This window comes from Pantoea graminicola (assembly GCF_048452665.1).
Lineage (GTDB): Bacteria > Pseudomonadota > Gammaproteobacteria > Enterobacterales > Enterobacteriaceae > Pantoea.
The window spans coordinates 172,191-229,066 of record NZ_JBLWSJ010000007.1 but is presented as its reverse complement, the minus strand read 5'-3'; the positions used below and the strand labels follow the sequence as shown (position 1 = coordinate 229,066).

Here is a 56,876-nt window from a genome sequence, read left to right as displayed (position 1 = left end):
TTTTCCCCGGTGAGACCTTTGGGGCCAGCTTGTGTTTGCCGAACATCTTGCCAAACATGTAGGCACCTGAATCCGCACCCCATACCAGCAGCAGCACAAACAGCAGCCACCAGGCGCCGGCAAAGTGATCGGTTTCATAGTGATACTGACGCAGCGCCACCATGCCCCAGAAAAAGGGCACCAGCGTTAGGACGCCAAAGAGTAAACGGAGCGGACGCGAATGACGCCAGAAGGCCGCAGAAGCGGGATAGGAGAGCACCAGCAGCAGGGCAACGACCCACCACACCAGCGACGCCCAGAGCGATGTCGCGATCTGCGGCAGTTGCACCATGTGCTGATAGGGTGGCAGCGTAAACTGCATCAGCGCCAGCAGCAGACCACAAAGTACAGCCAGCCAGACGCGCTGCTGGCGTGATGCCATCCCTGCAAACTGACCCCATTCCCAGGCGGCCAGCATGCAGATAACAATCGTTGTCAGTGCGAAACCTACGGGCGGTAACCAGAACAGTGCAGCTATTACCAGCGGAATTAATATCAACGCGGTAATCAGACGAGACTTCAGCAAAGGTTACCCCCAGATTGCTCAGGCGCCGCCTGGTGCAGCGCCGCCAAAACGACGCTCCCGCAGAGAGAATGCATTCAGTGCACCTTCAAAAACGTGTTCATCGAAATCCGGCCAGAGCACATCGGTAAAATAGAATTCAGCATAGGCAATCTGCCACAGCAGGAAGTTGCTAATCCGATGCTCTCCCCCGGTCCTTATCACTAAATCCACTGGCGCCAGCTCCTGCATGCAGAGCTGCGACGTCAGGCTCTCTTCGGTAATCTGGTCAGGTCGCAGTAATCCTTCCTGAACCTGTTCAGCCAGTTTTTTCACGCCTTCGATAATATCCCAACGGCCGCCATAGTTGGCAGCAATGTTGAGCGTCAGGCCACTATTATTTGCAGTCAGCGTCTCAGAACGGCGAATACGTTCCTGAATACGCGGGCTGAAACGGCTGGTATCGCCAATGACGCGCAGACGAACGTTGTGTTTGTGCAGGCTTTTAACTTCGCTATCCAGCGCCCAGACAAACAGTTCCATCAACGCAGTGACTTCCTGCGCCGGCCGACTCCAGTTTTCACTGCTGAAGGCGTAAAGCGTCAGGGCTTCAAGATTGTTGCTGACCGCAAAGCTGACGGCACGACGTACCGATTTAACGCCCGCTTTGTGGCCGGAAATCCGCAATTTTCCCTGATTTTTAGCCCAGCGACCATTGCCATCCATGATGATAGCGACGTGACGCGGACCGTTTCCCTGCTGGTCATCAGTGTTGTTGTGATTGTTAGACGACATAACGCTTAACCAATTCCTTTCATCAGAAATGCTGTGGTTTCTGAATACATTGCGCCCGATTCAAATCCCGACACCCTCTGAGTGCCGGGTCACACCGAATCCGGTGACAGACCGTGAAACGCGAGCCAGCGACTATACCATTTTCACCTGAAGCGAACAAATGGCCTCATAACGATCGCCCTCACGACGTGAAGCGCGGCAACATTTCTGTCGCCAGCGCGCGTGCGATGCGATCGATTTCAAGGACAGCGTCCACCGAATCCGGTTCCGGACACACCTGTGCCGCCATCACCGCGCTGTTCAGGGCGGCAATGTCGGTGAAGCGGATTTGGTGATTCAGGAAAGCCGCGACGGCAACCTCGTTGGCGGCATTAAGCGTGGTGGTCGCCGCCTGCCCTGCGTCACAGGCATCAATCGCCAGTTTCAGACAGGGGTAGCGGCTGAAGTCAGGTTCTGCAAAGGTCAGCGCCGACATGCGGGTAAAATCCAGCGGTGTCACGCCTGCATGAATACGCGAAGGCCAGGCCATGCTGTGAGCAATCGGCGTACGCATATCGGGAGAACCTAACTGAGCCAGCACGCTGCCATCGCAGTATCGCACCATGGAGTGGATCACCGACTGAGGGTGAAGGATCACTTCCATCTGCGCTGCGCTGGCATTAAACAACCAACGGGCTTCAATGTACTCAAGACCTTTATTCATCATGGTGGCCGAATCGACAGAGATTTTTCTTCCCATCGACCAGTTCGGATGTGCACAGGCCTGATCCGGCGACATGGCGCTGAGATCCGCTAACGCTGTGTCACGAAAAGGACCACCCGATCCCGTAAGGATAATCGACTCAATGCCATTATCCTGCAGGTCAGCGTAACCTAACTGATGCTGGATGGTAGCGGGTAAACTCTGAAAAATGGCGTTATGCTCGCTGTCGACCGGTAGTAACTGTGCGTGATGATGACGCACCGCCTCCATAAACAAACGGCCGCAGGTGACAAGCGATTCTTTGTTGGCCAGCAGGACCGTTTTGCCCGCGCGAATGGCGGCGAGTGTCGGCAGCAGACCCGAGGCGCCCACAATCGCCGCCATCACCTGATCCACCTCGTCCAGCGCGGCCAGTTCGCAGGCTGCCTGAACGCCGGAGAGCACTTCAGTTTCGACGCTGATTGCTCTCAGTCGCTCACGCAATGCCGCCGCAGAGGCGTCGTCTGCCATACAGGCGTAGCGGGGTCTGAAGGTCGCACACTGTTCGGCCATCAGCGAGACGTTGTGACCGGCGACCAGCGCCGTGATCTGATAAAGCGCCGGATTGGCGCGAACCACCGCCAGCGTACTGGTGCCGATCGAGCCGGTAGATCCCAGCAGAGTTAATCGCTTCATGAGGCTATCCGTGTGAAGTCAGCGTGCCCGCAGGCACAATGTAAAACGCCGCCAGATGTCGCATTCATACGAATACCTCTCTGTACGGCGTTTTGTCGGGCAGTGATGGGATCAGAAATCCATCAGCTCCGTCTCTTTTTCTGACAGTGCGGCATCGACTTTCTTGATGTACGCATCAGTCATTTTTTGTACTTCATCCTGCGCACGACGTTCGTCGTCTTCGCTGATCTCTTTGTCTTTCAGCAGCGCTTTGATCTTATCGTTGGCATCGCGACGGACGTTACGTACCGACACACGGCCCTGCTCGGCTTCGCCGCGCACGATTTTGATCAGATCTTTACGACGCTCTTCTGTCAGCGCAGGCAGCGGAACACGAATGTCGGTGCCGGCTGAACTTGGGTTCAGGCCGAGATCAGACTTCATGATCGCTTTTTCGACTGCCGCACTCAGTGAACGATCGAACACGTTGATTTTCAGCGTGCGTGAATCTTCCACGGTAACGGAAGCCAGCTGACGCAGTGGCGTCGGCGTGCCGTAATATTCGACGACGATGCCGTCGAGCAGCGAAGGTGAAGCACGACCGGTGCGCACTTTGCCGATGGTGGTTTTGAATGCTTCCACGCATTTTTCCATGCGCGTATCAGCATCTTTTTTGATGTCGTTAATCACGTTGAAACCCTTGGATTCGGTTTGACCTGGCCAGTTCCGGCGTAACCGGAAGCGGGATCGATAATCATCGATAATCCTGACTGGTGCGCGATGCATTATCATCGCGCTGACAGAATATACCTTATTTTATCTCGCCTCGGGTATTAATGCGTAATCAGGGTGCCTTCTTTTTCACCCATCACTACGCGACGCAGCGCGCCAGGCTTATTCATGTTGAAAACACGGATAGGTAATTTGTGGTCACGCGCCAGGGTAAAGGCCGCGAGATCCATCACTTTCAGCTCCTGATCCAGCACTTCGGCATAGGTCAGCTGCTCATAGAGTGTAGCGTCCGGGTTTTTCACCGGGTCAGCAGAGTAGACGCCATCGACCTTGGTCGCCTTCAGCACCACGTCCGCCTCAATCTCAATGCCGCGCAGACACGCCGCAGAGTCTGTGGTGAAGAACGGGTTGCCGGTACCGGCGGAGAAGATCACCACGCGGTTATTGCGCAGCAGGCTGATCGCCTCTGCCCAGCTGTAGTTGTCACAGACGCCATTCAGTGGAATCGCTGACATCAGACGTGCGTTCACATAGGCGCGGTGCAGCGCATCACGCATCGCCAGACCGTTCATGACGGTTGCCAGCATACCCATGTGGTCGCCCACCACACGGTTCATCCCCGCCTGTGCCAGGCCTGCGCCACGGAACAGGTTACCACCGCCAATCACCACGCCAACCTGGATGCCCAGTTCAACCAGCTCTTTTACCTCTTGTGCCATACGGTCAAGCACACTCGCGTCGATACCAAAACCTTCAGCGCCTTGCAGGGCTTCACCGCTGAGTTTAAGCAGGATACGTTGATAAACAGGTTTTGCGTTGGTCGCCATGGTCAGTTCTTCCTGGAAGATTGGGTGTAAAAGAGAAGTAAATTCTGATCGATCATCCGCTTACCGCGATGAAATTGCTATTGGGATGAAACTGAAAACGTGCCTGTTGCGGTGCACAGACAAAAAAGAACCGCCAGATGGCGGTTCTTTCAGAGCATTAAGACTGTTTGGACATGGCTGCAACTTCTGCAGCAAAGTCAGACTCAACTTTCTCGATGCCTTCACCCACTTCGAAGCGGATGAAGTTGATGACGTCAGCGCCCTGCTCTTTCAGAGCCTGGCCAACGGTTTTGCTTGGGTCGATAACGAAAGCCTGACCGGTCAGAGAGACTTCGCCGGTGAATTTCTTCATGCGGCCTTCAACCATCTTCTCTGCGATCTCTTTTGGCTTGCCAGACTGCATCGCGATGTCCAGCTGAACCTGGTACTCTTTCTCAACCACGTCAGCAGAAACGTCTTCTGGCTTAACGAACTCAGGCTTGCTTGCAGCAACGTGCATCGCGATCTGTTTGATCAGATCTTCGTTCGCGCCGGTAGCGGAAACCAGAACGCCGATACGTGCGCCGTGCAGGTAGCTGCCCAGCTCTGCGCCTTCCAGAATTGCAACGCGACGGATGTTGATGTTCTCACCGATTTTAGCAACCAGTGCAACGCGCTCTTCTTCGAACTGCGCTTTCAGAACTTCAACGTCGGTAACGCGACCGGCAGCAGCTGCTTCCAGAACTTTGTCTGCGAATGCCTGGAAACCGCCATCTTTTGCCACGAAGTCAGTCTGGCAGTTAACTTCCAGAATCACGCCGTAGTCGCCAACGATCTTGGTTTTGATTACGCCATCAGCAGCAACGTTGCCTGCTTTTTTCGCTGCTTTGATTGCGCCAGACTTACGCATGTTCTCAATCGCCAGCTCAATGTCGCCGTTCGCTTCAGTCAGCGCTTTTTTGCAGTCCATCATGCCAGCGCCAGTACGCTCACGCAGTTCTTTTACCAATGCAGCGGTAATGTCAGCCATTCCAGAATCCTCGGTTCGTGCCTGTGTACGTTTGCACCAGCAGACACTTATTTGCGGAAAATTTTTCTGTCCCGCCGTCCGGTTGGGAGCGTGACAGACTTAGATAAAATAAAGGGGCCAGTACAGGCCCCTTACAGATCACATCTGAATGCTAAGGGCTCTTATGCAGAGCAAACCTTATTAAGCGTTTTCTAAAGACGCTTCTTCAGCTTGCTCAGCCAGGTCCTGAGAGCGGCCTTCGCGAACGGTAGTCGCAACGGCAGTCAGGTACAGGCTTACAGCACGGATCGCATCGTCGTTACCTGGGATAACGAAATCAACGCCATCTGGATCAGAGTTGGTATCAACGATAGCAAATACCGGGATACCCAGGTTGTTTGCTTCTTTGATTGCGATATGTTCGTGATCGGCATCAACAACGAACAGCGCGTCTGGCAGGCCGCCCATGTCTTTGATACCGCCCAGGCTGTTTTCCAGCTTGGCCAGTTCACGCGCACGCATCAGTGCTTCTTTCTTGGTCAGTTTGTCGAAAGTACCATCCTGAGACTGAGTCTCCAGATCTTTCAGACGCTTGATTGACTGACGAACAGTTTTCCAGTTAGTCAGCATGCCACCTAACCAGCGGTGGTTGACGAAGAACTGGTCGCAGCTCAGTGCAGACTCTTTTACCGCTTCAGCAGCAGCGCGTTTGGTACCTACGATCAGGATCTTACCTTTACGGGAAGCGATCTTGTTCAGTTCAGCCAGCGCTTCGTTGAACATAGGGACAGTTTTCTCAAGGTTGATGATGTGAACCTTGTTGCGCGCACCAAAGATGAATGGCTTCATTTTTGGGTTCCAGTAACGGGTCTGGTGACCGAAGTGAACACCCGCCTGGAGCATGTCGCGCATGGAAACAGTTGCCATGATTACCTCTGAATTTTGATTGGGGTTGGGCCTCCATGTATCCCATACGACCGACCTCTTTCAAGGCACCCCGGCGTATGTGTCGATACATGTGTGTTTTATTACACATAATGAGAGTTATGCGTTTCCTGCTGACCGAAACGGCCATACAGAGAATCGTCGGCGCGCTTTATACCACAACCAGCCAGGGGACGCCAATAAATGATCACGGCCCGGGGCCAGTGCGTTCTCTATTTGGCAGCCCATTTACGGGCTGCTAACATGACAGCACAGAGTTCATTATTGTCGAAATTTTCGACAAATGCGGATTAATTTAATGGCAATTTCAATCAAAACCCCTGAAGAAATCGAAAAAATGCGCGTTGCGGGCCGCCTGGCCGCTGAAGTGCTGGAGATGATCGAACCCTATGTTCAGCCGGGTGTGACGACCGGTGAGCTGGATCGCATCTGCCACGAGCACATCACGCAAAAGCAGCAGGCGGTTTCTGCCTGTCTGGGCTATCACGGCTTTCCAAAGTCGGTCTGCATTTCGGTGAATGAAGTGGTCTGCCACGGCATCCCCAGCGACGATCGCCCGTTAAAAGATGGCGATATCGTCAATATCGATGTCACCGTCATCAAAGATGAGTATCACGGCGATACCTCTAAGATGTTTATCGTCGGCAAACCGACGATCCAGGGCGAGCGCCTGTGCCGCATCACCCAGGAGAGCCTCTATCTTTCCCTGCGTCTGATTAAGCCCGGCATCCGTCTGCGCGAGCTGGGCCGCGCGATTCAGAAATATGTGGAAGCGAACGACTTCTCCGTGGTGCGGGAATATTGCGGGCATGGCATTGGCAAAGGATTCCACGAAGAGCCTCAGGTACTGCACTACGATGCCGATGACGGCGGCGTGGTGCTGCAGGTGGGCATGACCTTTACGGTTGAGCCGATGGTCAACGCCGGCGATTACCGCATCCGCACCATGAAAGATGGCTGGACGGTAAAAACCAAAGATCGCAGCTTGTCCGCGCAGTATGAGCATACTATTGTGGTGACGGAAAACGGCTGTGAGATTTTAACCCTGCGTAAAGATGACACGCTGCCTGCTGTGCTCGTCGCCGAAGGGTAATTCCCCGATTACAGATCAAGCCGGCGCTGAGCCGGCTTTTTTTTGGCTAAAAAAGAGAAGAGCTGCATGAGCGTGAGTCTGTCGGAAGATGTGAAGAGCGGTCTGGCCGATTCCCCGGCCGGATGGAGTGACGACCAGCTGACCCGCGACAGCCTGAAGCTGCGGCTGGAACAGTTTCAGCAGCATCTGGCTGCCGCGTTTGATGCGGGCGAAGCGGTGGAGTCGCTGATTGATGCGCGCACGCTGTTTATCGATCGGCTCCTGTGTCGCCTGTGGCGCTTTTTTGGTTTTGCGGAGATGCCGGCGATTGCGCTGGTTGCCGTGGGCGGCTATGGTCGGGCCGAACTGCATCCGCTCTCAGATATTGATGTCCTGATCCTTAGCCGTCAGCCGCTGGACGAACAGGCCGCGCAGCGCACCAGCGAACTGCTGACGCTGATGTGGGATCTCCGGCTGGAAGTGGGCCACAGCGTCCGTACGCTGGAGGAGTGCCTGCTGGAGGGGCTCTCGGATCTCACCGTGGCCACCAACCTGATTGAATCCAGGATGCTCACCGGCGACGTGGCGCTGTTTCTGGCGTTACAGAAGAATATCTTCAGCGACGGCTTCTGGCCCTCCTCCACCTTTTTTGCGGCCAAGATTGAGGAGCAGCAGGAGCGCCATAAGCGTTATCACGGCACCAGCTACAACCTGGAGCCGGACATCAAGAGCAGCCCCGGCGGCCTGCGGGATATCCATACGCTGCAGTGGGTCGCCCGACGCCACTTCGGGGCCACCACGCTGGATGAGATGGTCGGCTTTGGCTTTCTCACTGACGCGGAGCGCAGCGAACTCAACGAATGTCAGGAATTTCTCTGGCGCATCCGCTTTGCTCTGCATCTCTCGCTGCCGCGCTACGACAACCGCCTGCTGTTTGATCGCCAGCTCAGCGTGGCACAGCGCCTGAACTATCAGGGCGAAGGCAATGCGCCGGTTGAGCAGATGATGAAGGATTTTTATCGGGTCACCCGGCGCATCAGCGAACTGAATCAGATGCTGTTGCAGCTGTTTGATGAGGCGATTCTGGCACTCTCCACCAGCGAAAAACCCCGCCCTGTCGATGACGATTTCCAGCTGCGTGGCGACCTGATCGACCTGCGCGACGAAACGCTGTTCAGACGCGAGCCGCAGGCCATTCTGCGCATGTTCTACGTCATGGTGCGCAACGACAATATCAAAGGCATCTACTCCACGACCCTGCGCCAGCTGCGCCATGCGCGTCGGCATCTCAGTCAGCCGCTGTGCCAGATCCCCGAGGCGCGGCGAACCTTTATGTCGATCCTGCGCCATCCCGGCGCGGTCAGCCGGGCGCTGGTGCCGATGCATCGCCACAGCGTGTTGTGGGCGTACACACCGCTGTGGGGCCAAATCGTCGGACAGATGCAGTTTGACCTGTTTCACGCCTACACCGTCGATGAGCATACCATCCGGGTTCTGCAGAAGCTGGAGAGCTTTGCCAGCGAAGCGACGCGGCCACAGCATCCGCTCTGCGTGGAGTTATGGCCGCGTCTGCCGCAGCAGGAGCTGCTGCTGATGGCCGCCCTGCTGCACGACATAGCCAAAGGTCGCAACGGCGATCACTCGGTTCTCGGCGCGCAGGATGCGCTCGACTTCGCGGAGATGCATGGTCTGAACTCACGGGAGACGCAGCTGGTGGCCTGGCTGGTCCGCCATCATCTGCTGATGTCGGTGACGGCGCAGCGGCGCGATATTCAGGACCCGACGGTGATCCAGCAGTTTGCCGAGGTGATGCAGAATGAGAACCGGCTGCGCTATCTGGTCTGTCTGACCGTGGCCGACATCTGCGCCACCAACGAAAGCCTCTGGAACAGCTGGAAGCAGAGCCTGCTGCGCGAGCTCTTTTTCGCCACCGAGAAGCAGCTGCGACGCGGCATGGAGAACAGCCCGGATCTGCGCGAGCGGGTACGCCATCATCGCCTGCAGGCGCTGGCGCTGCTGCGGATGGATAACATCGATGAAGAGCGGCTGCACCAGATCTGGAATCGCTGCCGCGCCGACTATTTTCTGCGCCATACGCCAAATCAGATCGCCTGGCACGCCCGCCACCTGCTGGCTCACGACCTGAAAAAACCGCTGGTGCTGGTCAGCCCGCACGCCACGCGCGGCGGCACCGAAATTTTCATCTGGAGTCCCGATCGGCCACATCTGTTTGCTGCCGTGGCCGGTGAGCTGGATCGCCGCAATCTCAGCGTGCACGACGCACAAATCTTCACCAGCCGCGATGGCATGGCGATGGATACCTTTATCGTGCTGGAGCCGGATGGCAGCCCGCTTTCGCCGGATCGTCACCCGATGATCATTCAGGCGCTGGAGCAGGCGATCACTCAGTCCGAGTGGGTGCCGCCGCGCACCCGTCGCCCGTCGGCCCGGCTTAAACATTTCAGCGTGGATACCGAGGTCAACTTCCTGCCGACGCACACCGACCGTCGCAGCTATCTGGAGCTGGTGGCGCTGGATCAGCCCGGTCTGCTGGCGCGGGTCGGGGAAGTCTTCGCCGATCTGGGGGTTTCACTGCACGGCGCCCGCATCAGCACCATTGGCGAGCGGGTCGAGGATCTGTTTATTCTGGCCAACAGTGAACGGCAGGCGCTGAACGAAGAAATGCGCACAGCGTTGCAACAACGGTTGACAGAGGCCCTTAATCCAAACGATAAAGTGTGACCCGACCCGACTGGTAAACATTCATTTCTTTACTTGTGCCGGGATAGTGCCCGGCACCGCACATGACAGATCAGGAAAAAAATATGCAACAGTTACAGAGCGTTATTGAATCCGCCTTCGAACGTCGCGCTGACATTACCCCGACCAGCGTCGACAGCGAAACCCGTGATGCCATCAACCGGGTGATCGCGCTGCTGGACAGCGGCGCACTGCGTGTTTCAGAGAAGATCGACGGCGAGTGGGTAACGCATCAGTGGCTGAAGAAAGCCGTGCTGCTCTCTTTCCGCATCAATGACAACCAGGTGATGGAAGGCGCTGAAACCCGTTTTTACGACAAAGTGCCGATGAAATTTGCGGGCTGGGATGAGGCGCGCTTCAAAGAGGCCGGTTTCCGCGTGGTGCCGCCTGCGGCGGTGCGTCAGGGTGCATTCATCGCCCGCAACACGGTGCTGATGCCTTCTTACGTCAACATCGGCGCTTTCGTGGATGAAGGCACTATGGTAGACACCTGGGCGACAGTGGGCTCCTGTGCACAGATCGGTAAAAACGTTCACCTCTCTGGCGGCGTTGGTATTGGCGGCGTGCTGGAGCCGCTGCAGGCTAACCCGACTATCATCGAAGACAACTGCTTCATCGGCGCACGCTCTGAAATCGTTGAAGGCGTGATTGTTGAAGAAGGCTCAGTGATCTCAATGGGTGTCTATATCGGTCAGAGCACTAAAATCTATGACCGTGAAACCGGCGAAGTGCATTATGGTCGCGTTCCTGCCGGTTCGGTGGTGGTTTCCGGTAATCTGCCGTCCAAAGATGGCAGCTACAGCCTCTACTGTGCCGTGATCGTGAAAAAGGTGGATGCAAAAACCCTCAGCAAAACCGGCATCAACGAACTGCTGCGCACCATCGACTGATTTCAGTGACGGGCTGGAAACCAGCCCGTCATCTTTTCTTTACAGCCATTCTCAATCAGCCTGCTTCGCGCCGCGAAGGATCGGGTGCGTTTAGTTTTCATCCAGGTCATAATCCGCGCCAGTTAAATCCTGTCGCGCAATGTTCATCCCGCTGCTTTATGTCTACAGTTGTCTGACGTCATGAACAAACCTGCGCGCTTCTCACTTTTGATGGAAACAACGCTATGTATGACAATCTGAAAAGCTTAGGAATCAGTAATCCGGACGACATCGACCGCTACAGCCTGCGTCAGGAAGCCAACAACGACATTCTGAAAATTTACTTCCGCAAAGATAAAGGCGAGTTTTTCGCGAAGAGCGTGAAATTCAAATATCCGCGCCAGCGCAAAACGGTCGTGGCCGATCACGCAACTCAGGGCTACAAAGAAGTGCAGGAAATCAGCCCGAATCTGCGTTATGTGATCGATGAGCTGGACCAGATTTGCCAGCGCGACCAGGTTGAAGTGGATCTGAAACGTAAGATCCTGGATGATCTGCGTCATCTGGAGAGCGTGGTCTCGCACAAGATTACTGAAATCGAATCGGATCTGGAAAAATTAACCCGTAACGGTCGTTAATTTTCCCGCCGACAGATGGGGCCAGCGTTGCTGGCCTTTTTTATCTCCCCTCTCCTCGCCTCATCCCTGCTCATCCAGCTGCAACGCCACATAGAGCAGCAGCCGATCGTCAAACTGGCCCAGATTGAGCCCGGTCAGCTCTGAAATCCGGTTCAGCCGGTATTCCAGCGTATTGCGATGAATAAACAGCGCGCGCGCCGTGGCACCCGGCTGAACGTTGTGGGTGAACCAGGCGATCAGCGTCCGGCGCAGCAGACCGTTGTTATCCATGCTCCTGAGTTTCGCCAGAGGCCGGGCGAGTTCATTGGCCTGCCAGCCACCACGCAGGCTGTCGAGCAGAACCGGCAGCACCAGATCCTGATAAAAATAGCTGCGCACGTCGGGCATCCGCTGCTTACCGACCATCATCGTCGTGCGCGCCGTCCGGTAAGAGCGGGCTATGCTGCCCGGCCCGCTGAAAAAGTTGCCCAGCGCGATGCGCATCCGCAGGTGGCCACTCTCTTTCATCCGCTGCAACAGCTGCTCGACGCGACGGCGGTGATCCTCCTGGTCGTAGCGTCCGTGCGCATTCAGGGCGGGCTTCAGCACCACCATCTCCGTCAGCGACACGATGGCGATCAGGTTATCGCGTTCAGGGGTCGTCAGCAGGGTCTGCAACTGCTGTAACTCCGACATCGCACTGTCAACGCCGAGCTGACCGCTGTCGATCTCCAGTACCGCCACCACGCGCGGCTGATTGAGATCGATCCCAAGCCGCTGCGCCCATTCGGTCAGCTGCGGCGACAGGGTATCGCTGCGGATCAGGTTCAGTACCAGCTCCTCACGCAGACGGCTATCCTGCGCCAGCATATGCAGCAGTCGCGCCTGTTCCAGCATCATCTCCGCCGTCATACAGACCAGCTCGCCATAGTGACGTAAGGCGACCGGTTCCCCCGTCAGGCCAATCACGCCGACGATGTCGCCATCAATCCGCAGCGGCAGGTTAATGCCGGGCCGCACGCCATGAAGATGTTTAGCCACCGCCTCATCGATATCGACCACCCGCGCCTGAGAGAGCACCAGCAGCGCACCTTCGTGCAACTCTCCAATGCGCTCCCGGTCACCGCTGCCGATGATGCGGCCGCGCGCATCCATCACATTGACGTTGCTGTCAATAATCTTCATGGTGCGTGCCACAATATCCTGCGCCAGCCGGGCATCAAGGTGATAGGTTGCCATCCGTTACTCCTGATAAAGAGAGGGAGAAACAGAATACGCATGCGCTCTGCGCAGAGCATTGTGCAATTGCACAGAGCCGGGGAGGCATTTACCGAATCTGCGGACAGCATCACACTCTGACGGGGTGAACGGCGGACATAAAAAAGGCGGACCGCAGTCCGCCTCTGTGTGAGGGATAAACCCTTACTGCATCAGCAGATAGATGCTGCTGTCACCGCGTTTCACATTCAGCGCCAGCACGGAAGGTTTGGTATCCAGCACTTTGCGCAGTTCACCCAGGTTGGTCACCACCTGCTGGTTAACGCCCTGGATCACATCGCCCTTTTTCAGGCCGATGCGTGCTGCGGCGCTGCCCGGTTTCACGTTATCCACGCGGACGCCCTTGTCACCGGTGTCGACATTGCTGAGATCCGCCCCTTCAATGCCGTTATAGATGGTGGCGGACTGCACTTTCGCCTGGCTGCTCTGCTGCAGCTGCACGGAGACGTCAACAGGCTTGCCGTCGCGCAGCAGCCCCAGTTTCAGCGTGGTGCCCACCGGCAGTGAACCCACTTCGGCGCGCAGCGACGCGAAGCTGCTCAGCGGTTTGCCGTTCATCGAGACGATGACGTCACCCGCTTTGATGCCCGCTTTGGCCGCCGCCGAACCTGGCAGCACCTGGCTGACAAAGGCGCCGCGCTGTGCATCGACCTTCATCGCTTTTGCCAGCTCGGAGTTCAGCTCCGTACCCTGCACGCCCAGTTCGCCGCGTTTCACCTGACCAAACTCAACCATCTGAGCCGTCAGGTTTTTCACCATGTTACTCGGGATCGCAAAGCCGATACCGATATTGCCGCCGTCCGGTGCCAGAATGGCGGTGTTAATCCCGATCAGCTCACCGTTGAGGTTAACCAGTGCACCACCGGAGTTACCCCGGTTGATCGCCGCATCCGTCTGGATGAAGTTTTCGTAGTTTTCCACGTTCAGGCCGCTGCGGCCCAGCGCCGAAACGATACCGGACGTCACGGTTTCGCCCAGGCCGTAAGGGTTGCCGATCGCCACGGTGTAGTCGCCCACGCGCAGATTGTCGGAGTCCGCGATTTTCACCGCCGTAAGATTTTTAGCATCCTTCAGCTGAACCAGCGCGATGTCTGAGCTGGGATCTTTCCCGATCACTTTGGCGTCGTAGCGACGACCGTCGCTGAGCTGTACCTGAATTTTGGTCGCATTGTTGACCACATGGTTATTGGTGACCACATAGCCTTTTTCGGCATTAATGATGACGCCCGAACCCAGCGCCCGGAATTTTTCCTGCTGTGTATCGGGCGCAGGCGCGCCGCCGCCCTCACCGCTCTGGCACATCGGTGAGCTCTGGAACGGAGAACCGTCCTGGCAGAAAGGCGAGTTATCGCCAAAGAATTGCTGGAACTGTTGCGGCATACGCGGGGTTTTCACCGTGGTGGTCCCCTCGACACTGATACTGACCACAGAGGGCATCACCTTCTCCAGCATGGGCGCCAGACTTGGCTGTTGCAGACTGTCGGATGAGGCCGTTTGTGCAGCAGAAACAGTAACAGGGGCGAGGGCCATGCTCAGGCTCAATGCCAGCGCACTTAACATCAAGGTCTTTGTTTTCATTTTTCGTTTCTCAATAAGATTACTGTTCAGACCATTGCTGTGGTCGAAAGGTGAGATAAGTGTTTTAGCGCGAAGTTCCTTTAAAAGTTTAAGCTAAAGGTAAAAATTTATTCGCGCTCTTTACAATCGGCGGCTTATTCTACGGCCATCAGTCGCCGGTACTCATCCCATGCATAGAGATCGGTCATCCCGCTGATATAATCCTGAATAAGCCGGAAACGATAATAACGTTCCCACAACAGCCGTTGATATTTATGCTCCACCACCAGATTACGCATCTTATGCAGATAGGCTTTACGATGTTTGCCGGAAAGCTTGTGGAAAAGCCGGGTTTCGATGGGGTGCTGACGCAGAAAATCTTCATTTATCAGCGTGGTAAAGGCTTCATAATTCAGGCGCATCAGCGGCGCATAGATCTCCAGTAAGCCTTTGATCACCCGGTAGCCCTGCAGCTCCAGCTGCTCCACTTCGGAATGGTTAAACACCTGCTGGCGCGCAACGGTCTTAAACAGTTGCAACAGACGCCCCTCTTCTCCCTCATCCTCCAGCAGCGCATGATTAAAACTTCCCTCGAATATCGCCGGCAGATTATCAACAAAACGTTTCACGGCGTAGCTGACCAGTACGCTCTGAACATTTACGCGTAATGACATAAAAAATTGATCGCTGCGGCTGCGGCGTTTTTTACTGCAGGCTTCACGCCAGGCTTCGCCAATCGTCCGGCTGAACGCATCATTATTTTTAACCGGCCCCCAGGCTTTATTCAGAAACTCATACAAACTTTCAACATTAAAGATATCTTTTTCTACAGCGTCATCCAAATCTGCAATACAGTAGGAGATATCATCGGCCGCTTCCATTATATAGGTGAGCGGAAAACGGTGATGTTCTTCCATATTGGTGGCGGCGCGCAGGTCAGCAATATAATCCCGTTCGGAGAGATAAAAGCCCGGCTTTTTCATTAATACGCTAAATTCGGCGGGCTTTTCTCCCTGCCACCAGGCGGGGGCGGTATATTTCAGAATGCAGGCGACCTGCGAATAGCTGAGATTGAGCTGCAGCAGCGTGTGCACCATGCGGATAGCCTGCGCGTTGCCCTCAAAGTGACAGAGATCCTGGCGAATCATCGCGTTGAGTTGATCGAACGCCCTGCGCTGCGCCTCCCCTTCCACGCCCGCCACCAGCGGATCCACCAGCTCGGCGGCGAGATGCTCTTCAAACCAGTCGTTAATGGCCGCCTCGCCAAAATGGCCAAATGGCGGATTACCCACGTCGTGCAGCAGACAGGCCATCTCAATCAGGCTCTCAAATGCCCCTTCCAGCTCGTCCAGGCCATACTGCGCCAGCCCGCCCTGCATCTTCAGGGTTTGCAGGATCTCTTTGGTGATATAGCGCCCGGTCTGCTGCACCTCCAGCGAGTGCGTCAGGCGGGAGCGGACGGCGGCGTTACGCTCCAGTGGAAAAACCTGGGTTTTCTGCTGCAGGCGGCGGATGGCGGCGGAGTTGATAATCCGTCCGCGGTCGCTCTCAAAATGACGCGTAATGTAATATTCGCCTTCCGGATCTTTTCGACTGGTATAAGGGCGCGAGAAGCTGATCTTCTTCCTGAAATTAATCGCCGACATGAATTACCCCTGACTTTTTCGTGAATTAATCCCCGGATTGCCATGTTAGACTATGCCCTAAATTTTGATTCTTTACATTAGCGGAACGCATTATGAAAGCAGGCATCATTGGCGCGATGGAGCAGGAAGTTACCCTGCTGCGCGACAAAATTGAAAACCGTCAGACGCTGTCGCTGGCGGGTTGTGAAATTTATACCGGCACCCTGCAGGGCGTTGAGGTGGCACTGCTGAAATCGGGCATTGGTAAAACCTCTGCCGCGCTGGGTACCACACTGCTGCTGCAGCTCTGTAAGCCTGACCTGGTGATCAACACCGGTTCGGCGGGCGGCTTAGCCTCCACACTTAGCGTCGGCGATATCGTGGTCTCCGAAGAGGTGCGCTATCACGATGCGGACGTCACCGCATTTGGGTATGAGCCAGGTCAGATGGCGGGTTGTCCGGCCGCATTTGTGGCCGACAGCACGCTCGTCGCGGCGGCGGAAGCCTGCATTAAACAGCTGAACCTGAATGCCGTGCGCGGTCTGGTGGTCAGTGGTGATGCCTTTATCAATGGTGCGGCGCCGCTGGCGCGTATCCGTCATCAGTTCCCGCAGGCGATTGCCGTTGAGATGGAAGCGACCGCGATCGGCCACGTCTGCCATCAGTTCCAGGTGCCTTTCGTGGTGGTGCGCGCGATCTCCGACGTCGCCGATCAGGAATCTCACCTCAGCTTTGATGAGTTCTTAAGCGTTGCGGCGAAGCAATCTTCGCTGATGGTGGAGAACCTGCTGGCGCATCTGGCGCGTGGCTAAAACGCGGCTCTTCTGCTGGCTGCTGCTGTTCAGCGGCAGCCTGTTCGCTTCCCCGCCCCGTGTGATCACCCTCGCTCCCCATCTGACCGAACTCGCCTTTGCCGCCGGGATCACGCCGGTTGCGGTCAGCGCCTGGTCCGACTATCCGCCACAGGCGAAACAGATTGAACAGGTCGCTAACTGGCAGGGCATCCGGGCCGAACGTATTCTGCAGCTGAAGCCAGATCTGGTGCTGGCCTGGCGTGGCGGCAATCCGCAGCGTCAGATTGCGCAGCTGCAGCAGCTCGGAGTGACCGTGAAATGGATCGATCCGCAGACGCTGGATGAGATGTTCACGGCGCTGGCCGATCTGGGCCGCTGGAGCCCCACCCCGGCACAGGCCACGCAGGCCGCACAGCAGCTGCGCGCACAGGCCGCCGCGCTGCGTGAGCACTACAGCCACCTCCCTGCCGTTCCGCTTTTTCTGCAGTTTGGTCAGCAGCCGCTGTTTACCGCCTCCGGCGCCACGCTGCAGGATGCGGTGATCCGGTTATGTGGCGGCAGCAACATCTTTGCAGAGAGCCGCGTCAGCTGGCCGCAAGTCAGCCGTGAGCAGGTGCTGATGCGCCATCCGCAGGCCATTGTGATCGCGGGCAGCGCCCGACAGGCGGAGAACATCCGCGCATTCTGGCGGCCACAGCTCAGCGTGCCGGTGATCGCCATCAACGAAGACTGGCTCAGCCGGCCAGGCCCGCGACTGCTGCTGGCGGCCCGACAGCTCTGTACAGCCCTGCACCCTGATCAGTAAATCAGCGAATTGACTAAAGTCCCTACAGTTTTTGCCGTTAAACACTAGCAGAGACGGACGCGCCACGTAAGCTCGCCGTCCTTTCAGCGCTTATGCGCCTTTACAACACCAGGAACTGATTATGACCAGAGCACTGCTGCTGGCCATAGGGCTATCGTTCGCCGGAACGGCGATTGCGGGATCGATTAATGGCTCTATCGCTGCCAGACTTGTTATCTATTCACGCTGTGAAATCAGCACGGCTCAGCGTCAGCCCACGCCGCAGATAGCCTGTGGCGGACAGCCGGAGGCGCAGCCGCGCGTGACAGAGAGTCAGATTCAGAGGCAGGGAAGCGTGAAGCAGCGTCATCGGCTGATTACGGTCGAGTGGTAAGCGAGGCCGTCAGGATGACGGCCTGCATCATCAGATACTGAAGGAGGAACCACACCCGCAGGTGGTTTTGGCATTCGGGTTGGTCACGATAAAGCGCGAACCTTCCAGGCCTTCCGTATAATCCACCGAACCGCCTACCAGATACTGCAGGCTCATCGGGTCAACGACCAGGGAGACGCCCTGCTTTTCAATCGTCATATCGCCATCGTTCAGCTGGTCATCAAAGGTAAAACCATACTGGAAACCACTGCAACCGCCACCGGTGATATAGACGCGCAGTTTCAGCGCCGGGTTCTCTTCGTCGGCAATCAGGTTCTTCACCTTGGTGGCTGCGGCGTCGGTAAACTGCAACGGCAGTGCTGCTACTTCATCACTCATGTTTTACTCCGGTAAACGCCCAGGTCAGAAAACGACCTCAATTACGCTATTATCAGTCAGCACCTCAGCGCAATCAAGCTCTGCCCTTCGCACTCTGTGCCGCTTTCCGCGCGCTTAAGGGCGCTGCGGGTGAATCCGCCTTTCGTCTGCTGCCCCTCTTCCGTAGAATGGGACGATATTTTTCTGAACCGCTGGAGCCGAAAATGAGTAAGTCCGAACAACTGTTTGCCGAGGCACAACGCCTGATCCCGGGTGGGGTAAACTCGCCAGTACGCGCATTTACCGGTGTGGGCGGCGTTCCGCTGTTTATTGAACATGCCGATGGCGCTTACCTCTATGACGCCGATGGCAAAGCCTATATCGACTATGTCGGATCCTGGGGTCCCATGGTGCTGGGCCATAACAACAGCGTAATCCGCGATGCGGTGATTGAAGCCGCTCAGCGCGGGCTGAGCTTTGGCGCACCGACCGAAATGGAAGTGACGATGGCGCAGCTGGTGTGCGAGCTGATGCCGGGCATGGAGATGGTGCGGATGGTGAACTCCGGCACCGAAGCGACCATGAGCGCCATCCGCCTGGCGCGTGGCTTTACCGGCCGCGATAAAATCATCAAGTTTGAGGGCTGCTACCACGGCCACGCCGATCATCTGCTGGTGAAGGCGGGCTCCGGTGCGCTGACGCTGGGTCAGCCAAACTCGCCGGGCGTTCCGGCCGATTTCGCTAAGCATACCCTGACCTGCACCTTTAACGACCTCGATTCGGTACGCAGCGCCTTTGCGCAATATCCTGAAGATATCGCGGCCATTATCGTGGAGCCGGTCGCCGGCAACATGAACTGCATTCCGCCACAGCCGGACTTCCTGCCGGGCCTGCGCGCGATCTGCGACGAGTTCGGTGCGCTGCTGATTATCGACGAAGTGATGACCGGTTTCCGCGTTGCGCTGGGCGGTGCCCAGGCGCATTACAACGTGCGTCCCGATCTGACCTGCCTTGGAAAAATCATCGGTGGCGGGATGCCGGTCGGTGCCTTCGGTGGCCGTCGCGACGTGATGGCCGCCCTGGCCCCGACCGGGCCGGTTTATCAGGCAGGCACGCTTTCCGGCAACCCGATCGCGATGGCCGCAGGCTACGCCTGCCTGTCGCAGATCGCGCAGCCGGGCACCCATGAGAAACTGGATGCCCTGACCCGCCAGCTGGCGGAAGGTCTGCGCGAGGCCGCCCGGCAGCAGAACATCCCGCTGGTGATTAACCACGTTGGCGGCATGTTCGGCCTGTTCTTCACCGACGCTGACAGCGTGACCTCTTACGCCGATGTGACACGCTGCGACGTAGAGCGTTTTAAAACCTTCTTCCATCTGATGCTGGAAGAAGGCGTTTACTTTGCACCCTCAGCCTATGAAGCGGGCTTTATGTCGCTGGCCCACAGCGAAGCGGATATTCAGCACACCATCGATGCCGCGCGTCGTTGTTTCGCGAAACTGTAATTCCGACAGCGTTAAAGACAAAGACCGGCAGCAGCCGGTCTTTTGTTGTTGATAAGGCTTGCCCCGCTCAGGTGTGTCAGGATTCATGAGCAGCAACCCGGGGCCGTTCGGAAAGGCGCGAAAGCCGTCATCCCTGAGATGCGATCCTGAACGGGCCCGCGCGTTGCGTTGTTCAGAACGTACCTGGCCTTTTTATTCCAGTCACGGGCCACCGTCCGAAACCAGCCTGCATTTTCCTTTTAAACTGACCGCCTGAGCAGCCAGATAAAGTAAGGCGCACCTAAAAAGGTCGCCATCAGTCCGGCCGGGATCTGATCCGGAAACGCCAGCATCCGTCCGCACCAGTCCGCCAGCACCATCAATCCTGCCCCCAGCAGTCCCGACAGCAGCAGCTGCGGCAACGCTCGCCGGAAGCCCAGCATCCGCGCCATGTGCGGGGCCATCAGGCCGACGAAACTCAGCGGGCCGATAGTCAGGGTCGCGCTGGCGGTCAGCGCCGCGGCCAGCAGCAGCAGGCTCAGCCGCGCTGGCGTTAACGCCATACCTGCCGACCGTGCGGTCGCGCTGCCCAGCGGCAGCAGCGTCAGCCAGCGCGTGGCCAGTGGTGCCAGCCCCACCAGCAGCAGGGCGCAGAGGGCGCTCTGGATCGCCTGCGTCCCGCTGATGTTATAGGTCGAACCTGAGATCCAGGTCAGCAGCCCGCCCATACGCGGATCGCCGCTGGCCAGCAGCAGCATCAGCAGGGTGACAAAGGCGCTGTTGAGCGCCATGCCCGCCAGCAGCATCCGCTCCGGCGAGAAACCACCGCGACTGGCGACTGCCATGATCACCAGCAGCGTCAGCGCCGCGCCCAGCGCACCCGCGGGCAGCAGCCAGACCAGGGCATCGCCGGAGACAAAGAACATCATGACGACCACGCCGCAGGCTGCGCCCGAACTGATGCCCAGCACTTCCGGGCTGGCCATAGGATTACCGGTCAGCCGCTGGATCAGGCTCCCGGCCACGCCCAGCATCAGACCGGTTACCAGCGCGGCCAGCAGCCGTGGCGCACGCCACGGAAGCAGAGCGTGCAGCATCTCACCGGCTGAGATACGCCAGCCCTGCGCATCACGTCCGAACGCCAGCCCGCCCCACACCAGCAGCCCAAGGATAATCAGGCCGATCAGCAGCCAGCGCAGCAGGTTCTGGCGCTCGGCGGGCACCCTGTCGCCCTGATTCAGCGCCGGTGGCACAGAACCGGTGCGGAGGCGCGGCAGCAGCCACAGAAGGATCGGCACGCCGAGCAGAGCCGTGGCCGTGCCTGTCGGGATGTCGCGCCAGTGCTGGCTTACCCACATCACGCAGCTGTCCGCCAGCCAGAGCAGCAGCGCGCCCGTCAGCGGGGCCAGTATCATGCGGCTGATGAGCCGCCGTCCCCCCAGCAGCTTCGCCAGCAGCGGCGCAAACAGCCCGATAAAGCCAATAATCCCGGCGACATTCACCAGCTGGGCGCTGAGCAGGATCGCCAGTCCCAGCCCGCCGATCCGGGCGACCGACAGCGAAAGCCCCAGATTTTTCGCCACGTTGTCATCCAGCCCCATCAGCGTCAGCGGACGCAGCAGCGCCAGCGCCACCACAAACGCCAGCAGCAGGCGCGGCCAGAGCTGCTGCACATTCTCCCAGCCCATCTGATTGAGCGCACCGGTGCTCCAGAGAAACATGTTCTGCAGCTGATCGTGATTGAAGATTGCAAAGATCTGATTAACCGCGCCGCTGTAGAGGCTCAGCACCAGCCCGGCCAGGATCAGCGTGACCGGCGACAGCCGTCTGCCCCAGGCGACGCCAAAGACCAGCGCACCCACCAGCAGCGCACCGCTCAGCGCCGCAAACTGCTGCGCCAGCACCCCGCCCGGCAGATGCCATAGCGTGGCGACGGTAATCCCCAGCTGGGCGCCGGATGAGACGCCCAGTGTGGTCGGTTCCGCCAGCGGATTGCGCAGGATCTGCTGAAACAGCAGACCCGCCAGACCCAGCCCCGCCCCCACCAGCAGCGCCAGCACCGTGCGCGGCAGCAGGCTGTAGTGAAACACCATCTGCGGCAGATTATCGACGGCCGGAGACCAGACCGCCTGCCACCACTCAGCCTGCGGCAGCGCCTGATACAGATTCGTCAGCGTGAGGCTCAGCGCCAGCAGAAACAGCAGGCTGAGGAGGCCCGCAGGAAGCAGAGCGTGACGCATCATTGTTTCTCCAGCGCGCGTTCCAGCACGCGAACAAAGTGCAGCGCCGAGAGCGTGGCACCGTAATACCAGACGGCGGGCACACGCTGAAAGCGTCCGCTGCGCACAAACGGCAGCGCCTGCCACAGCGGGCTGCGCATCAGTTGCTGCATCTCCGCATCGTTGTCGTGATCGAAACAGAGGGTCTCGACGTCGCCCGCCTGCGCCAGCTGTTCGATGCCGATCACCGCACTGCCCCAGAAATTGGTTTCGCCGTGCCAGCCATTTTTCAGGCCCAGCAGGGTCATCACCTCCAGAAACAGGCTGTTTTTACCAAAGGTGATGGCGTGACGGCTGTCGAGCAGCGACATCAGCAGGATCGTACGTCCGGCATAGGGCGCCAGACGCTGACGTGCCGCCGCCAGTTCCGCATCGACCTCACGCAGATGCTGCTCCGCGCGGTCGCTTATTCCCAGGCGCGCCGCCAGCTGACGCAGCGATGCCCGCGCGGCGGTAAAGGGCTTACCGTCACCACTGTGGAGGTCAAACCCCATGGCTGGCGCAATGCGTTGCAGTTTATCTTTTGCGGGGCCGTAGCCATTGGAGCAGAGGATCAGCGACGGCTGCATCTGCGCCATCAGCTCAAGGTTCGGTTCGGTGCGCAGACCCACGTCGATCACGCCAGCGGGAAGCGATGGCTGTCCGACCCAGATGTTGTAGTTGTGCAGATCGGCCACCCCATAAGGCGTGATGCCCAGTGCCAGCAGAAGCTCGGTGGGTAACCACTCCAGCGCGATAATACGGCCGGTCCGGGGTGTGGCGGCACGCAGGGGGATGACACAAAACAGCGGTGAGGCCGCCAGCGCCAGCATCAGCCTGCGGCGTTCAAGATCGGGCATCATACTTCCTTAACAGACAAAACTGACCGGCGCGCCGCCCTGCGGATGTGGCAGGATGCCCATCGGGATGCCATAAATCGCCGCCAGCACGTCAGCCTGCATAAGGGCGTCGGCGTCCCCGTCGGCAATCATCGCGCCCTGACGCAGCGCCACCAGATGGTCGCAGTAGCGCGCAGCCATATTAATATCGTGCAGTACCGCAATCACCGTTAATCCTCGCTGCTGGCTCAGCGTTTTTATCAGCGCCAGCACCTCGACCTGATGGGCGATATCCAGCGCCGACGTCGGTTCGTCCAGCAGCAGACAGCGGCTGTTCTGCGCCACCATCATCGCCAGCCAGGCGCGCTGACGTTCGCCGCCCGACAGGCTGTCGACCAGCCGTCCGGCAAAGGGCTTCAGCCCGACCTGAGCAATCGCCTCGTCGACTCTGTCGCGATCCTCCTGACCAAAGCGCCCCAGTGCGCCGTGCCAGGGGTAGCGGCCAATCGCCACCAGTTCGCGAACCGTCATTCCTTCTGCCGCCGGTAACTGCTGCGGCAGAAAGGCGACTTCGCGGGCAAAGGCTTTGCTGTTCCACTGCCCGACCGGCTGCTGATTCAGCCGCACCTCGCCGTGGCTGGCCGCATGATGACGACCCAGCATCTTCAGCAGCGTCGACTTGCCGGAGCCGTTATGACCAATCAGTGCGGTCATTTTGCCCGGCGGAAAGGTCAGCGACAGCGGCTGAAGCAGCGTGCGACCTGGCACCTCAAAACCGGCGTTGTCCAGTGTAAAGGTCGACTCTTCTGGGTGAGGATGCGGCATGGTTATCCCTGTAGCGAACGGGCGCTGGCGCGCCCGGTTAAATCAGAACCTGAAGGTCGCGGTGCCGACAATCTTACGCTCCGCGCCCCAGTAGCAGGCGTATTCACGGTAGCAGCTGGCGACGTAGTCACGGTTGAACAGATTGTTGACGTTGACGCCCACGGTTGATCCCGGCAGGCCGAAACGGCCCAGGTCATATTTCAGCGCCGCATCAACCGTAGTGTAACCGGCCACCTTAAAGTTCTGGTTCTGCTGTGCGCCAGTGCTGTAAAGCCCCTGGCTCTCGCCGACATAACGTACACCCGCACCCACCGTCACGCCCGATAAGGCGGTCTCGTGGAAGGTGTAGTCGCTCCAGAGTGAGGCCATATTTTTCGGCACCTGCACCGGCGTTTTGCCTTTCAGCAACGTGTCTTCAGTATATTCCGCATCGGTGTAGGTGTAAGAAGCCGTCAGGTTAACGTTGGCATTCAGCGCCGCTTTCGCTTCCAGCTCCACGCCGCGTGACCGGATCTCACCGCTCTGCACGCTGAAAAGCACATTGTTCGGATCCGCAGTCAGGTTTTTGGTTTTCGTCAGCTGATAAAGCGCGGCGGTAAGCACCACCGGACGATCTTTCGGCACATACTTCACCCCCGCTTCATACTGTTTCGCACGGGACGGATCAAAAGGTTGCCCGCCAGATGTTGTACCTGCCGTAGGAATGAAGGATTCGCTGTAGCTGAAATAGGGTGCGATCCCATTGTCGAAAACGTAGTTAAGACCACCGCGCCAGGTAAACGCCTGATCGTGGTTTTTAATTTCGGAATCACCATTACGGTTCAGCGCGGAGGTCATTGCATAATCGTAGCGGCCACCCAACGTCAGCACCCAGCGGTTCCACTCCATCTGATCCTGCGTATACAGGCCAGTCTGCTCCTGCTTATTCAGATACTGATAGGGGAAAGGGGCCCCGACATTTGCGTCATTGCCATACTGCGGATGAATGGCATTCAGAGAGGCTGCACTCCCGAAGGCGGCATCAATATCGTTACGCGTCCGCTGATAATCCACGCCCAGCAGCAGCGTATGATCCACCTGGCCGGTCGCAAATTTTGCCTGCGCCTGGTTATCCACCGCGAACTGGTTCAGCTTCTCGTGCGAGGTCGCGGAGCCACGGGTGATCGCCTGCGTGGCCGGGATAAAACCGTTGCCGTAGATGCTGCGATAGTCGGTGCGCAGATCGGCGTAACGCAGATTCTGACGCAGCGTCCAGGTGTCGTTGAGGCTGTGCTCAGCGTTATAACCCACCATTTTGGTAGTGCGCGAAATTTTGTTGCTCTGCTCACCTTCATCGAAGTCAGTCGGCAGTTTGTACTGGCTGCCGTCGGCGCGGGTAATGGGTACGACGGTGCCCTGCCGCGGCAGCCAGCCGTAATAGCCGGTTTCCGGCTCGTTCTGGAAATAGGTCAGCAGATCGATGCGGGTGCGATCGTCGGGACGCCAGCTGAATGAGGGAGCGATGGTGTAGCGCTTCTCTTTGTTCATCGCCTGCTGCGCATCCTGACTGCGCGCCTGGCCGGTCAGTCGATAGCTGTAGACGCCGTCATCATCCAGCGCCCCGCCGAAATCAAAGCCGGTCGAGAAGATATTATCGTTGCCCATCTGGAACTGCACTTCACGCAGGGTTTCCTGCGTCGGCCGCTTGCTCACCAGCGCAACCACACCGCCGGGATTGCTTTTGCCATACAGTACGGAAACCGGGCCGCGCAGCAGTTCGGCGCGCTCCAGGAAGTAGGGATCGATGGCAAACTCAGAGTAGTTATCCCCCTGCAGTTTCAGGCCATCGAGATACTGATTGGTATTGGTTTCGCTGAAGCCACGAATCGACAGGGCATCATAAACGTCTGAGCTGCCGCGGTTTCCGGTCAGCACGCCAGGGGTGTAGTTAAACGCCCCTTTGACGCTGGTGACGTTGCGCATCGCCATCTCTTCGCGGGTCACCACGGAGACAGACTGCGGGTTTTTTTCAATCGGCGTATCAGTTTTGGTACCGGTGGCGCTGCGCTTGGCCGCGACCGTCGGTGTCGGGCCCCAGGGGTTTTCCGCTTCGACGCCGCTGCCGCCCTCGGCCGAGACGACCAGGGTTTCCGGCTGCGCCGCGTGAAGGCTGGCGCTGAGACTAAGGGTGATCAGGATGCCCAGAAGAGGACGGGAAAAGGTTTTTTGGGTGTTGTCAGAAAAAGTCGTTCGCACGTTCATAAAAGTGTCTCTGGACAGTAGGCGCAGTCAAGCGAATCGAAACGATAATGATTATTATAACGTTTCGATAATATGCGAAAGGCCTCCGGCACTGCAAGCGGAAATCCCCGCTGTGACAGCCTGCGCAGGCCAGCACGCGCCGGATCGTCAGGGATAAAAAAAAGGGCGCCGAAGCGCCCTTTTTAACCGGTCAGACCGGTTTATTTGCCAAACATATCTTTTATCCAGCCCGCTACGCCGTCGCTATCCTTCTGCTCCTGCGGCTGCTGAGCCGGCTGCTGTTGCTGTTGCTGCTGCTGCTGATCGAACAGCTGTTGCTGCTGCTGAATCTGTTGCTGCTGCTGCTGACACAGCGCATTCGGATCCAGCGCCCACACCGGCAGCGAACGCCAGGTGCTGCTGCCCGTGCCGCAGACAAAGTTCCCGGCAGAGTCCACATTCATCATCGACACATCTTCCGGCGGCGTCAGCTGCAGCGGCATCGGTGCCTGGATATCCAGGTAGCGACGATAGAGCTGCATCGCCCCGCTGGCACCGTAGAGTTTAGTCGGCTGGTTGTTGTCGCGTCCCACCCAGGTGATCGCCACTTCTTTGCCATCAATACCGGCAAACCAGCTGTCGACCAGGTCGTTAGTGGTCCCGGTTTTACCGGCCAGATGCGCATTCGGGAAACGCGCGCCCAGCGCACGGGCGGTGCCGTGATCGGCGACCTGCTGCATGGTGTAAAGCGTCAGATAAGCGGCCTGCGCCGGTTCAACACGCTGCGCCTGCGGATAGCTCTGATAGAGCACGCTGCCATCTTCCGCAATCACCGAACGCACGGCGGACAGCGACGCGCGGTTGCCGCCGCTGGCGATCGACTGGAACGCCTGCGCCACTTCAACCGGCGTCAGGTTCAGGGCACCCAGCAGCATCGCCGGAACCGGATGCAGCTGATCTTTCGGTACGCCCAGTTTGTTCCATGTCTCCACCACCGCATCCAGACCCAGCGTCATCCCGAGGTTAACCGTCGGCACGTTCATGGAGTTGGTCAGTGCATCCACCAGCATGACTTTACCGCTGAAGCGACGGTCGTCGTTCATCGGCTTCCAGATGCTGCCGTTAGGCTGCTTCAGCGCAATCGGCTCATCCGCAATCCAGCTGTTCAGCCGGTAACTGTTCGGCTGGCTCAGCGCGGTAAGGTAGGTCGCCGGTTTCGCCAGTGAACCGATTGAGCGGCGCGCCTGCAGCGCACGGTTATAACCGGCATACTGCGGATCTGCCCCGCCGACCATCGCACGCACTTCGCCGCTGAAGCGGTCGACCACCACCATCGCCGTTTCCAGATCTTTCAGGCCACGCTGTTTTTTCAGCGTCGGAATGCCATCAATCACCGCTTTTTCAGCCGCATCCTGGGAGACCGGATCCAGCGTGGTGAAGATTTTCACGCCGGAGAGATCCTTGATCTTATCGCCCAGCTTCGCCTGCAGCTCGTTGCGCACCATCTGCATAAAGGCAGGCTGTGGCGTGATAACGCCGCCTTTCGGCTGGACGCCCAGCGGACGCGCCGACAGCATGTCATACAGCTCCTGGTCGATCACTTTCTGCTGCTGCAGCAGACGCAGCACCAGGTTGCGACGCTCCAGCGCCAGTTTCGGGTTACGCCACGGATTGTAGAGTGACGCACCTTTCACCATGCCGACCAGCATCGCCTGCTGATCCAGACTCAGTTCATCAACCGGACGGCCAAAGTAGTAGAGGCTCGCCAGCGGGAAACCACGGATCTGATCGCTGCCCGCCTGACCGAGATAGACCTCGTTCAGGTAGAGTTCCAGAATGCGATCTTTGCTGTAGCGCGCATCCATGATCACCGCCATATAGGCTTCACGCGCTTTACGCCACAGCGAACGCTCGTTGGTGAGGAACAGGTTCTTCACCAGCTGCTGTGTCAGGGTACTGCCGCCCTGCACCGCTTTACCGGCCGTGATGTTCGCCAGGAAGGCGCGACCAATCGAGTAGGGGCTGATGCCATCATGCTCATAGAAGTGACGGTCTTCGGTGGCGATCAGCGTATCGACCAGCAGATCCGGGAAGCCGGTACGCGGAACGAAGAGCCGCTGTTCACCGTTCGGCGACTGCAGCATGGTGATCAGGCGCGGATCGAGGCGGAAAAAGCCAAAATCGCGGCCGGTTTCGAGGTTTTTAATCTCGCTCAGCTCATCCTTCGTGAAGCTCATGCGTGCGTGGATCTGCCCCTCTTTACTGTCGGGGAAATCAAACGGGCGACGCAGCAGTTCAATCGTGTTGCCCTTCACCGAGAACTCGCCAGGGCGGGTAATCCGGGAGACTTCGCGATACTGGGTACCTTCCAGCAGCGCCACCATTTCACTTTTGTTATAAGCCATGCCCGGTTCCAGGCTGACCATGCGGCCATAGACGGTAGCGGGCAGTTGCCACACTTTACCGTCGATGCGGCTGCGAATTTCCGAGTCGAGGTAGATGCCCCACGCGGCCATCACCACCACAAACACCAGGAACAGTTTGATTATCCATCCCAGCCAACGGCGTTTGCCGCGCGGCGGTTTTCCACCTTTACCTTTACGTGGCACCGGCGCTTCCTCCTCGTCATCATTAAAATCGTCCTGACCGATATCCTGTTCGATATCCCTGCGTCGTCCCCGGCCCGTACTGCTGCGCGGCGGCAACGCTTTACCTTTGCGCCCAATTGGTTCGCGATCGTTCCCAGACATTACTTTTCTTCTCCAGGCAGTGCTTACGGCAGCGCCGCTACTCTAACTGCTTTCTCGCGTGCCGCATGGCAGAACCCTCTGAATTCGATCCAGTGGACTCAACCCTGCGGGGACATTTTTTTGGTCCGCCTTGTGGGTAAGGCGGTGGCCGGATCCTCTGGCCAGAGATGTTTAGGATAGCGCCCTTTCATCTCTTTCCTGACCTCCGGCCAGGCTCCCCGCCAGAACGCCGCCAGATCGCGGGTGATCTGCAGCGGGCGCTGGGCGGGCGATAACAGCTCCAGCACCAGCGGGACGCGCCCGTCGGCGACCGCCGGATTACGCGCTTCGCCAAACATCTCCTGAATCCTCACCGCCAGTACGGGCGGCTTATCTGCATCGTAGCGAATGGGCAGCCGGCTTCCGGTCGGCACAGTGTAATGAGTTGGCAGCGCACTATCCAGCCGCTGGCGTTGTGACCATGTGAGTAAATGTAAGAGTGCGGTCGTCAGGTTCACCGCCTGCAGGCTGCGGAGATCGCGCACGGCTGACATCTGCGGCAGCAGCCACTGTGACAGGCTCTCAAGCAGCGTGCTGTCATCGGTAGCGGGCCAGTGCTCTTCCGGCAGCCACTGCGCCGCACACTGGATGCGCAGACGCAGCTGCTCAGCCTCTGTGGTCCAGCCCAGCACCGACAGCCCCTTTTCGCCGATCCAGCGCAGCATGGCGGCATGCAGCACCTCCGGCTCCGGGCGCGCCATCGGCTGGGTTTTCAGCACCAGCGCGCCGATCTGCTCACGCCTTAACGCCCGCAGTGTGCCTTTCTCTTCATCCCACTCCACTTCAGTCCGGCGCTCCACCAGTGCCGGCTGCTGCTGGCACAGGGATTCAATATCGACCGGCAGGGCCAGCAACATACGGGCATCCGGCGTGGCGCTGGTCTGCAACAGGGCGGGAGCGATCAGCCATTCACTGCGCGTCAGGCCATCCTGCTCATCAAGCCTGGCACCCAGCCCGTTAGCCAGCTGATAGCGTCCGCTCTGGTCGCGCCGCCGCGCCAGCCGATCGCCAAATCCGGCCGCCAGCAGTCCGGCAAAACGGTCATCATCGACCCGGCCGCCCCGGATCCGGAGCCGCTGCTGCCACTGCTGCGCCCGCCGCAGCCACTGAGGCTGAGGCCGGTGCAGCGCATCGCGCAGATCGGCGCTGCCGCTGCGCGGCGGATCTTCCAGAATCGCCACCAGCAGCGCGGCGCTGGCGACCGCATCCGGATCGTCTCCTGCGGCACAGAGCAGCGCCGCAAGGCGGGGATCGCAGCCCAGCTGCGCCATGCGCCGTCCCAGCGGATTCAGCAGGCCGTGGCTGTCCAGTGCCCCCAGCCGGGTCAGTTGCTGTTTTGCCGCGTCGAGGTGGCGGGCGGGCGGTTCATCCAGCCACTGCAGTTGCCCGGGCTGTGTACAGCCCCACTGCAGGAGATCCAGCCACAGCGAGGAGAGATCGCTGCTGAGGATCTCCGGTTCACTCTGCGCCGCCGCACGCGCGGCCTGCTCCTGAGGCAGTAAATGCAGACAGATCCCTGGCATCAGTCGCCCCGCACGGCCCGCACGCTGGATCATTGAGGCCTGACTGATCCGCTGGGTCTGCAGGCGCGTGACCCCGCTGCGGGCGTCAAACAGGGCGCTGCGCTCCAGGGCGCTGTCGACCACCAGCCGGATCCCCTCAATGGTCAGGCTGGTCTCGGCAATATTGGTGGCGAGCACCACTTTACGGCGTCCGGCGGCGGCGGGCAGAATCGCCTGTCGCTGCGCCGCCAGCGGCAGCGCGCCATACAGCGGGGTCAGATCCACATCGTCACCGATCCGGGATTCCAGCTCGCGCTTCACCCGCTCGATCTCCGCCACGCCAGGCAGAAACAGCAGCAGCGAGCCGCTCTCGTCCCGCAGCAGCTGGGCGACCTCCCGGGCGACCGCCTCTTCGAACCGCACCGTCTGATTCAGTGACGCATAACGCCGTTCGACCGGAAAGCTGCGCCCCTCTGAGACGATCAGCGGCGCATCAGGCAGCCGTGCCGCCAGCCGGGCATTATCCAGCGTGGCGGACATCAGCAGAATCTTCAGATCGTCGCGCAGCCCCTGCTGCACATCGAGCAGCAGCGCCAGCGCCAGATCCGCCTGCAGGCTGCGTTCATGAAATTCGTCGAGGATCACCAGTGACACGCCCTCCAGCATCGGATCCTGCTGCAGCATCCGCGTGAGCATCCCTTCCGTGACCACTTCCAGCCGGGTCTGAGGGCCGACGCAGCTTTCGCCGCGCATCCGGAACCCGATCGTGGCCCCCGGCTGCTCGCCCAGCTGCTCTGCCAGACGCTGCGCCACGTTACGTGCCGCCAGCCGCCGTGGCTCCAGCATGATGATCCGTCCCGGCAGCCCCGCCTGCTGTAACAGCTGCAGCGGCAGCCAGGTCGATTTGCCCGCGCCCGTAGGGGCGGCCAGCAGGATTTGAGAGGCCTCTTTCAGCGCCGCCAGAAGGTCAGGCAGCACCGCGCTAACCGGTAAATCGCTCACAGCAAACTCCGCTTCTGCCTGTGCTAAGATGACGCGCATTGTAGCATGTGATATTTGCCGGAGAGCGCCATGGCGACACAACGCTTATTTTTTGCCCTCAGCCTGCCTGACGATATGCAGCAGGCGCTGGTGCGCTGGCGAGCCGACACCTTTCCGGCGGAGGCGGGCGTGCCGGTCGCCGCGGCGAATCTGCACCTGACGCTGGCGTTTCTGGGTGAGGTGACGCCGGACACCTCACAGCGCCTGCAGACCCTGGCGTCACGCATCGTTCAGCCCGGCTTTGATCTCGATCTGGATGACGCCGGACACTGGCCGCGCCCCGGCGTGGTCTGGCTCGGCTGCCAGCGCGCGCCGCGCGGTCTGCTGCAGCTCGCCAGCCTGCTGCGGGCGCAGGCCGCCCGGCATGGCTGTCACCAGAGCCCGCAGCCGTTTCATCCGCACATTACGCTTCTACGTCACGCTACGCAGCCGGTAGCGTTGCCGCCGCGCGGCTTTCACTGGCGTTTTCGCGTCTCCCGTTTTTCACTGTTCGCCTCTGAGTTCAGCCGGGGCCGGACCCGCTATCGCGCACTGGCCAGCTGGCCACTCTCTTCTCAGGATCCGCATGCACTTCTCTCCGCCCCTTAAACCCGCCCGTCTGATCGCCCGCTATAAACGCTTTCTGGCCGATGTTGTGACGCCCGACGGTGAGGTGCTGACGATCCACTGCGCCAACACCGGTGCCATGACCGGCTGCGCCACGCCGGGCGATCGGATCTGGTACTCCACCTCCGACAGCCTGACGCGCAAATACCCCCATAGCTGGGAGCTGACCGAAACGCAGCAGGGTCACTGGATCGGTGTCAATACTCTGCGTGCCAACCAGCTGGTGGCCGAAGCGCTGGATCAGAACTGGCTGCCCGCACTGGCCGGTTACAGCCAGCTTCAGGCCGAAGTTAAATATGGTACTGAAAAAAGCAGAATTGATTTCCTGCTCAAAGCAGAGGCCCGGCGCAACTGCTATATTGAGGTCAAATCCGTCACTCTTTTACATGAAGGCAAAGGGTATTTTCCGGATGCGGTGACGATTCGAGGCCAAAAGCATCTGCGTGAACTGGCGACAGTGGCGGCAGAGGGCCATCGGGCCGTTTTGTTGTTTGCCGTTCTGCACTCGGGGATTGAGGACGTTTCCCCGGCACGCCACATCGATGCGGCGTATGCAGAACAACTGGCTCAGGCGCAGCAGGAGGGTGTAGAGGTTTTAGCGTACCAGGCAGCACTGTCGGCGCAGGGGATGTTTCTTAAATCGCCGATCAGCGTAACCTTGTAATATCTTTTGCAATTTTATGTGCTAAGAATGTTCTGTGCTAAACGCCGAATACGCTGTTCCTCACAGGCTTGTCAAGGTGTGTTCATGAAGAATTGCCAACCCTGACTGCTTCTGTTATTTATAGCGGCCTGTTTTTTTCCCCAATGGGGGATCGATGTACCCCGCAGAGGTCAAATGCAGGCTGGCAGTCCCGCCCCTGCGAGACGTCAGTGAAAGGGTATAGTGCGTGTTATCCAGGAGAAGCAACATGCAAGAAGGTCAAAACCGTAAAACATCGTCCCTGAGTATTCTCGCTATCGCCGGAGTCGAACCTTATCAGGTGAAGGCTGGCGAAGAGTATATGAACGACGCACAGCTGACCCATTTTCGTAAGATTCTGGAAGCCTGGCGTAATCAATTGCGGGACGAAGTCGATCGTACCGTATCGCACATGCAGGATGAAGCTGCCAACTTCCCGGACCCGGTTGACCGTGCCGCACAGGAAGAGGAGTTCAGCCTGGAACTGCGCAACCGCGATCGCGAACGTAAACTGATTAAAAAGATCGAGAAGACGCTGAAGAAAGTCGAAGATGACGACTTCGGTTACTGCGATTCCTGTGGCGTTGAGATTGGCATCCGCCGTCTCGAAGCACGTCCGACAGCCGATCTCTGCATCGACTGCAAGACGTTAGCAGAAATTCGTGAGAAACAAATGGCCGGCTGATGCCGCGTCCAGCCTGTTACCACGCAGTGGAGCACCTGCTGTTTCGTTCCCTGCGTGGTCACTTCTGACCCCTATGTCATCCTCCTGTATCGGCCGTTTCGCCCCCTCTCCCTCTGGTGAACTTCACTTTGGCTCGCTGATTGCTGCGCTGGGCAGTTACCTGAGTGCGCGCGCGCAGAATGGCCTCTGGCGGGTAAGGATTGAAGATATCGATCCCCCCCGCGAGGTACCGGGTGCCGCCAGCCGCATTCTGCAACAGCTGGAACACTATGGCTTAACGTGGGATGGTGAGGTGCTCTGGCAGTCTCAGCGTCATGAGGCCTATCGTGAGACGCTGGACTGGCTCCGGACGCATCGTCAGAGCTATTACTGCACCTGTACCCGACGCCGCATCCAGCAGATGGGTGGCTTCTATGATGGCTACTGTCGCGATCGGCAGCGCGGACCGGAGAATGCCGCACTGCGTTTACGCCAGCATACGCCGGTTCTGGCCTTTGAGGATCGCCTGCGCGGTCGGATAGAGGCGGAGCCCGCGCTGGCGCAGGAAGATTTTATCATTCACCGCCGGGATGGCCTGTTTGCCTATAACCTGGCGGTTGTCGTCGACGATCACTTTCAGGGCATCACTGAGGTGGTGCGCGGCGCAGATTTGATTGAGCCGACGGTACGCCAGATTGCGCTCTATCAGCAATTTGGCTGGCCGGTGCCCGACTGGATGCATCTGCCACTGGCGCTGAATCACGATGGCAATAAGTTATCGAAGCAGAATCACGCTCCCGCCCTGCCGGAGGGCGATGCCCGACCGCTGCTGGTTGCAGCGTTACGCTTCCTCGGGCAGCCGGTTTCCAGCGGCTGGCAGGACTTAACGCAGGAGAAACTGCTGTCTGATGCGGTGGCACAGTGGAATATCGCTTTGATGCCGCAGGAGAACGCCCTGAAACCGGATGCACAGACAACAGCATTCTCAAACGGTTCTCAACAGGCTATGATTAGCCGCTGATTTTACCTACACCCTTATTGCCACTGTCGAGGTGTCCCATTTTTACCCGAGTAGCTAATTTTTGCCGGAAAGTCCTGAAGCGAGATGAAGAGGAAGCCCCAGCAGAGGTTGAACCAGAGCGTCTTATGACCATCATTCCTCGTGAAAGCCATACCATCTCACGTAAAGACATCAGCGAAAATGCCCTCAAAGTGCTCTATCGCCTGAATAAAGCCGGTTATGAAGCCTATCTGGTAGGCGGTGGCGTGCGCGATTTGCTACTGGGGCAAAAACCCAAGGATTTCGACGTCACGACCAATGCCACGCCTGAGCAGATGCGCAAGCTGTTCCGCAACTGTCGCCTGGTAGGCCGCCGTTTCCGTCTGGCGCACGTCATGTTCGGCCCGGAGGTGATCGAAGTCGCTACCTTCCGTGGTCACCATCAGGCGGAAGAGCCCGATGAGGATCGCAACAGTTCGCAGCGCGCCCAGAGCGGTATGCTGCTGCGCGATAACATTTTCGGCTCTATTGAAGATGACGCCCAGCGCCGCGATCTGACGATCAACAGCCTCTACTACAGCGTGGCCGATTTCACCGTCCGCGACTATGTGGGCGGCATCAGCGATCTGGAAGCAGGCATTATCCGTCTGATTGGCGATCCGGAAACCCGCTATCGCGAAGATCCGGTCCGTATGCTGCGCGTTGCGCGCTTTGCCGCCAAACTCAATATGCGCATCGCGCCGGAAACCGCTGAGCCGATTCCGCGTCTGGCCTCGCTGCTGCGTGACATTCCGCCCGCACGCCTGTTTGAAGAGTCTCTGAAACTGCTGCAGGCGGGTTACGGCTACAGCACCTATCTCAAACTCTGTGAATATCAGCTGTTCCAGCCGCTGTTCCCGACGCTGGCGCGCAACTTCACGGAAAACAGCGACAGCCATATGGAGCGGATGGTGGCGCAGGTGCTGAAAAACACCGATAACCGCATTCACAATGAGATGCGCGTTAACCCGGCGTTCCTGTTTGCTGCCATGTTCTGGTATCCGCAGCTCGAAGCGGCAGAACGCATTGCGCAGGAGAGCGGCCTGACCTACTTCGAAGCCTTTGCGATGGCGATGAACGACACGCTGGATGAAGCGTGCCGCGCGCTGGCGATTCCGAAACGTATCACCTCGCTGATCCGCGATATCTGGCTGTTGCAGCTGCGCATGTCGCGTCGTCACGGTAAACGTGCCTGGAAACTGATGGAGCATCCGAAGTTCCGCGCGGCTTACGATCTGCTGGCGCTGCGTGCAGAGGTGGAGAATAACCCGGAACTGCTGCGTCTGAGCCAGTGGTGGGGCGAGTTCCAGGTGGCGGCTCCGCCACAGCAGAAGAACATGCTGAATAACCTGGGCGACGATCCCGTGCCACGCAACCGCTCGCGCCGTCCGCGCCGCCGCTCTTCCGCCCCCCGTCGCGACAACCACAACGTCTCATGACCCGGGTTTACCTCGCGTTAGGCAGCAATCTGGCCGATCCGCTGCATCAGGTTGATGCAGCGCTGACCGCACTCGATGCGCTGCCGCAGACGCAGCGCATCGCGACCTCTCCGTTTTATCGCACGCCGCCCTATGGCCCGCCCGACCAGCCCGACTTTCTCAACGCCGCCGTGGCGCTGGAGACCGATCTCAGTGCAGAGGCGCTGCTGGACCATACCCAGCGCATCGAACATGAGCATGGCCGGGTACGCAAAGCGGAACGCTGGGGACCGCGCACGCTGGATATCGATCTGATGCTGTTCGGCGAGGCGCACATCAACACGCCGCGGCTGACTGTGCCGCACTATGACCTGCTGAACCGCGCCTTTATGCTGGTGCCGCTGCTGGCGATTGCACCGGATGCCTCTCTGCCGGATGGCCGCCCGCTTCGCCCCTTTCTGACCGCTCTTGATACCCGCAGCATCGTGCTTTGGCACGGCTGACGCGACAAACGCACATCTGTGATTCCGCTCTTTCACGCTATCCAGTAAACTGCGCGCATCAGAATTCCTGAGTTGAGAGCGCCATGAAGCCCACCACGATTTCCCATCTGCGTCAGGCCAAGGCCAGCGGTAAAAAGTTTGCCACGCTGACCGCCTACGATTTCAGTTTTGCCCGTCTGTTTGCCGAGGAAGGCATTCAGGTTCTGCTGGTCGGTGATTCGTTAGGGATGACGGTACAGGGGCATGATTCCACCCTGCCGGTGACGGTCAGCGACATCGCTTACCATACCGCAGCGGTTCGCCGTGGCGCGCCGCAGGCCCTGCTGCTCGCCGATCTGCCGTTCATGAGTTACGCCACGCCAGAGCAGACCTTCAACAGCGCCGCACAGCTGATGCGGGCCGGGGCCAACATGGTGAAGCTGGAAGGCGGCAGCTGGCTGGCGGAAAGCGTGCAGATGCTGACCGAGCGGGCGGTGCCGGTGTGCGGCCATCTCGGCCTGACCCCTCAGTCTGTGAATATCTTTGGCGGCTATAAAGTGCAGGGCCGCGACGACGCGGGCGCCGAGCAGCTGCTGGCGGATGCACTGGCGCTGGAAGCCGCAGGCGCGCAGCTGATGGTGCTGGAGTGCGTTCCGGTCTCCGTGGCGCAGCGCATTACCGACGCGCTCACCATTCCGGTGATCGGCATCGGCGCCGGTAACGTCACTGACGGGCAGATTCTGGTGATGCATGACGCGCTGGGCGTGACCGGCGGCCATATCCCTAAGTTTGCTAAAAATTTCCTGGCGGAGACCGGCGACGTGCGCGCCGCCATTCGCCGCTATATCGCCGATGTCGAGGCCGGAACCTATCCGGCGGCAGAGCACAGTTTCCAGTAATCCGGGAGAGTCATCGTGTTGATCATTGAAACGCTGCTGATGCTGCGCCAGGAAGTCCGTCGCTGGCGTCAGCAGGGTAAACGCATTGCGCTGGTGCCCACTATGGGTAATCTGCATGAAGGGCATCTGACGCTGGTGGATGAAGCGCGCGCGCGTGGCGACATCGTCATCGTCTCGATCTTTGTGAACCCGATGCAGTTCGATCGTGCCGACGATCTGGCGCGCTACCCGCGCACGCTGCAGGAGGATTGCGAAAAGCTGAACCGTCATCAGGTAGACGTGGTCTTTGCCCCCTCGCCTGCCGAAGTCTATCCGCAGGGCGCACAGAATCAGACCTTCGTTGAGGTGCCGGTGCTCTCTTCCCTGCTGGAAGGGGCCAGCCGTCCCGGCCATTTCCGCGGCGTCGCCACCATCGTCAGCAAACTCTTTAATCTGGTCCAGCCCGATATTGCCTGTTTCGGCGAAAAGGATTTTCAGCAGCTGGCTATCATTCGTAAGATGGTGGCCGATATGGGCTTCGACATTGAGATTGTTGGCGTGCCAACCGTGCGGGCGAAGGATGGCCTGGCGCTGAGTTCACGCAACGGCTACCTGACGGCCGAAGAGCGCAGGCTGGCGCCGGTGCTGAGCCAGGTGATGAAACAGATGGCGACGCGGCTGGAGAACGGCGAGCGTCACATTGAAGAGATCGTTGAGGCGGCCAGTGACGCGCTGCTGGCGCAGGGCTTGCGTCCGGATGGCCTGGCGATCTGCGATGCGGACACGCTGCAACCCCTGACGGTGGACAGCCAGCGCGCGGTGGTGCTGATGGCCGCCTGGCTGGGCAACGCTCGCCTGATCGATAATCAAATCGTTGACCTGACGCAGTAATTCCCCCCGCGGCAGGTTATTTTCTTTCTCTGACAAGGTTTCTGGCTATGATTCGCACAGTTCTGCAAGGCAAATTGCATCGCGTCAAGGTGACACAGGCGGACCTCAACTATGAAGGTTCCTGCGCTATCGATCAGGATTTCCTGGACGCTTCCGGCATTCTGCAATATGAAGCGATTGATATTTATAACGTCACCAACGGTCAGCGTTTTTCTACCTACGCTATCGCGGCTGAACGCGGCTCTAAAATTATCTCGGTCAACGGCGCCGCCGCCCGCTGCGCCTGTGAAGGCGATATTTTAATTATCTGCTCTTACGTGCAGGTCGACGATGCCGAAGCGCGTCAGTGGCAGCCCAAAGTCGCCTACTTCGAAGGTGATAATCAGATGAAGCGTCTGGCAAAAGCAGTGCCAGTGCAGATCGCCTGATAAAAAAAGGCCGGCCCGTTAAACGGCCGGCCTTTTTCATGGCGACGGATTAAGCCGCCTTGCTTGTCATCGGCTTCGATGATTTCTTCATCGTAAAGAGGAAATTAAACCAGCCGCGTTTTCTCATCAGACACAACGTCCACGGTAACGCCAGCGCCACCAGAAACGCCGAAATAAACTTCACATCGTTCACCCAGGCTGACGGGCTTTCAAATTTCACAATCTTACTGAAGAACTGAATCGCCAGATAATGCGACAGGTAAAAGACAATCGAATTCACGCCAATGTAGTAGACCAGTTCCGACTTCAGCTTCAGCGCAATCCAGACAAACAGCGGCACCGACAGCAGCGCCAGCGGTGAGAGTAACGCCTGGGCGTGACGATCCAGTACAAAGATATTCAGACAGGAGAGCACGACAAAACTGACCAGCGAAATAAGCAGCGTCGGGCCGTGCTGAACTTTTTCCGCAATATCGACCTGCTTTCTCACTACATAATCACCAAGATAGAAGAAAACAAACAGATAGAGCGATTTGTTGATATGAGTATTATCGAAGCTGGCAAACACACCATCAGGATCAATCGCCGGCAGCGCCCAGCTCAGTGCCATACAGATGGCAAATACCAGCAGAAACGGCAGATGACGCGCGAAGATAATCACAATAAAGAAGATAAACAGCGAATGCAGGAACCAGGTCATATCACCGCCACCGGTGAGGTGCGAGAGAATAATATTCATCGGCGATTGCGGGGTATTTGCCATGGAGCTGAACAGGATTTTTAACCCGCCATAAACCGCAACCCAGACCACAAATGGATAGAGAATACTGCGCACTTTATTATTAAAAAAAGGACCCAGACCTTTTTTTAATCCCGCATCGACAAATAACCCTGACACAAAGAACATCAGTCCCAGTCTGACCGGCGCCAGCATCTCATTTAAGAGGCTGCTGAAGGCGGTAAAATGTCCGGCGTTATTATGTACGGCGATAGTACTGTGCAAAAAAATGATTGCGAGAATACTCAATCCCCGCAGATTATCGATCCACGTTATACGATTCATCTTATCCTGCCTTTGATTAAAAACTGGCCGTGATTCGCAAGCCATTTTTATTATTGAAAACACCCCGGTCCCACTCTTTTTCCCTGAGCGGAGGAATAAGCTTATTCGCGTCGTATTCTGATAACTCAACTAAAAATAAACAACAGCCTGACATTAGGGCTAATCTTAAAAAATATTTATCATTTGAGAATCATTAAGATAGCGATATCCCCCTTTGTAATATCAGATAAAACTTAGGGTTATTTCATTGCCAGCGGGCAGCAAAGCGAGGCAGCACGCGACTGCAGAGGAAAAAATAAACAGATGGCCCTGGCGCGGAGCTCTTTTTTAAGACCAGTCGCAACCGCAACGATTGCTGCTTTAACAGACAAAAAAAAAGCCACGCGCTTATTGCTGCGTGGCTTTTTCATTTTCTTTGTCGTCAGGTGCGTAATCCGCGACCGCGCTGAATCAGTGCATAGACCAGCCCGTAAAAGACCACAATAAAGGCCACCAGTACCGAGAGGGTAAAGGCCAGCGGCACATCATTAATGCCGAGAAAGCCGTAACGGAACCCGCTAATCATATAAACGATCGGGTTGAGCTTCGAGATAGCCTGCCAGATCGGGGGCAGCAGGCTCAGCGAGTAGAAAACACCGCCCAGATAGGTCAGCGGGGTCAGCACAAAGGTCGGGATCAGGCTGATATCGTCGAAGGTGCGCGCAAAGACGGCATTCAGCAGCCCTGCCAGAGAGAACAGAATGGCGGTCAGCAGCAGAGTCACCGCCACCATCGCCCAGGAGTGAACATGGAACGGCACAAAGAACAGCGAGATTGCCGTGACCAGAATCCCCACGCAGACACCCCGCGCCACGCCGCCACCGACATAGCCCGCGATGATGATGTGAGTGGGAACCGGCGCGACCAGCAGCTCTTCAATATTGCGCTGGAATTTGGCGCTGAAGAACGACGATGCCACGTTAGCATAGGCATTGGTGATGACCGCCATCATGATCAGTCCCGGCACGATGAACTGCATATAGCTGAAGCCATGCATCTCACCGATGCGCGACCCGATCAGGTTGCCAAAGATGATGAAATAGAGCGTCATGGTGATGACCGGCGGCACCAGCGTCTGGATCCAGATGCGGGCAAAACGGTTAACCTCTTTGGCCCAGATGCTTTTCAGCGCCACCCAGTAGAGATGTGTCATGCTTTAACTCCTGTTTTTCCCTGCGTCGTCAGACCCACAAACAGCTCTTCCAGACGGTTAGCTTTGTTGCGCATACTCAATACCTGCACGCCCTGCGCGCTGAGCTGGCTGAAGACGCTGTTCAGCCCCTGCTCCCGCAGCACTTCCACTTCCAGCGTGGAGGTATCGGTCAGACGATACTGGAATCCTTCCAGCGTCGGCAGCGGACTGCGCGGAGCCAGATCGAGGATAAAAGTTTCTGATTTAAGCTTGGAGAGCAGCGCTTTCATGGAGGTGTTCTCCACCAGCTCGCCGCTCTGGATGATGCCGATATTGCGGCAGAGCATCTCCGCCTCTTCCAGATAGTGGGTGGTGAGGATAATCGTCGTGCCTTTGGCGTTGAGATCTTTCAGGAAGACCCACATGGAACGCCGCAGTTCGATATCGACCCCGGCCGTCGGCTCATCCAGAATCAGCACCTTCGGCTCATGCATCAGCGCACGGGCGATCATCAGGCGGCGTTTCATCCCGCCGGAGAGCATCCGCGCACGTTCACCGCGTTTGCCCCACAGATCGAGCTGCTTCAGGTATTTTTCCGCCCGCTGGTTGGCCTCACGACGCTCGACGCCGTAGTAGCCCGCCTGATTGACGACGATCTGCATCACCGTCTCAAACGGGTTGAAGTTAAACTCCTGGGGCACCAGGCCAAGCTGGCGTTTGGCGTTGACCACATCTTTTTCCAGATCGTAGCCAAACACCCGCACGCTGCCGCCGGATTTGTTCACCAGCGAACTGATAATCCCGATGGTGGTCGATTTACCGGCACCGTTTGGCCCCAGCAGCGCATAAAAATCACCGGCTTCGACGTTAAGATCGATGCCCTTCAGCGCCTGTACGCCGCCGGCATAGGTCTTGGTCAGCCCGGAAAGTTCCAGTGCATATGTCATTCTGCATCCATACCCTGTTTTGATGGCATTACAATGCCGTTTAAATTTATCAGGCCCTGGCCTATAGTACGCGCGCGCACTCTGCGCAGTAACCGGTCGCTCAACGCCATGACAGATATCAACACCCTGATCAGTAACAACCGTGAATGGTCAAAATTACTGATTGAAGAAGATCCCGGCTTTTTTGAGCGGCTCGCCCAGGCACAAAAACCGCGCTTCCTGTGGATTGGCTGCTCAGACAGCCGCGTTCCCGCCGAACGTCTGACCGGACTGGAGCCGGGCGAACTTTTTGTTCACCGCAACGTGGCCAACCTGGTGATCCACACCGATCTGAACTGTCTCTCGGTGGTGCAATACGCCATCGAAGTGCTGGAAGTGGAACACGTTATTGTGTGCGGCCACTACGGCTGCGGTGGCGTGCAGGCGGCGATGGATAACCCGGAGCTGGGGTTAATCGACAACTGGCTGCTGCACATCCGCGACCTCTGGTACAAGCATAGCGTGTTGCTGGGGGAACTCCCGCCGGATAAGCGCCTGGACAAACTGTGCGAAATCAACGTTATTGAACAAGTCTACAACCTGGGGCACTCAACCGTGCTCCAGTCGGCCTGGAAACGCGGACAGTCTGTCTCCCTGCACGGCTGGGTATACGGTATTCAGGATGGCTGTCTGCGTAACCTTGATGTCACGGCCAACAGCCGGGAGATCCTCGAACAGCGTTACCGTCACGGCATGGCTAACCTGCAGATGAACAGCGACGCCTGAGTTGATCGCGGCATAAAAGCGCGACATAGCCTACACCAGGCAACGGCTGCAGGCCTTGGAAGAATGTGCGGTTAAGGCCCTGTCAGGATTCCAGCGGGACCACTTTGCCGATGTAAGGCAGGTGGCGATAGTGCTGTGCATAGTCGATACCGAAGCCGACCACGAACTCGTCGGGAATGGCAAAGCCGACATACTCGACATTGACCTCAACTTCACGGCGCTCTGGCTTATCCAGCAGGGTACAGATCGCCAGTGACTTTGGCTGACGCAGCTGCAGGATCTCACGCACTTTGCTCAGGGTGTTGCCGGAGTCGATGATATCTTCGACGATAAGCACATCTTTGCCACGAATGTCTTCATCCAGATCTTTCAGGATTTTCACATCGCGTGAGCTGGACATGCCGCTGCCGTAACTGGAAGCAGTCATAAAATCGACCTCATGCGGCACGTCGATGGCGCGGCAGAGATCCGCCATGAACATAAAGGAGCCGCGCAGCAGCCCCACCAGCACCATGTCGCTGCCGCTGTCGCGGTAGTGGTCGTTAATCTCTTTGCCCAGTTCAGCGATGCGCGTGGCGATTGCCTGTTCAGGGATCATCACTTCAACAGTGTGTTTCATTGCGTTCAGCCCGGTTACGTCAGAAAGCCCCGAAGTCTACCACAGACGCCGCCGCGTCGGCGCGGCGACGCCCGAAGCAAACGATTACGTTAAAAAAATTCTCGCCCGTTTTGCGCGTCTGGCAGGAATGCGCATGACCTTAGAACATTCCGGCATTTAGCGGCATGTTTCGCTGCGTGGTAGCCTTCTTCCGACTGATTGTTACCCTACTCGTCCCGCTGGCCGGAGATCACAATGACTTCATCTTCAGACAAAAAAACGCATATCGGCGACAGACCGCTGCACCCGGAAACTCAGATGCTGAATTATGGCTATGATCCGCGTCTTTCCGAGGGCGCAGTGAAGCCGCCGGTCTTTCTGACCTCGACTTTTGTTTTCAACAGCGCCGAAGAGGGGCGGGATTTTTTTGATTACGTCTCCGGGCGTCGTGAACCGCCGGAGGGTAAATCGGGTGGCCTGGTCTACTCCCGCTTTAACCACCCCAACAGCGAGATCGTTGAAGATCGTCTGGCGGTCTATGAGCAGGCTGAGAGCTGTTCGCTCTTCTCATCCGGTATGGCCGCGATCTCCACCACCCTGCTGGCGTTTGCCCGGCCGGGTGAGGTGATCCTGCACTCCCAGCCGCTCTATGGCGGCACCGAAACCCTGATTAGCAAAACGCTGCACAACCTGGATATTAAAGCGGTCGGCTTCAGCGACGGTAACGATGAGGGGAAGGTGCGTGAGGCGGCGCAGCAGGCCATAAGCCGGGGCCGGGTGGCGGTGATCCTGATTGAAACCCCGGCGAACCCGACTAACAGCCTGGTCAATATCCGCCTGATCGCGCGGATTGCCGATGAAATTGAGCAGCGGCAGGGTTCGCGTCCCGTTATCGCCTGCGATAACACCCTGCTCGGTCCGCTGTTCCAGCAGCCGCTGACGCTGGGCGCGGATCTGTCGCTCTACTCGCTGACAAAGTATGTGGGCGGCCACTCTGACCTGATTGCCGGTGCGGCGATGGGCAGCAAAACGCTGATAGCAAAAGTGCGTGCACTGCGCAGCGCCATCGGCACCCAGCTCGATCCCCACTCCAGCTGGATGCTCAGCCGCTCACTGGAAACCCTGTCGCTGCGGATGGAGAAAGCCTTTCACAATGCGGAGGCGGTCGCGGCGTTTCTGCGCGATCACCCGAAGGTGGCGAAGCTGCACTGGCTGCCCTATCTGGATGCGGAAAGCGCCGAAGGGAAAACCTGGCGTGAGCAGTGCAGCGGCGCCGGTTCAACCTTCTCGTTTGATATCAACGGCGGTCAGCCCGCTGCGTTCCGTTTTCTCAATGCCCTGACGCTGTTTAAACAGGCGGTCAGCCTGGGCGGTACGGAGTCCCTGGCCAGCCACCCTGGCAGCACCACTCACTCCGGTGTGCCGCAGGCGGCGCGCCAGCGCATTGGCATCACGGATGCCACAGTGCGGCTGTCGATTGGCATCGAGAACGCCAGCGACCTGATCGAGGATGTGAAGCTGGCGCTGGAACAGGCGTAATCAGCTCACGGTAAAGCCCAGCATCATGCCGGTGTCTTCATGCTCAAGCAGATGGCAGTGGGCCATGTAGGCGTGTTCGGCGGCGGCGACATAGTTGAAGCGAACCAGCACTTCGCTGCGCCCGCCGTCCACGTTGACCATATCTTTCCAGCCCTGCCGGTGCGCGGCGGGCGGTTTCCCGTTCTCGGAGAGGATGCGGAACTGCGTGCCGTGAATGTGGAACGGATGCAGCATCGCGTCGCCTTCGCCTGAAATCGTCCACTTCTCACTCTCACCCAGCTTCACGGCGAACGAGGGTTTGGTCATATCGAAGGCTTTGCCGTTGATCTTATTGCCGTTGCGGAAATCGTATCCGGCGGGCTGCGCCATACCCGGCATGTCATGCATGCTGTGATCCCCGTGATCCATCGCCGGCATCGGCTCCTCTGCGGCTTTCGCCTGCTTCTGCGGCATCGCGTGATGCCCGTGCCCGCCCTTGCCCATCGCTTTCTCACCGTAGCGCTGCATCAGCGCCTGCATACCCTGCTGGTCCAGCTGCGGGTCCATCATCAGCTGCAGCCAGCGCGTGGTCAGGCCATCGGTGGACGGCAGCGCGGGCAGCGTCGCCAGCCGATCCGGCAGCGTGGCGCTCGCCATCACCCGCAGCGGCAGGATCTGCACCAGCGGCAGCGGCTGATCAAACGGCGGCAGCGTCATGCCCATCTGCTCTGTGGGCAGCGTCACCAGGTCGAAGGCCTGCCCGTCCGAGGTATCGATCATCACCTCAAAGCGTTCGCCCGGCAGCATCGGCAGCGCGTCAAGCTTTACCGGCTCGGCCAGCAGGCCGCCGTCGCTGGCAATCACATAGAGAGGACGGCGATCGCTGGCGGCGATCTGCAGGGAACGGGCGTTACAGCCGTTGAGCAGGCGCAGCCTGAGCCAGCCGCGCGGCACCGCATGCTGCGGATACTGCACGCCGTTGGTCAGCATCATGTCGCCGAACCAGCCAACTGCGGCGCGCATCACGTCGAGCTGATAGTCGATTCGGTCACCCTCCCGGGTGAGCTGCTTATCCTGAAAGATCAGCGGCACATCGTCCACGCCCCACTGCGAGGGCAGCCGCAGCGTGCCGCTCTCTTTGTCCTCCAGCAGAATCAGGCCCGCCAGCCCCTGAGCCACCTGATGCCCGGTTTTGCCATGCAGATGCGGGTGATACCAGCAGGTTGCCGCAGGCTGATCGGGGGTAAAGGAGACCTGCCGTGAGCCACCCGGTGCAATTATCGCCTGCGGGCCGCCATCCACTGCGCCCGGAATTTCCAGACCGTGCCAGTGCAGCGTCGTCGCTTCACGCAGCCGATTGTGAATGTTCACCGTTACCGGTTTGCCACTCTGCAGCTTCAGCACCGGCCCCAGCAGGCTGCCGTTGTAGCCCCAGGTCGGCACCGCTTTGCCATTCCATTGGGTCGTGCCCTGCATCGCCGTCAGGCTGTAGCTGCCGCGGGCATCGGGTTCCAGCAGCGAGGGGATCGGTAACAGCGGGCGGCTGGCCGCCATCAGCGAACGGCTCCAGAGCGGTAAGGATCCGGCTGCACTCAGTGCGGCGGTGAGTTTCAGGAAGTGGCGACGTTGCATGGGAGTCATCCTTGTGGCATCGGAACAGATAGCCTAAACCCTGACCTAATGGGAAGGTCAAGTCTCACCGTGTGAATCTGACGAAAAAAAGGGCGCCAACCCGGTCTGCCGCGGCAAATTAATCGAAAACCTGACAGCAACTGTGCTAACGTCATGAGCAATATCCCTTGAAGAGAATGACTATGAAGCAAAGCATCAAGGTCCTGCTGTTGACGGGACTTCTTGGCTTCTCCTCCACCAGCTTTGCCCTGAGCGAATCCGAAGCGGAAGATCTGGCCGATCTGACGGCGGTTTTCGTCTATCTGAAGAATGACTGCGGCTACCAGGATCTCCCGGACGCGCAGATCCGCAAAGCACTGGTCTTTTTCGCTCAGCAGAACCGCTGGGATTTAAGTAACTACAGCAACTACAACATGAAGGCGCTGGGCGAAGAGAGCTATCGCGATCTCAGCGGCATCGCCATTACCAACGACAAAAAGTGCAAGTCTCTGGCCCGGGACTCACTGAGCCTGCTGGCCTACGTCAGGTAACACGCCCGCCCTCTGCAGCCGGACATTGACCGTGCAACCACGGTCACTGTTAGCTATCATGTGCCGCCCATCTTCATGGCGATGTCATCAGAGGAGAGCACTATGGCCCACAATGAGACGTGGTATGAAACCCTTCATGCCGGTTTTGGCCAGTATTTCACGGTGGATAAAGAGCTGTACCGTGAGAAGACTGCGCATCAGGATTTAATCATTTTCGAAAATGCGGCAATGGGCCGGGTCATGGCGCTGGATGGCGTCGTGCAGACCACCGAACGCGACGAATTTATCTATCATGAGATGATGACCCACGTTCCGCTGCTGGCTCATGGCGCGGCGAAGCATGTGCTGATCATCGGCGGCGGCGACGGCGCCATGCTGCGAGAAGTCTCGCGTCATCCCGGAGTCGAAAAGATCACTATGGTCGAGATCGACGCGGGCGTGGTGACCTTCTGCCGCCAGTATCTGCCGAACCACAGCGCCGGTGCCTATGACGATCCGCGCTTTACGCTGGTGATTGATGACGGGGTCAATTTCGTTAATCAGACGCAGGAGAAGTTCGATGTGATCATCTCTGACTGCACCGACCCGATTGGGCCGGGCGAGAGCCTGTTCACCTCGGAATTTTATGCGGGTTGCAAAGCGGCGCTTAATGAAAATGGCATCTTCGTGGCGCAGAATGGCGTCTGCTTCCTGCAGCAGGATGAAGCCGTGAACAGTCATCGTAAACTGGGTCACTACTTTGCGGATGTCAGCTTCTATCAGGCGGCGATCCCGACCTATTATGGCGGTATCATGACCTTTGCCTGGGCGAGTGATAACCCGGCGCTGCGCCAGCCTGATATCGCCACGCTGCAGGCGCGCTTTGCACACGCTGGCCTGCGCTGCCGCTACTATACGCCAGCGATCCATACCGGCAGCTTTGCTCTGCCGCAATATCTGTTGGATGCGTTATCTGCCGCGTGCTGATAGTGCATCTCTAAGGAGGTGAACGAAATTGCAAAAGCTAAAACTACATGGCTTCAACAACCTGACAAAAAGCCTGAGTTTTTGTATTTACGATATCTGCTATGCGAATACTGAAGCTGAACGCGATGGTTACATCGCCTATATCGATGAACAATATAACGCTAACCGTCTGACGGAAATCCTGACGGAGACCTGCTCCATCATCGGCGCTAACGTTCTGAACATCGCACGCCAGGATTATGAGCCGCAGGGTGCCAGCGTCACGATCCTGGTCAGCGAAGAGCCTATCGATCCCCGGGATATCGACAACTCGGAGCATCCTGGCCCACTGCCCAACTCGGTCGTGGCCCATCTCGATAAAAGTCACATCTGCGTTCACACCTACCCGGAAAGCCATCCGGAAGGCGGACTGTGCACCTTCCGCGCAGACATTGAAGTCTCGACCTGTGGCGTGATCTCACCGCTTAAGGCGCTGAACTACCTGATCCATCAGCTGGAGTCCGATATCGTCACCGTCGATTACCGGGTGCGCGGTTTCACCCGCGACGTGAAGGGGATGAAGCACTTTATCGATCACGAGATCAACTCGATTCAGAACTTCATGTCAGAGGATATGAAAGCGATGTATGACATGGTGGATGTGAACGTTTACCAGGAAAACATCTTTCATACCAAGATGTTGCTGAAAGAGTTCGACCTCAAACACTATCTGTTTAACACCCGCCCGGAAGATCTTACGTCGCAGGAGCATAAGCGCATTACCGACCTGCTGTGGAAAGAGATGCGTGAGATCTATTACGGCAGAAACATCCCCTCCGTGGGGCTGAAGACCCTGTAATAGCAGGCGCGCAGCGTTACCGTCTGTAACCTGCGCGTGCTGTTTATCAGGAGCTCAGTGTCAGCGTAATCCCGCGTTCGCGCAGCGTCTGGCAGACCGTCTCATCTAACCGGGGGTCGGTCACAACATCGGTCAGATCGTCCACCGGTGACACGCAGAACAGCGACCAGGAGCCATATTTGCTGCTGTCCGCCAGCAAGACCCGCCGGGCCGCATTGGCCAGCAGATCGTGTTTCAGCCCCGCTTTCTCCTCGGTGGGCGTGGTAATCCCGCGCTCCAGGCTCCAGGAGTTACAGCTGACAAAGGCGATATCGGGATAGATACTGCGCAGCAACCGGCGGCCATGCTCACCCACACAGGACTGACTGGAATCGTCGATCCGGCCGCCAATAATGGTGACTTCAATCTGCCTGAACTCAGACAGAAACAGCGCAATGTGCAGATCCGCAGTGATCACCCGCAGCGGCAGATGAGTAAGCTGTCGCGCCAGCTCCAGCATGGTCGTCCCCGCATCCAGTACAACGGCATCCCCTGCCCGCACGAAACTGGCGGCGCAGGTCGCGATCGCCTGTTTTTCAGCCAGATTACGCTGCATCTTCTCCAGCGTGGTGGGCTGAGCGGGAATAAAACGATTCAGCGTGACGCCGCCATGACTGCGGCTAATCACGCCCTCTTTATCCAGCTTAATGAGATCGCGCCGAATCGTGGCGGGTGAGGCGGAGATGGCACTGACCAGTTGCTCAACAGTCACCAGATTATGGCTTTTCAGATAATCCATAATCTGGTCAAGACGGCTCTGTCCGTTCATAGTTCCCTAAGCGAGCTGCATCGCGAGTTTAATCGAGATCGCCATGCTGTCAGACTTCGCTTTACCTGTCCAGGCGATATCAAACGCCGTGCCGTGGTCCGCAGAGGTGCGGATAAAGGGCAGGCCTGCGGTGATATTGACGCCATCATAGAAGCCCAGCAGCTTAAGCGGAATGTGCCCCTGATCGTGGTACATCGCCACCACCATGTCATACAGCCCCTCCTGGCACTGCAGGAACACCGTGTCCGGCGGGCAGGGGCCGTAAACGTCCACGCCCTGCGCTTTCATCGCCTGAATCGCGGGCGCGACCGTGGTGATCTCCTCATCGCCAAACAGCCCGTTTTCCCCGGCGTGAGGATTCACCCCCGCGACCGCGATGCGCGGGGCGCTGTAACCGACACGGCGCAGGAAGGTATCCGCCATGCCAATCACCGTTTTGATGCGCGTCTGATTCAGCGTATCGAGGAATTTGCGCAGCGCGATGTGGGTCGTGACATGAATAACTTTCAGCTTATCGGTGTAGAGCACCATCGCGTAATCTCGGGTGTCGGTCAGGTGCGCCAGCAATTCGGTATGTCCGGGATAGAGATGTCCGGCGGCATGCATCGCCTCTTTGTTCAGCGGTGCGGTGGCAATGGCGTGAACCTCACCCGCCAGCGCCAGTTCGGTGGCCCGCTTCACGCAGCGCCACGCCAGATCTCCCGCCTCTTTCTGTACTACGCCAGGTTTCAGGGCGGCGGGATCAGCCAGCGGTTCATCGATGACGTTGATAATGCCCGGTGCGAAGCGTGCATCCTGCACCCGATCCAGCACCCGTAATTCGGCCTGAGGCGTGATGTTCATCGCCATAATGCGGCGCAGCGTGCTGGCACAGCCAATCACCACGGCAGGAATGCCATTCAGCTCACCTTCAGAGAGTGATTTGATAATGATTTCCGGACTGATGCCCGCCGGATCGCCCATGGTGATCGCAATAATTTTATTCACTCGACTTCTCCTCAATAAAACCAATGGCTGCTACCAGCGTATTTGCATCACCAAAGCCACCCGCTTTGGTCATCACCGGCAGAGTAAATTCACTGTTAAGCAGAACCCCGTGCGGCACACAGCCCGCCACCAGACCCTGAATGTTGAAGCCGCTGGCTCCCAGCGCCTGTGCGACAGCAATTGCCACGTCGCCGCCTGACAGATAGAGCGCATGCGGCAGCGCGGCGCGGCAGAGACTTAAGGTCATCTCACCCAGTAAGCGGCAGATCGCCTCGCCCAGTTGCTGACGCGTCAGGCTGTGCTGCTGGCAGAGCGCATCGATCGCGTGGCGCTGATCGCGATGCTGGCAGGTGCGGATCACCGTATGGCGACCGGCCCGCAGTGCGTCGGCCGCCTGCGCGATCCAGTGCGCCCGTTCCGGCCAGGCGGGCTGCTGAAACAGCTCGGCGATGTCCACCTCCACGATCTCAACGGTCCGCTGCTGCTGCAGGGCGGCGATCTGCTGCTGGGCGCTGTCGCTCATCGACCCCACCACCGCCAGCACCGGCCGGGCCGGGCGAAGCGAAAGTGCAGCGCCCAGCGCATCGCTTAATCCGGCGGCCCCGACCAGCAGCGGCTTCTCGCGCAGTTGCGCCGCCGCCGCGATCAGCCGCGCCAGATCGGCCTCATTTTCGGCATCCACCACCACCACGCCCTGCGCCGCGGCCAGTACGGCATCGAGCCGATCGCTGCGCAGCGTGGCGAGATCGATCTCCGCGCCCACGATCTGCATCTGATCGAGGACGCGGGCGCTCTGGATCGGGGTTTTGGGATCGCTGGCAAATTCGGTCTGCGTCAGCAGACGCTGATCGACCCACACGCTGCCCTGCCGCGTAGTGCGGCCCAGGCGCGGCACGGCCGGAGCCACCAGCGCCAGGGTTTTGCCGCTGGCGCGCAGCGCCGCCGCCGTTTCTGCCCCGACGTTGCCGCGCAGCGTGGAGTCGATCTTTTTAAACAGCCAGCCCGTCTGAAACTGAGCCGCATGGTGCTGCACCACCTGCGTGACGCGCTCAGCCGCCTGCCCGGCACTGACGGCCCGGCTGTCGGTGCTGATCACCAGCACATCCGCCGCATCCGGCACCGACGTCCCCAGGCCAAACAGCACCTGCACGCGGGCACCCGCCTGGGCCAGTCCGCTGCCTGCATCGTTAGCACCGGTAAAGTCATCGGCAATAACCAGCACCGCTGTTTTCCACATTGATGCGTCCATCCTCACTCCTGTCAGGCCACTGTGGCCGCATTTGATTATATTCAATCATGATTGATTATATGTGAGCAAGTTCAAATTAATCGAAATCGATATGCCTTATAAATTTAGCCACACAGAGTGATTTAATTCGCAGTGCGCTGAGCAAAATTAATCATTTGCTCCGCCGCAACCGCAAAGAGGGGATGAAATGAACATTAACAGCACGGTGATCAGCGGTTATCAGGCGCTGAACGACATGCGCTATTTGCTGCAGGGGGTGTCGGCAGCGGTGGTGGTCACGGATCGAAACATTGAGGCGATTCCGGCGGTGCAAACATTAATGGGGCAACTGCGGGATCGGATTCCGCAGTTAAGCGTGGTCAACAGCGTCCCGCCCGAGCCGAGCCAGCACGATGTCGCCGCGATCATGGCCGCGCTTCCTCATCGGCAGGCCGATATGGTAATCGGCATCGGCGGAGGCAGCGTGCTGGATGTGGCGAAGCTGCTCTCTGTGCTCTGCCTCGAGGCCGCGCCGTCGCTCGACGCCCTGCTGGCAGGTGAAAAACCGCAGCGCCGCACCCGCTCAATACTGATCCCGACCACTGCCGGAACCGGTTCTGAAGCCACGCCCAATGCGATTCTGGCTATCCCGGAGAAGGAGACCAAAGTCGGCATTATCTCTCCGGTGATGCTGCCGGATGTGGTGGCGCTGGTACCGGAACTCACCACCAGCATGCCCGCCCACATCGCCTCTTCAACCGGGATTGATGCGCTCTGCCATCTGATTGAGTGCTTCACGGCCAACGTCGCCAATCCGGTCAGCGACAACTACGCACTGACCGGCATGAAGAAGCTGTTCGCCAGTCTCGAAACCACCCTGCGTGAACCAGACAATTTACAGGCGCGTCTGGAGATGCTCTGGGCCTCTTACTACGGCGGCGCCGCCATCGCCCATGCCGGTACGCATCTGGTGCACGCCCTCTCCTATCCGCTCGGCGGCAAATATCATCTGCCACACGGGGTCGCCAACGCCATTCTGCTGGCGCCCTGTATGCGTTTCGTCCGCCCGGCCGCGGTGAGTAAGTTTGCGCAGGCCTATGATCTGCTGCCCGATGCCGACAGCCGTTTAAGCGACGATGAGAAATCCCATGCGCTGGTGGACTACTTCACCGCGCTGGTTGAGCGGCTGCAGCTGCCCGCCAGTCTCGAAGCTCTGGGCATCAGCCCGGATCACCTGCCCTTCCTGGTGGAAGCAGCACTCGACGTTCAGCGTCTGATGAAAAATGTGCCGATGAGGGTCAACGCCGACGATGTGCGTGCCATCTATCTGACCCTGTTTCCTTCCTGCCAGGCGTAATGAGGTGTGTTATGAAAAAGAAAATAGAGGGCATTCTGACGGCCATCGTCACCACCTTTGACCGTGACGGCGCCTTTGACCCGGTGACGCAGCGCGAGCAGGTCAGACGGCAGATCAACGCCGGTAACGGGATCTTCTGCGGCGGCACCAACGGCGAATTCTTTGTCCTGAACGAGCAGGAGAAAATTGCCGTCACCACAACCTGCGTCGATGAGGCCAACGGCCGGGTGCCGGTGGTGGCGCACATCGGGGAGATTTCGACCCGCGAAACCGTCCGGCTCGGCCAGCAGATTGGCCGCCTGGGCGTGGATGCGGTGTCCGCGATCACGCCGTGGTTTGTTCCGCTGAAACAGCAGGAGCTGATTGACCACTATCAGCGCGTGGCGGATGCACTGACGGTGCCGCTGTTCCTCTACAACATCCCGGCGCGCACCGGCAACACCCTGCAGCCCGACACAGTGCGTACGCTGGCGGCGCACCCGAACATCATCGGCATCAAAGATTCCGCCGGCAGCTATGAGAGCCTGCGCGGATTTCTGCAGGCCACCGCCGACTGCGAAGGCTTCGATGTCCTGAACGGCCCGGATTCACTGATCCATCAGGGATTCGTTGAGGGCTGCCCGGCCTCCATTTCCGGGCTGGCGAACGTGGCCCCGGCGGCCATTAACGCGATCTGGGCGCGCTTCAGGGCCGGAGATATCGCCGGTTCGCAGCAGGCGCAGGAGAGCGTCACCGGCCTGCGTACCGCGCTCTACAGCATCGGTTTTTCACCGGCCGCCGTGAAAAAAGCGGTCAGCCTGCAGGGCTTTGAGGTTGGTGAAAGTCGCTATGCGGTGCAGTTCAGCGCCGAAGAGCAGCAGCAGATTCGTCAAATCGTGAACCACTACCTGCAATAACGTCCATCGCCTTTGTACCCTATCGGTCAGATGAGAACGAGCCTGAGGGCCGCCATCTGCCAGAACAATCGAGGTCATGATGAAAGCATTTTCAACTGAAAGCACCTTGCTCATCGTCGGCATGGTGGTCGCCTATATCCTGTTTACCACCTGGCTGACCTGGCGGCTGCGCAGTAAAACCAGCGGCGACTTTATGGAAGGCTCGCGCGCGATGCCGGCCTTTATTGTCGGCATCATGCTGATGTCCGAGTATATCGGGGCAAAATCGACCATCGGGACTGCACAGGCGGCCTTTGAGGATGGCTTCGCCGCCTCCTGGTCGGTCATTGGCGCGGCGATAGGTTTTCCGCTGTTTGGCCTGATTCTGGTCAAACGCATCTATAACACCGGGAAGATCACGATCTCCGGCGCGATCGCCGAGAAATATGGCAGCTCGACCAAAAATATTATCTCGCTGATCATGATCTATGCGCTGCTGCTGGTGAACGTCGGTAACTACATCAGCGGCGCGGCGGCAATCTCCACCGTGTTAAAAATCGATCTGACCCAGGCGGCCTTTATCACGGCGGTGGTCAGTACTTTCTACTTCGCGTTTGGCGGCATGAAGGGCGTCGCCTGGGTGACGCTGCTGCACAGCGCCATCAAGTACGCCGGGATCCTGATTATTCTCTATGTGGCGCTGAAAATGACCGGTGGCGTTGCGCCGATGATTGAGAAAATGCCCGCGTTCTACTGGACATGGGATGGGCATGTCGGGGCCAGCACCATTGTGGCCTGGCTGATTGGCACCGTGGGATCGATCTTCTGTACCCAGTTTGTGATCCAGGCGATCTCCTCCACCAAAGATGTGAAGTCTGCGAAACGCGCCACCTGGGTCGCCTTTGTTTTCTGTCTGCCTATCGGCCTGGCGATGGCGCTGATTGGCGTGGCGGCGAAGTTTGCTCATCCCGATATTAAAAGCCTCTATGCGCTGCCGGTGTTTCTGCAGGATATGTCACCGTGGCTGGCCGGGATTGTCACCACCTCGCTGGTGGCCTCGATCTTCGTCAGCGTCGGCACGGTTGCCCTGGCTATCGCCTCGCTGGTCGTGAAAGATTTCTATGTGCCCTATCGTAAGCCGACCCCGGAGCGCGAATTTAAGGTCACGCGCTGGATCTCGATCGCTATCGGCTTCTTCCCGCTGCTGTTTGTCCTGTTCTTCCCGGAAGTGCTGAAGCTCTCCTTCTTTACCCGCGCGATCCGTCTGTCGATCACCGTGGTCGCCATCATGGCGTTCTATCTGCCATGGTTTAAGAGCACGCGCGGCGCAAATGCGGGTCTGATTGGCGCCTGTCTGGTTACCTCCGTCTGGTTCCTGATGGGCAATCCCTTTGGTATCGACAATATGTATGTGGCGCTGATTACGCCGGCCATCATTATGGTGATTGACCGCTGCATCCCGTCACGTCAGTCTCAGCCTCAACCGCAACACAACGCACAAAAAAGTGGAGCCTAATATGACTCAGGAAACCGTCACCGCAGAACGTACCGGCCAGCTTGCGCCGCACCCGCAGGATAGCGCGCAGCAGGTTGCGATGCTGCCCTCCTCCTGCCCGCAGAACCATGCCGCCAACCTGCTGCCGCTGCCCGATGGCGATCTGCTCTGCGTCTGGTTTGGCGGCACTCAGGAGGGGATCGCCGATATCTCTGTCTGGTGCTCACGACTGAAAAAAGGCAGCGATCGCTGGAGTGACGCAGAGAAACTCTCTGAGGATCCGGGGCGTTCAGAACAGAACCCGGTGCTGTTCCTTGATCCTGACCAGGTGCTGTGGCTGCTCTGGACGGCGCAGAAGTCGGGCAATCAGGACACCGCGATCGTCCGCTATCGCCAGTCTCACGATCTGGGCCAGAGCTGGGGCGAAATCCGCACCCTGCTCGATAAGCCCGGCACCTTTATTCGTCAGCCGATCGTGGTACTGCCTAACGGCAACTGGCTGCTGCCGGTCTTTTACTGCCTGACGCGGCCCGGAGAGAAATGGGTCGGCAGCTATGATGTCAGCGCGGTGAAAATCTCGGAAGATAAGGGCCGCAGCTGGCGCGACGTCAGCGTGCCTGACAGCACCGGCTGCGTGCACATGAACGTCACGCTGCTGGAGGATGGCTCCCTGCTGGCGCTCTACCGCAGCCGCTGGGCCGACCATATCTATCAGAGCCGCTCCTTTGATCAGGGTGAGAGCTGGAGCGCGCCTGAGCCGCTGTCGCTGCCCAACAATAACTCCTCCCTTCAGGTCACCACGCTGCGCAACGGTCATCTGGCGCTGGTGTTCAACGCCATGAGCGCAGAAGGGGCCAGCGAACGGCGGCAGTCGCTGTATGACGAGATCGAAGATGATGAAGAGGCGGGAGAAGGTGACGTGGCGGTCGCCGCCGAGCCGGTGGTGCAGAGCGGTCGTACCGCCTTCTGGGGCGCGCCACGCGCACCGATGACGCTGGCAATCTCCACGGATGGCGGAAAAAGCTGGCCGCTGCAGCGCAATCTGGATGAGGGCGACGGCTACTGCATGACCAATAACTCCCGGCAGAAGCTGAACCGTGAATTCTCCTACCCCAGCATCAAACAGGGGATAAATGGCGAACTGCATATCGCCTACACCTGGTATCGTCAGGCGATTAAGTATGTGCGCGTTGAGGAGTCCTGGGTGCAGGGCGGTGACGCGTGATCGCGCGGATGGCGCTGGTGACCGGGGCCAGCTCCGGCATCGGCCAGGCGATCGCGGAGCGTCTGCTCACAGCAGGCTGGCAGGTAGTGGGCCTGAGCCGCTCAGCCATCAGCCGGGCGGAAAGCGGCTGGCAGAGTCATCAGATCGATATCAGCGACAGCAAGGCATTGCAGGCGTTACTGGAGAGACTGCCGGTGCCGCAGGCGGTGGTCCACGCAGCAGGCATGATGCAGGCCGCGCCGCTGGGAGAGCTGGACGGCGAGGCCAGCGCACGCCTGTGGCAGCTGCATGTTGCCGCTGCTGAACAGCTGGCGAATCACTTTGCGCCGCGGATGCAGGCGGGCGGCAGGATCGTGCTGCTGGGGAGCCGTACCTCAGGCGGCGCGGCGGGCCGCAGTCAGTATGTGGCGACCAAGTCGGCGATGATCGGCATGGTCCGCAGCTGGGCCGCAGAGCTGGCCCCGCGTGGCATCACGGCAAACATCGTGGCGCCCGGTGCCACCGAAACGCCGATGCTGCAGCAGCCAGGCCGGGC

53 protein-coding genes (2 of these 53 cut by a window edge) are annotated in these 56,876 nt (G+C 58.6%); 27 read left to right on the top strand and 26 right to left on the bottom strand.

Annotated elements, in window-relative coordinates:
- From cdsA to rpsB, 7 genes are all read right to left on the bottom strand, one after another.
- Window positions 1-565: the 5' portion of a phosphatidate cytidylyltransferase gene (gene cdsA / locus ACNY69_RS16910; RefSeq protein WP_418799260.1), read on the bottom strand. It extends 293 nt beyond the left edge of the window; the window shows 565 of its 858 coding nt (coding positions 1-565); it begins with the start codon at window positions 563-565; its stop codon lies beyond the left edge, outside the window.
- 18 nt (window positions 566-583) lie between these two features.
- Window positions 584-1,336 carry a (2E,6E)-farnesyl-diphosphate-specific ditrans,polycis-undecaprenyl-diphosphate synthase gene (gene ispU / locus ACNY69_RS16905; RefSeq protein ID WP_009091989.1) on the bottom strand — a complete coding sequence of 251 codons (753 nt, stop codon included), beginning with the start codon at window positions 1,334-1,336 and terminating at the stop codon, window positions 584-586.
- Between the two features lie 181 nt (window positions 1,337-1,517).
- Window positions 1,518-2,714, bottom strand: coding sequence for a 1-deoxy-D-xylulose-5-phosphate reductoisomerase (gene ispC / locus ACNY69_RS16900; protein WP_111140583.1), 1,197 nt, complete (start codon window positions 2,712-2,714; stop codon window positions 1,518-1,520).
- Between the two features lie 111 nt (window positions 2,715-2,825).
- Window positions 2,826-3,383, bottom strand: coding sequence for a ribosome recycling factor (gene frr / locus ACNY69_RS16895; protein ID WP_111140582.1), 558 nt, complete (start codon window positions 3,381-3,383; stop codon window positions 2,826-2,828).
- 143 nt (window positions 3,384-3,526) lie between these two features.
- Window positions 3,527-4,252, bottom strand: coding sequence for a UMP kinase (pyrH, locus tag ACNY69_RS16890; protein ID WP_128084920.1), 726 nt, complete (start codon window positions 4,250-4,252; stop codon window positions 3,527-3,529).
- A gap of 157 nt (window positions 4,253-4,409) precedes the next feature.
- Window positions 4,410-5,261 (bottom strand): translation elongation factor Ts, encoded by an 852-nt coding sequence (gene tsf, locus ACNY69_RS16885; protein ID WP_111142279.1) that lies wholly within the window; start codon window positions 5,259-5,261, stop codon window positions 4,410-4,412.
- A 180-nt stretch (window positions 5,262-5,441) separates the two neighbouring features.
- Window positions 5,442-6,167 carry a 30S ribosomal protein S2 gene (gene rpsB / locus ACNY69_RS16880; protein WP_139805878.1) on the bottom strand — a complete coding sequence of 242 codons (726 nt, stop codon included), beginning with the start codon at window positions 6,165-6,167 and terminating at the stop codon, window positions 5,442-5,444.
- Between the two features lie 316 nt (window positions 6,168-6,483).
- Here rpsB and map point away from each other — a divergent pair, with 316 nt between their 5' ends.
- From map to ACNY69_RS16860, 4 genes are all read left to right on the top strand, one after another.
- The gene (map, locus tag ACNY69_RS16875) at window positions 6,484-7,278 is read left to right on the top strand and encodes a type I methionyl aminopeptidase (protein WP_418799256.1); all 795 of its coding nucleotides are present in this window, start codon (window positions 6,484-6,486) and stop codon (window positions 7,276-7,278) included.
- A 66-nt stretch (window positions 7,279-7,344) separates the two neighbouring features.
- Complete coding sequence (gene glnD / locus ACNY69_RS16870) at window positions 7,345-9,999, top strand: bifunctional uridylyltransferase/uridylyl-removing protein GlnD (protein WP_111140265.1); 2,655 nt, start codon at window positions 7,345-7,347, stop codon at window positions 9,997-9,999.
- 83 nt (window positions 10,000-10,082) lie between these two features.
- Entirely contained in the window at window positions 10,083-10,907 is an 825-nt protein-coding gene (gene dapD, locus ACNY69_RS16865) for a 2,3,4,5-tetrahydropyridine-2,6-dicarboxylate N-succinyltransferase (RefSeq protein WP_111140291.1), read from the top strand.
- A gap of 224 nt (window positions 10,908-11,131) precedes the next feature.
- On the top strand, window positions 11,132-11,524 hold the full coding sequence (locus ACNY69_RS16860; protein ID WP_010254085.1) for a DUF3461 family protein: 393 nt from the start codon (window positions 11,132-11,134) through the stop codon (window positions 11,522-11,524).
- A gap of 60 nt (window positions 11,525-11,584) precedes the next feature.
- Here ACNY69_RS16860 and ACNY69_RS16855 read toward each other — a convergent pair whose 3' ends face one another.
- The 3 genes from ACNY69_RS16855 to dgt form a co-directional block, all read right to left on the bottom strand.
- Window positions 11,585-12,742 carry a CdaR family transcriptional regulator gene (locus ACNY69_RS16855; RefSeq protein WP_111140266.1) on the bottom strand — a complete coding sequence of 386 codons (1,158 nt, stop codon included), beginning with the start codon at window positions 12,740-12,742 and terminating at the stop codon, window positions 11,585-11,587.
- Window positions 12,743-12,925: 183 nt separating this feature from the next.
- Window positions 12,926-14,359: a serine endoprotease DegP gene (gene degP / locus ACNY69_RS16850; protein ID WP_111140267.1), complete on the bottom strand. Its 1,434-nt coding sequence runs from the start codon at window positions 14,357-14,359 to the stop codon at window positions 12,926-12,928.
- A 134-nt stretch (window positions 14,360-14,493) separates the two neighbouring features.
- The gene (dgt, locus tag ACNY69_RS16845; RefSeq protein WP_111140268.1) at window positions 14,494-15,984 is read right to left on the bottom strand and encodes a dGTPase; all 1,491 of its coding nucleotides are present in this window, start codon (window positions 15,982-15,984) and stop codon (window positions 14,494-14,496) included.
- Between the two features lie 92 nt (window positions 15,985-16,076).
- On the opposite strand from dgt, the gene mtnN reads away from it, so the two are divergent.
- From mtnN to ACNY69_RS16830, 3 genes are all read left to right on the top strand, one after another.
- Entirely contained in the window at window positions 16,077-16,775 is a 699-nt protein-coding gene (gene mtnN / locus ACNY69_RS16840) for a 5'-methylthioadenosine/S-adenosylhomocysteine nucleosidase (RefSeq protein WP_111140269.1), read from the top strand.
- Complete coding sequence (btuF, locus tag ACNY69_RS16835; RefSeq protein WP_293774855.1) at window positions 16,768-17,562, top strand: vitamin B12 ABC transporter substrate-binding protein BtuF; 795 nt, start codon at window positions 16,768-16,770, stop codon at window positions 17,560-17,562. Before mtnN ends, btuF begins: the two co-directional genes overlap by 8 nt.
- A gap of 121 nt (window positions 17,563-17,683) precedes the next feature.
- Entirely contained in the window at window positions 17,684-17,935 is a 252-nt protein-coding gene (locus tag ACNY69_RS16830) for a hypothetical protein (RefSeq protein WP_111140271.1), read from the top strand.
- Window positions 17,936-17,965: 30 nt separating this feature from the next.
- On the opposite strand, the gene erpA is transcribed toward ACNY69_RS16830, so the two are convergent.
- On the bottom strand, window positions 17,966-18,313 hold the full coding sequence (gene erpA / locus ACNY69_RS16825) for an iron-sulfur cluster insertion protein ErpA (protein WP_111140272.1): 348 nt from the start codon (window positions 18,311-18,313) through the stop codon (window positions 17,966-17,968).
- Window positions 18,314-18,516: 203 nt separating this feature from the next.
- On the opposite strand from erpA, the gene hemL reads away from it, so the two are divergent.
- Complete coding sequence (gene hemL / locus ACNY69_RS16820) at window positions 18,517-19,797, top strand: glutamate-1-semialdehyde 2,1-aminomutase (RefSeq protein WP_293774851.1); 1,281 nt, start codon at window positions 18,517-18,519, stop codon at window positions 19,795-19,797.
- A 239-nt stretch (window positions 19,798-20,036) separates the two neighbouring features.
- Here the strand turns inward: hemL and fhuB are convergent, their stop codons facing one another.
- The 6 genes from fhuB to hrpB form a co-directional block, all read right to left on the bottom strand.
- Window positions 20,037-22,016 carry a Fe(3+)-hydroxamate ABC transporter permease FhuB gene (gene fhuB, locus ACNY69_RS16815; RefSeq protein ID WP_111140292.1) on the bottom strand — a complete coding sequence of 660 codons (1,980 nt, stop codon included), beginning with the start codon at window positions 22,014-22,016 and terminating at the stop codon, window positions 20,037-20,039.
- A complete protein-coding gene (gene fhuD, locus ACNY69_RS16810; protein ID WP_111140274.1) occupies window positions 22,016-22,894 on the bottom strand; it encodes a Fe(3+)-hydroxamate ABC transporter substrate-binding protein FhuD in 879 nt (292 codons plus the stop codon). Before fhuD ends, fhuB begins: the two co-directional genes overlap by 1 nt.
- A gap of 9 nt (window positions 22,895-22,903) precedes the next feature.
- The gene (gene fhuC, locus ACNY69_RS16805; protein WP_293774849.1) at window positions 22,904-23,698 is read right to left on the bottom strand and encodes a Fe3+-hydroxamate ABC transporter ATP-binding protein FhuC; all 795 of its coding nucleotides are present in this window, start codon (window positions 23,696-23,698) and stop codon (window positions 22,904-22,906) included.
- A gap of 42 nt (window positions 23,699-23,740) precedes the next feature.
- Window positions 23,741-25,939 carry a ferrichrome porin FhuA gene (gene fhuA, locus ACNY69_RS16800; RefSeq protein WP_418799251.1) on the bottom strand — a complete coding sequence of 733 codons (2,199 nt, stop codon included), beginning with the start codon at window positions 25,937-25,939 and terminating at the stop codon, window positions 23,741-23,743.
- A gap of 200 nt (window positions 25,940-26,139) precedes the next feature.
- Window positions 26,140-28,668, bottom strand: a complete 2,529-nt coding sequence (gene mrcB, locus ACNY69_RS16795) for a bifunctional glycosyl transferase/transpeptidase (protein WP_418799249.1) — start codon at window positions 28,666-28,668, stop codon at window positions 26,140-26,142.
- Between the two features lie 98 nt (window positions 28,669-28,766).
- Window positions 28,767-31,250: an ATP-dependent helicase HrpB gene (gene hrpB, locus ACNY69_RS16790; protein ID WP_418799247.1), complete on the bottom strand. Its 2,484-nt coding sequence runs from the start codon at window positions 31,248-31,250 to the stop codon at window positions 28,767-28,769.
- A gap of 30 nt (window positions 31,251-31,280) precedes the next feature.
- Here hrpB and thpR point away from each other — a divergent pair, with 30 nt between their 5' ends.
- The 9 genes from thpR (at window position 31,281) to panD (ending at window position 38,338) form a co-directional block, all read left to right on the top strand.
- A complete protein-coding gene (thpR, locus tag ACNY69_RS16785; RefSeq protein ID WP_111140279.1) occupies window positions 31,281-31,838 on the top strand; it encodes an RNA 2',3'-cyclic phosphodiesterase in 558 nt (185 codons plus the stop codon).
- A complete protein-coding gene (gene sfsA / locus ACNY69_RS16780; RefSeq protein ID WP_418799245.1) occupies window positions 31,816-32,520 on the top strand; it encodes a DNA/RNA nuclease SfsA in 705 nt (234 codons plus the stop codon). The genes thpR and sfsA overlap by 23 nt, the downstream gene beginning before the upstream one ends.
- 247 nt (window positions 32,521-32,767) lie before the next feature.
- Window positions 32,768-33,223 (top strand): RNA polymerase-binding protein DksA, encoded by a 456-nt coding sequence (gene dksA, locus ACNY69_RS16775; RefSeq protein ID WP_111140281.1) that lies wholly within the window; start codon window positions 32,768-32,770, stop codon window positions 33,221-33,223.
- A 73-nt stretch (window positions 33,224-33,296) separates the two neighbouring features.
- Window positions 33,297-34,223 carry a tRNA glutamyl-Q(34) synthetase GluQRS gene (gluQRS, locus tag ACNY69_RS16770; protein ID WP_418799242.1) on the top strand — a complete coding sequence of 309 codons (927 nt, stop codon included), beginning with the start codon at window positions 33,297-33,299 and terminating at the stop codon, window positions 34,221-34,223.
- Window positions 34,224-34,261: 38 nt separating this feature from the next.
- Window positions 34,262-35,680, top strand: a complete 1,419-nt coding sequence (pcnB, locus tag ACNY69_RS16765; protein WP_293774913.1) for a polynucleotide adenylyltransferase PcnB — start codon at window positions 34,262-34,264, stop codon at window positions 35,678-35,680.
- Entirely contained in the window at window positions 35,677-36,162 is a 486-nt protein-coding gene (gene folK / locus ACNY69_RS16760; RefSeq protein WP_293774835.1) for a 2-amino-4-hydroxy-6-hydroxymethyldihydropteridine diphosphokinase, read from the top strand. The genes pcnB and folK overlap by 4 nt, the downstream gene beginning before the upstream one ends.
- Before the next feature lie 83 nt (window positions 36,163-36,245).
- Window positions 36,246-37,040, top strand: coding sequence for a 3-methyl-2-oxobutanoate hydroxymethyltransferase (gene panB / locus ACNY69_RS16755; protein ID WP_111140285.1), 795 nt, complete (start codon window positions 36,246-36,248; stop codon window positions 37,038-37,040).
- A gap of 15 nt (window positions 37,041-37,055) precedes the next feature.
- Complete coding sequence (gene panC / locus ACNY69_RS16750; protein ID WP_293774833.1) at window positions 37,056-37,910, top strand: pantoate--beta-alanine ligase; 855 nt, start codon at window positions 37,056-37,058, stop codon at window positions 37,908-37,910.
- A gap of 47 nt (window positions 37,911-37,957) precedes the next feature.
- A complete protein-coding gene (panD, locus tag ACNY69_RS16745) occupies window positions 37,958-38,338 on the top strand; it encodes an aspartate 1-decarboxylase (protein ID WP_111140287.1) in 381 nt (126 codons plus the stop codon).
- 49 nt (window positions 38,339-38,387) lie between these two features.
- Here panD and ACNY69_RS16740 read toward each other — a convergent pair whose 3' ends face one another.
- The 4 genes from ACNY69_RS16740 to ACNY69_RS16725 form a co-directional block, all read right to left on the bottom strand.
- The gene (locus tag ACNY69_RS16740) at window positions 38,388-39,401 is read right to left on the bottom strand and encodes an acyltransferase family protein (protein ID WP_111140288.1); all 1,014 of its coding nucleotides are present in this window, start codon (window positions 39,399-39,401) and stop codon (window positions 38,388-38,390) included.
- 239 nt (window positions 39,402-39,640) lie between these two features.
- On the bottom strand, window positions 39,641-39,811 hold the full coding sequence (locus ACNY69_RS16735) for a hypothetical protein (RefSeq protein WP_367396089.1): 171 nt from the start codon (window positions 39,809-39,811) through the stop codon (window positions 39,641-39,643).
- An 11-nt stretch (window positions 39,812-39,822) separates the two neighbouring features.
- Window positions 39,823-40,593 carry an ABC transporter permease gene (locus ACNY69_RS16730; RefSeq protein ID WP_111140289.1) on the bottom strand — a complete coding sequence of 257 codons (771 nt, stop codon included), beginning with the start codon at window positions 40,591-40,593 and terminating at the stop codon, window positions 39,823-39,825.
- Complete coding sequence (locus ACNY69_RS16725) at window positions 40,590-41,519, bottom strand: ABC transporter ATP-binding protein (protein ID WP_111140290.1); 930 nt, start codon at window positions 41,517-41,519, stop codon at window positions 40,590-40,592. Before ACNY69_RS16725 ends, ACNY69_RS16730 begins: the two co-directional genes overlap by 4 nt.
- 108 nt (window positions 41,520-41,627) lie before the next feature.
- Here ACNY69_RS16725 and can point away from each other — a divergent pair, with 108 nt between their 5' ends.
- Window positions 41,628-42,284, top strand: coding sequence for a carbonate dehydratase (gene can / locus ACNY69_RS16720; RefSeq protein ID WP_111140860.1), 657 nt, complete (start codon window positions 41,628-41,630; stop codon window positions 42,282-42,284).
- 82 nt (window positions 42,285-42,366) lie between these two features.
- On the opposite strand, the gene hpt is transcribed toward can, so the two are convergent.
- A complete protein-coding gene (hpt, locus tag ACNY69_RS16715) occupies window positions 42,367-42,903 on the bottom strand; it encodes a hypoxanthine phosphoribosyltransferase (RefSeq protein ID WP_111140859.1) in 537 nt (178 codons plus the stop codon).
- A gap of 234 nt (window positions 42,904-43,137) precedes the next feature.
- Here hpt and ACNY69_RS16710 point away from each other — a divergent pair, with 234 nt between their 5' ends.
- Window positions 43,138-44,421 carry a cystathionine gamma-synthase family protein gene (locus ACNY69_RS16710; RefSeq protein ID WP_418799237.1) on the top strand — a complete coding sequence of 428 codons (1,284 nt, stop codon included), beginning with the start codon at window positions 43,138-43,140 and terminating at the stop codon, window positions 44,419-44,421.
- Here ACNY69_RS16710 and cueO read toward each other — a convergent pair whose 3' ends face one another.
- The gene (gene cueO / locus ACNY69_RS16705) at window positions 44,422-46,032 is read right to left on the bottom strand and encodes a multicopper oxidase CueO (RefSeq protein WP_418799235.1); all 1,611 of its coding nucleotides are present in this window, start codon (window positions 46,030-46,032) and stop codon (window positions 44,422-44,424) included.
- Between the two features lie 182 nt (window positions 46,033-46,214).
- Between cueO and ACNY69_RS16700 the strand changes: the two genes are divergently transcribed.
- The 3 genes from ACNY69_RS16700 to speD all read left to right on the top strand — a co-directional run bounded on the left by ACNY69_RS16700 (window position 46,215) and on the right by speD (window position 48,366).
- Window positions 46,215-46,562 (top strand): YacC family pilotin-like protein, encoded by a 348-nt coding sequence (locus ACNY69_RS16700; RefSeq protein ID WP_111140856.1) that lies wholly within the window; start codon window positions 46,215-46,217, stop codon window positions 46,560-46,562.
- Between the two features lie 102 nt (window positions 46,563-46,664).
- Window positions 46,665-47,528: a polyamine aminopropyltransferase gene (gene speE / locus ACNY69_RS16695; protein ID WP_367396087.1), complete on the top strand. Its 864-nt coding sequence runs from the start codon at window positions 46,665-46,667 to the stop codon at window positions 47,526-47,528.
- Window positions 47,529-47,556: 28 nt separating this feature from the next.
- Complete coding sequence (gene speD, locus ACNY69_RS16690) at window positions 47,557-48,366, top strand: adenosylmethionine decarboxylase (protein ID WP_418799233.1); 810 nt, start codon at window positions 47,557-47,559, stop codon at window positions 48,364-48,366.
- A gap of 46 nt (window positions 48,367-48,412) precedes the next feature.
- Here speD and ACNY69_RS16685 read toward each other — a convergent pair whose 3' ends face one another.
- From ACNY69_RS16685 to dtnK, 3 genes are read right to left on the bottom strand one after another with little or no spacing between them, the layout of a single operon-like run.
- On the bottom strand, window positions 48,413-49,174 hold the full coding sequence (locus ACNY69_RS16685; protein WP_367396086.1) for a DeoR/GlpR family DNA-binding transcription regulator: 762 nt from the start codon (window positions 49,172-49,174) through the stop codon (window positions 48,413-48,415).
- Window positions 49,175-49,180: 6 nt separating this feature from the next.
- Window positions 49,181-50,161: a D-threonate 4-phosphate dehydrogenase gene (locus ACNY69_RS16680; protein WP_111140852.1), complete on the bottom strand. Its 981-nt coding sequence runs from the start codon at window positions 50,159-50,161 to the stop codon at window positions 49,181-49,183.
- On the bottom strand, window positions 50,154-51,410 hold the full coding sequence (gene dtnK, locus ACNY69_RS16675; protein WP_418799230.1) for a D-threonate kinase: 1,257 nt from the start codon (window positions 51,408-51,410) through the stop codon (window positions 50,154-50,156). The genes ACNY69_RS16680 and dtnK overlap by 8 nt, the downstream gene beginning before the upstream one ends.
- Before the next feature lie 187 nt (window positions 51,411-51,597).
- Between dtnK and ACNY69_RS16670 the strand changes: the two genes are divergently transcribed.
- From ACNY69_RS16670 to ACNY69_RS16650, 5 genes are all read left to right on the top strand, one after another.
- Window positions 51,598-52,746, top strand: coding sequence for an iron-containing alcohol dehydrogenase (locus tag ACNY69_RS16670; protein WP_111140850.1), 1,149 nt, complete (start codon window positions 51,598-51,600; stop codon window positions 52,744-52,746).
- Between the two features lie 11 nt (window positions 52,747-52,757).
- Window positions 52,758-53,642, top strand: a complete 885-nt coding sequence (locus tag ACNY69_RS16665; RefSeq protein WP_367396085.1) for a dihydrodipicolinate synthase family protein — start codon at window positions 52,758-52,760, stop codon at window positions 53,640-53,642.
- A 79-nt stretch (window positions 53,643-53,721) separates the two neighbouring features.
- Complete coding sequence (locus ACNY69_RS16660) at window positions 53,722-55,137, top strand: sodium:solute symporter family protein (RefSeq protein ID WP_111140861.1); 1,416 nt, start codon at window positions 53,722-53,724, stop codon at window positions 55,135-55,137.
- 1 nt (window position 55,138) lies between these two features.
- The gene (locus ACNY69_RS16655; RefSeq protein ID WP_293774810.1) at window positions 55,139-56,341 is read left to right on the top strand and encodes a sialidase family protein; all 1,203 of its coding nucleotides are present in this window, start codon (window positions 55,139-55,141) and stop codon (window positions 56,339-56,341) included.
- Window positions 56,338-56,876: the 5' portion of an SDR family NAD(P)-dependent oxidoreductase gene (locus ACNY69_RS16650; protein ID WP_111140847.1), read on the top strand. Its footprint extends 145 nt past the window's final position; 539 of the gene's 684 nt are visible here — the first part of the coding sequence; its start codon is at window positions 56,338-56,340; the stop codon falls past the right edge of the window. The genes ACNY69_RS16655 and ACNY69_RS16650 overlap by 4 nt, the downstream gene beginning before the upstream one ends.

What these genes read in the sequence shown, in the direction of transcription:
- ispU (WP_009091989.1), bottom strand. Translation starts at nt 1,336, where the DNA reads ATGTCGTCTAACAATCACAACAACACTGATGACCAGCAGGGAAACGGT.
- ispC (WP_111140583.1), bottom strand. Translation starts at nt 2,714, where the DNA reads ATGAAGCGATTAACTCTGCTGGGATCTACCGGCTCGATCGGCACCAGT.
- pyrH (WP_128084920.1), bottom strand. Translation starts at nt 4,252, where the DNA reads ATGGCGACCAACGCAAAACCTGTTTATCAACGTATCCTGCTTAAACTC.
- tsf (WP_111142279.1), bottom strand. Translation starts at nt 5,261, where the DNA reads ATGGCTGACATTACCGCTGCATTGGTAAAAGAACTGCGTGAGCGTACT.
- rpsB (WP_139805878.1), bottom strand. Translation starts at nt 6,167, where the DNA reads ATGGCAACTGTTTCCATGCGCGACATGCTCCAGGCGGGTGTTCACTTC.
- map (WP_418799256.1), top strand. Translation starts at nt 6,484, where the DNA reads ATGGCAATTTCAATCAAAACCCCTGAAGAAATCGAAAAAATGCGCGTT.
- glnD (WP_111140265.1), top strand. Translation starts at nt 7,345, where the DNA reads ATGAGCGTGAGTCTGTCGGAAGATGTGAAGAGCGGTCTGGCCGATTCC.
- dapD (WP_111140291.1), top strand. Translation starts at nt 10,083, where the DNA reads ATGCAACAGTTACAGAGCGTTATTGAATCCGCCTTCGAACGTCGCGCT.
- ACNY69_RS16860 (WP_010254085.1), top strand. Translation starts at nt 11,132, where the DNA reads ATGTATGACAATCTGAAAAGCTTAGGAATCAGTAATCCGGACGACATC.
- ACNY69_RS16855 (WP_111140266.1), bottom strand. Translation starts at nt 12,742, where the DNA reads ATGGCAACCTATCACCTTGATGCCCGGCTGGCGCAGGATATTGTGGCA.
- degP (WP_111140267.1), bottom strand. Translation starts at nt 14,359, where the DNA reads ATGAAAACAAAGACCTTGATGTTAAGTGCGCTGGCATTGAGCCTGAGC.
- dgt (WP_111140268.1), bottom strand. Translation starts at nt 15,984, where the DNA reads ATGTCGGCGATTAATTTCAGGAAGAAGATCAGCTTCTCGCGCCCTTAT.
- mtnN (WP_111140269.1), top strand. Translation starts at nt 16,077, where the DNA reads ATGAAAGCAGGCATCATTGGCGCGATGGAGCAGGAAGTTACCCTGCTG.
- ACNY69_RS16830 (WP_111140271.1), top strand. Translation starts at nt 17,684, where the DNA reads ATGACCAGAGCACTGCTGCTGGCCATAGGGCTATCGTTCGCCGGAACG.
- erpA (WP_111140272.1), bottom strand. Translation starts at nt 18,313, where the DNA reads ATGAGTGATGAAGTAGCAGCACTGCCGTTGCAGTTTACCGACGCCGCA.
- hemL (WP_293774851.1), top strand. Translation starts at nt 18,517, where the DNA reads ATGAGTAAGTCCGAACAACTGTTTGCCGAGGCACAACGCCTGATCCCG.
- fhuB (WP_111140292.1), bottom strand. Translation starts at nt 22,016, where the DNA reads ATGCGTCACGCTCTGCTTCCTGCGGGCCTCCTCAGCCTGCTGTTTCTG.
- fhuD (WP_111140274.1), bottom strand. Translation starts at nt 22,894, where the DNA reads ATGCCCGATCTTGAACGCCGCAGGCTGATGCTGGCGCTGGCGGCCTCA.
- fhuC (WP_293774849.1), bottom strand. Translation starts at nt 23,698, where the DNA reads ATGCCGCATCCTCACCCAGAAGAGTCGACCTTTACACTGGACAACGCC.
- fhuA (WP_418799251.1), bottom strand. Translation starts at nt 25,939, where the DNA reads ATGAACGTGCGAACGACTTTTTCTGACAACACCCAAAAAACCTTTTCC.
- mrcB (WP_418799249.1), bottom strand. Translation starts at nt 28,668, where the DNA reads ATGTCTGGGAACGATCGCGAACCAATTGGGCGCAAAGGTAAAGCGTTG.
- hrpB (WP_418799247.1), bottom strand. Translation starts at nt 31,250, where the DNA reads ATGCGCGTCATCTTAGCACAGGCAGAAGCGGAGTTTGCTGTGAGCGAT.
- thpR (WP_111140279.1), top strand. Translation starts at nt 31,281, where the DNA reads ATGGCGACACAACGCTTATTTTTTGCCCTCAGCCTGCCTGACGATATG.
- sfsA (WP_418799245.1), top strand. Translation starts at nt 31,816, where the DNA reads ATGCACTTCTCTCCGCCCCTTAAACCCGCCCGTCTGATCGCCCGCTAT.
- dksA (WP_111140281.1), top strand. Translation starts at nt 32,768, where the DNA reads ATGCAAGAAGGTCAAAACCGTAAAACATCGTCCCTGAGTATTCTCGCT.
- gluQRS (WP_418799242.1), top strand. Translation starts at nt 33,297, where the DNA reads ATGTCATCCTCCTGTATCGGCCGTTTCGCCCCCTCTCCCTCTGGTGAA.
- folK (WP_293774835.1), top strand. Translation starts at nt 35,677, where the DNA reads ATGACCCGGGTTTACCTCGCGTTAGGCAGCAATCTGGCCGATCCGCTG.
- panB (WP_111140285.1), top strand. Translation starts at nt 36,246, where the DNA reads ATGAAGCCCACCACGATTTCCCATCTGCGTCAGGCCAAGGCCAGCGGT.
- panD (WP_111140287.1), top strand. Translation starts at nt 37,958, where the DNA reads ATGATTCGCACAGTTCTGCAAGGCAAATTGCATCGCGTCAAGGTGACA.
- ACNY69_RS16740 (WP_111140288.1), bottom strand. Translation starts at nt 39,401, where the DNA reads ATGAATCGTATAACGTGGATCGATAATCTGCGGGGATTGAGTATTCTC.
- ACNY69_RS16735 (WP_367396089.1), bottom strand. Translation starts at nt 39,811, where the DNA reads ATGAAAAAGCCACGCAGCAATAAGCGCGTGGCTTTTTTTTTGTCTGTT.
- ACNY69_RS16730 (WP_111140289.1), bottom strand. Translation starts at nt 40,593, where the DNA reads ATGACACATCTCTACTGGGTGGCGCTGAAAAGCATCTGGGCCAAAGAG.
- ACNY69_RS16725 (WP_111140290.1), bottom strand. Translation starts at nt 41,519, where the DNA reads ATGACATATGCACTGGAACTTTCCGGGCTGACCAAGACCTATGCCGGC.
- can (WP_111140860.1), top strand. Translation starts at nt 41,628, where the DNA reads ATGACAGATATCAACACCCTGATCAGTAACAACCGTGAATGGTCAAAA.
- hpt (WP_111140859.1), bottom strand. Translation starts at nt 42,903, where the DNA reads ATGAAACACACTGTTGAAGTGATGATCCCTGAACAGGCAATCGCCACG.
- ACNY69_RS16710 (WP_418799237.1), top strand. Translation starts at nt 43,138, where the DNA reads ATGACTTCATCTTCAGACAAAAAAACGCATATCGGCGACAGACCGCTG.
- cueO (WP_418799235.1), bottom strand. Translation starts at nt 46,032, where the DNA reads ATGCAACGTCGCCACTTCCTGAAACTCACCGCCGCACTGAGTGCAGCC.
- ACNY69_RS16700 (WP_111140856.1), top strand. Translation starts at nt 46,215, where the DNA reads ATGAAGCAAAGCATCAAGGTCCTGCTGTTGACGGGACTTCTTGGCTTC.
- speE (WP_367396087.1), top strand. Translation starts at nt 46,665, where the DNA reads ATGGCCCACAATGAGACGTGGTATGAAACCCTTCATGCCGGTTTTGGC.
- ACNY69_RS16685 (WP_367396086.1), bottom strand. Translation starts at nt 49,174, where the DNA reads ATGAACGGACAGAGCCGTCTTGACCAGATTATGGATTATCTGAAAAGC.
- dtnK (WP_418799230.1), bottom strand. Translation starts at nt 51,410, where the DNA reads ATGGACGCATCAATGTGGAAAACAGCGGTGCTGGTTATTGCCGATGAC.
- ACNY69_RS16670 (WP_111140850.1), top strand. Translation starts at nt 51,598, where the DNA reads ATGAACATTAACAGCACGGTGATCAGCGGTTATCAGGCGCTGAACGAC.
- ACNY69_RS16665 (WP_367396085.1), top strand. Translation starts at nt 52,758, where the DNA reads ATGAAAAAGAAAATAGAGGGCATTCTGACGGCCATCGTCACCACCTTT.
- ACNY69_RS16660 (WP_111140861.1), top strand. Translation starts at nt 53,722, where the DNA reads ATGAAAGCATTTTCAACTGAAAGCACCTTGCTCATCGTCGGCATGGTG.
- ACNY69_RS16655 (WP_293774810.1), top strand. Translation starts at nt 55,139, where the DNA reads ATGACTCAGGAAACCGTCACCGCAGAACGTACCGGCCAGCTTGCGCCG.